Source organism: Mycolicibacterium hodleri (assembly GCF_025822245.1).
Classification (GTDB): domain Bacteria; phylum Actinomycetota; class Actinomycetes; order Mycobacteriales; family Mycobacteriaceae; genus Mycobacterium; species Mycobacterium hodleri.
Genome location: NZ_JACKTL010000008.1, coordinates 110,442 through 167,602 on the forward strand (window position 1 = coordinate 110,442; position 57,161 = coordinate 167,602).

Annotated in this window: 56 protein-coding genes (2 of these 56 cut by a window edge); 15 read left to right on the plus strand and 41 right to left on the minus strand. The window is 68.2% G+C overall.

The window, feature by feature from the left end; all coding sequences use genetic code 11:
- Together H7J06_RS01670 and H7J06_RS01675 are read left to right on the plus strand one after the other, a co-directional pair.
- Nucleotides 1-400, plus strand: partial view of an MFS transporter gene (locus H7J06_RS01670; RefSeq protein ID WP_264036385.1) — the 3' end only. The gene continues 1,187 nt to the left of window position 1, outside the view; 400 of the gene's 1,587 nt are visible here — the last part of the coding sequence; its start codon lies off the left edge, out of view; the stop codon is at nt 398-400.
- 20 nt (nt 401-420) lie between these two features.
- Nucleotides 421-1,086, plus strand: coding sequence for an aspartate/glutamate racemase family protein (locus H7J06_RS01675; protein WP_264036387.1), 666 nt, complete (start codon nt 421-423; stop codon nt 1,084-1,086).
- On the opposite strand, the gene mftG is transcribed toward H7J06_RS01675, so the two are convergent.
- The 7 genes from mftG to mftA all read right to left on the minus strand — a co-directional run bounded on the left by mftG (nt 1,076) and on the right by mftA (nt 7,618).
- Nucleotides 1,076-2,479, minus strand: a complete 1,404-nt coding sequence (gene mftG, locus H7J06_RS01680) for a mycofactocin dehydrogenase MftG (protein ID WP_264036389.1) — start codon at nt 2,477-2,479, stop codon at nt 1,076-1,078. The genes H7J06_RS01675 and mftG overlap by 11 nt on opposite strands.
- Before the next feature lie 9 nt (nt 2,480-2,488).
- Nucleotides 2,489-3,901: a mycofactocin biosynthesis glycosyltransferase MftF gene (gene mftF / locus H7J06_RS01685; protein ID WP_264036390.1), complete on the minus strand. Its 1,413-nt coding sequence runs from the start codon at nt 3,899-3,901 to the stop codon at nt 2,489-2,491.
- Nucleotides 3,898-4,605: a mycofactocin biosynthesis peptidyl-dipeptidase MftE gene (mftE, locus tag H7J06_RS01690; protein WP_264036392.1), complete on the minus strand. Its 708-nt coding sequence runs from the start codon at nt 4,603-4,605 to the stop codon at nt 3,898-3,900. Before mftE ends, mftF begins: the two co-directional genes overlap by 4 nt.
- Before the next feature lie 157 nt (nt 4,606-4,762).
- Entirely contained in the window at nt 4,763-5,956 is a 1,194-nt protein-coding gene (mftD, locus tag H7J06_RS01695) for a pre-mycofactocin synthase MftD (protein WP_264036394.1), read from the minus strand.
- Nucleotides 5,957-5,959: 3 nt separating this feature from the next.
- Entirely contained in the window at nt 5,960-7,180 is a 1,221-nt protein-coding gene (gene mftC, locus H7J06_RS01700; RefSeq protein WP_264036395.1) for a mycofactocin radical SAM maturase, read from the minus strand.
- Between the two features lie 31 nt (nt 7,181-7,211).
- Entirely contained in the window at nt 7,212-7,520 is a 309-nt protein-coding gene (mftB, locus tag H7J06_RS01705; RefSeq protein WP_264036396.1) for a mycofactocin biosynthesis chaperone MftB, read from the minus strand.
- A 2-nt stretch (nt 7,521-7,522) separates the two neighbouring features.
- A complete protein-coding gene (gene mftA / locus H7J06_RS01710) occupies nt 7,523-7,618 on the minus strand; it encodes a mycofactocin precursor MftA (RefSeq protein WP_264036399.1) in 96 nt (31 codons plus the stop codon).
- A 92-nt stretch (nt 7,619-7,710) separates the two neighbouring features.
- Between mftA and mftR the strand changes: the two genes are divergently transcribed.
- The 3 genes from mftR to H7J06_RS01725 all read left to right on the plus strand — a co-directional run bounded on the left by mftR (nt 7,711) and on the right by H7J06_RS01725 (nt 10,201).
- A complete protein-coding gene (gene mftR, locus H7J06_RS01715) occupies nt 7,711-8,313 on the plus strand; it encodes a mycofactocin system transcriptional regulator MftR (protein ID WP_264036402.1) in 603 nt (200 codons plus the stop codon).
- A 98-nt stretch (nt 8,314-8,411) separates the two neighbouring features.
- Nucleotides 8,412-8,930, plus strand: a complete 519-nt coding sequence (locus H7J06_RS01720; RefSeq protein WP_264036404.1) for an RNA polymerase sigma factor — start codon at nt 8,412-8,414, stop codon at nt 8,928-8,930.
- Nucleotides 8,927-10,201, plus strand: a complete 1,275-nt coding sequence (locus H7J06_RS01725; protein WP_264036406.1) for a VOC family protein — start codon at nt 8,927-8,929, stop codon at nt 10,199-10,201. The genes H7J06_RS01720 and H7J06_RS01725 overlap by 4 nt, the downstream gene beginning before the upstream one ends.
- Before the next feature lie 48 nt (nt 10,202-10,249).
- Here the strand turns inward: H7J06_RS01725 and H7J06_RS01730 are convergent, their stop codons facing one another.
- On the minus strand, nt 10,250-11,464 hold the full coding sequence (locus H7J06_RS01730; protein WP_264036409.1) for an NAD(P)/FAD-dependent oxidoreductase: 1,215 nt from the start codon (nt 11,462-11,464) through the stop codon (nt 10,250-10,252).
- A gap of 19 nt (nt 11,465-11,483) precedes the next feature.
- Complete coding sequence (locus tag H7J06_RS01735) at nt 11,484-11,930, minus strand: Rv2324 family transcriptional regulator (protein ID WP_264036411.1); 447 nt, start codon at nt 11,928-11,930, stop codon at nt 11,484-11,486.
- 123 nt (nt 11,931-12,053) lie between these two features.
- Here H7J06_RS01735 and ddaH point away from each other — a divergent pair, with 123 nt between their 5' ends.
- From ddaH to H7J06_RS01755, 4 genes are all read left to right on the plus strand, one after another.
- Nucleotides 12,054-12,917, plus strand: a complete 864-nt coding sequence (gene ddaH / locus H7J06_RS01740) for a dimethylargininase (RefSeq protein WP_264036413.1) — start codon at nt 12,054-12,056, stop codon at nt 12,915-12,917.
- Nucleotides 12,918-12,934: 17 nt separating this feature from the next.
- Nucleotides 12,935-14,179 carry an ornithine--oxo-acid transaminase gene (gene rocD / locus H7J06_RS01745; protein WP_264036604.1) on the plus strand — a complete coding sequence of 415 codons (1,245 nt, stop codon included), beginning with the start codon at nt 12,935-12,937 and terminating at the stop codon, nt 14,177-14,179.
- 19 nt (nt 14,180-14,198) lie between these two features.
- Entirely contained in the window at nt 14,199-15,704 is a 1,506-nt protein-coding gene (locus tag H7J06_RS01750; RefSeq protein ID WP_264036415.1) for an amino acid permease, read from the plus strand.
- 66 nt (nt 15,705-15,770) lie between these two features.
- Nucleotides 15,771-16,652, plus strand: a complete 882-nt coding sequence (locus H7J06_RS01755; RefSeq protein ID WP_264036417.1) for a universal stress protein — start codon at nt 15,771-15,773, stop codon at nt 16,650-16,652.
- A gap of 30 nt (nt 16,653-16,682) precedes the next feature.
- Here H7J06_RS01755 and H7J06_RS01760 read toward each other — a convergent pair whose 3' ends face one another.
- The 10 genes from H7J06_RS01760 to H7J06_RS01805 all read right to left on the minus strand — a co-directional run bounded on the left by H7J06_RS01760 (nt 16,683) and on the right by H7J06_RS01805 (nt 25,859).
- The gene (locus tag H7J06_RS01760) at nt 16,683-17,528 is read right to left on the minus strand and encodes a mycofactocin-coupled SDR family oxidoreductase (RefSeq protein ID WP_264036420.1); all 846 of its coding nucleotides are present in this window, start codon (nt 17,526-17,528) and stop codon (nt 16,683-16,685) included.
- Nucleotides 17,529-17,624: 96 nt separating this feature from the next.
- A complete protein-coding gene (locus H7J06_RS01765; protein WP_264036422.1) occupies nt 17,625-18,461 on the minus strand; it encodes an SHOCT domain-containing protein in 837 nt (278 codons plus the stop codon).
- 41 nt (nt 18,462-18,502) lie between these two features.
- Complete coding sequence (locus H7J06_RS01770) at nt 18,503-19,231, minus strand: PP2C family protein-serine/threonine phosphatase (RefSeq protein ID WP_264036424.1); 729 nt, start codon at nt 19,229-19,231, stop codon at nt 18,503-18,505.
- A 251-nt stretch (nt 19,232-19,482) separates the two neighbouring features.
- Nucleotides 19,483-20,673 (minus strand): elongation factor Tu, encoded by a 1,191-nt coding sequence (gene tuf, locus H7J06_RS01775; RefSeq protein WP_264036425.1) that lies wholly within the window; start codon nt 20,671-20,673, stop codon nt 19,483-19,485.
- A gap of 81 nt (nt 20,674-20,754) precedes the next feature.
- The gene (gene fusA, locus H7J06_RS01780) at nt 20,755-22,857 is read right to left on the minus strand and encodes an elongation factor G (RefSeq protein ID WP_264036427.1); all 2,103 of its coding nucleotides are present in this window, start codon (nt 22,855-22,857) and stop codon (nt 20,755-20,757) included.
- A gap of 78 nt (nt 22,858-22,935) precedes the next feature.
- Nucleotides 22,936-23,406: a 30S ribosomal protein S7 gene (gene rpsG / locus H7J06_RS01785; protein WP_149480312.1), complete on the minus strand. Its 471-nt coding sequence runs from the start codon at nt 23,404-23,406 to the stop codon at nt 22,936-22,938.
- Entirely contained in the window at nt 23,406-23,780 is a 375-nt protein-coding gene (gene rpsL, locus H7J06_RS01790) for a 30S ribosomal protein S12 (protein WP_056557336.1), read from the minus strand. Before rpsL ends, rpsG begins: the two co-directional genes overlap by 1 nt.
- A gap of 330 nt (nt 23,781-24,110) precedes the next feature.
- On the minus strand, nt 24,111-24,722 hold the full coding sequence (locus H7J06_RS01795) for a TetR/AcrR family transcriptional regulator (RefSeq protein ID WP_264036431.1): 612 nt from the start codon (nt 24,720-24,722) through the stop codon (nt 24,111-24,113).
- A gap of 88 nt (nt 24,723-24,810) precedes the next feature.
- Nucleotides 24,811-25,323 carry a DUF3558 domain-containing protein gene (locus H7J06_RS01800; RefSeq protein ID WP_264036433.1) on the minus strand — a complete coding sequence of 171 codons (513 nt, stop codon included), beginning with the start codon at nt 25,321-25,323 and terminating at the stop codon, nt 24,811-24,813.
- Complete coding sequence (locus H7J06_RS01805; protein WP_264036435.1) at nt 25,320-25,859, minus strand: DUF3558 domain-containing protein; 540 nt, start codon at nt 25,857-25,859, stop codon at nt 25,320-25,322. The genes H7J06_RS01800 and H7J06_RS01805 overlap by 4 nt, the downstream gene beginning before the upstream one ends.
- 149 nt (nt 25,860-26,008) lie before the next feature.
- Here H7J06_RS01805 and H7J06_RS01810 point away from each other — a divergent pair, with 149 nt between their 5' ends.
- Entirely contained in the window at nt 26,009-26,347 is a 339-nt protein-coding gene (locus tag H7J06_RS01810) for a DUF3060 domain-containing protein (protein WP_264036606.1), read from the plus strand.
- A 2-nt stretch (nt 26,348-26,349) separates the two neighbouring features.
- Nucleotides 26,350-26,754, plus strand: a complete 405-nt coding sequence (locus tag H7J06_RS01815) for a DUF3060 domain-containing protein (RefSeq protein WP_264036437.1) — start codon at nt 26,350-26,352, stop codon at nt 26,752-26,754.
- Here the strand turns inward: H7J06_RS01815 and H7J06_RS01820 are convergent, their stop codons facing one another.
- The 4 genes from H7J06_RS01820 to H7J06_RS01835 all read right to left on the minus strand — a co-directional run bounded on the left by H7J06_RS01820 (nt 26,755) and on the right by H7J06_RS01835 (nt 30,902).
- Nucleotides 26,755-27,528, minus strand: a complete 774-nt coding sequence (locus tag H7J06_RS01820; RefSeq protein WP_264036439.1) for a crotonase/enoyl-CoA hydratase family protein — start codon at nt 27,526-27,528, stop codon at nt 26,755-26,757.
- Nucleotides 27,525-28,247, minus strand: coding sequence for a PaaX family transcriptional regulator C-terminal domain-containing protein (locus H7J06_RS01825; RefSeq protein ID WP_264036608.1), 723 nt, complete (start codon nt 28,245-28,247; stop codon nt 27,525-27,527). Before H7J06_RS01825 ends, H7J06_RS01820 begins: the two co-directional genes overlap by 4 nt.
- 2 nt (nt 28,248-28,249) lie before the next feature.
- Entirely contained in the window at nt 28,250-29,188 is a 939-nt protein-coding gene (locus tag H7J06_RS01830; RefSeq protein WP_264036441.1) for a crotonase/enoyl-CoA hydratase family protein, read from the minus strand.
- Between the two features lie 85 nt (nt 29,189-29,273).
- On the minus strand, nt 29,274-30,902 hold the full coding sequence (locus H7J06_RS01835) for an acyl-CoA dehydrogenase family protein (RefSeq protein ID WP_264036443.1): 1,629 nt from the start codon (nt 30,900-30,902) through the stop codon (nt 29,274-29,276).
- 72 nt (nt 30,903-30,974) lie between these two features.
- Between H7J06_RS01835 and H7J06_RS01840 the strand changes: the two genes are divergently transcribed.
- Nucleotides 30,975-31,316, plus strand: a complete 342-nt coding sequence (locus tag H7J06_RS01840) for a cupin domain-containing protein (RefSeq protein ID WP_264036446.1) — start codon at nt 30,975-30,977, stop codon at nt 31,314-31,316.
- Here H7J06_RS01840 and H7J06_RS01845 read toward each other — a convergent pair.
- From H7J06_RS01845 to H7J06_RS01865, 5 genes are all read right to left on the minus strand, one after another.
- Nucleotides 31,287-32,339 carry a phosphatase PAP2 family protein gene (locus H7J06_RS01845; protein ID WP_264036610.1) on the minus strand — a complete coding sequence of 351 codons (1,053 nt, stop codon included), beginning with the start codon at nt 32,337-32,339 and terminating at the stop codon, nt 31,287-31,289. The genes H7J06_RS01840 and H7J06_RS01845 overlap by 30 nt on opposite strands.
- 120 nt (nt 32,340-32,459) lie before the next feature.
- Nucleotides 32,460-33,209 (minus strand): deoxyribonuclease IV, encoded by a 750-nt coding sequence (locus H7J06_RS01850; protein WP_264036449.1) that lies wholly within the window; start codon nt 33,207-33,209, stop codon nt 32,460-32,462.
- Between the two features lie 30 nt (nt 33,210-33,239).
- On the minus strand, nt 33,240-34,181 hold the full coding sequence (locus H7J06_RS01855; protein ID WP_264036452.1) for a 1-phosphofructokinase family hexose kinase: 942 nt from the start codon (nt 34,179-34,181) through the stop codon (nt 33,240-33,242).
- Nucleotides 34,178-34,951 (minus strand): DeoR/GlpR family DNA-binding transcription regulator, encoded by a 774-nt coding sequence (locus tag H7J06_RS01860; protein WP_264036454.1) that lies wholly within the window; start codon nt 34,949-34,951, stop codon nt 34,178-34,180. The genes H7J06_RS01855 and H7J06_RS01860 overlap by 4 nt, the downstream gene beginning before the upstream one ends.
- A complete protein-coding gene (locus tag H7J06_RS01865) occupies nt 34,948-36,195 on the minus strand; it encodes an FGGY-family carbohydrate kinase (RefSeq protein ID WP_264036456.1) in 1,248 nt (415 codons plus the stop codon). Before H7J06_RS01865 ends, H7J06_RS01860 begins: the two co-directional genes overlap by 4 nt.
- Nucleotides 36,196-36,280: 85 nt before the next feature.
- On the opposite strand from H7J06_RS01865, the gene H7J06_RS01870 reads away from it, so the two are divergent.
- Entirely contained in the window at nt 36,281-37,123 is an 843-nt protein-coding gene (locus H7J06_RS01870; protein ID WP_264036469.1) for a class II fructose-bisphosphate aldolase, read from the plus strand.
- 7 nt (nt 37,124-37,130) lie between these two features.
- On the opposite strand, the gene H7J06_RS01875 is transcribed toward H7J06_RS01870, so the two are convergent.
- The 5 genes from H7J06_RS01875 to H7J06_RS01895 are packed head-to-tail and all read right to left on the minus strand — an operon-like array spanning nt 37,131 to nt 42,115.
- Complete coding sequence (locus H7J06_RS01875) at nt 37,131-38,192, minus strand: ABC transporter substrate-binding protein (protein WP_264036470.1); 1,062 nt, start codon at nt 38,190-38,192, stop codon at nt 37,131-37,133.
- On the minus strand, nt 38,189-39,301 hold the full coding sequence (locus H7J06_RS01880) for an ABC transporter permease (protein ID WP_264036472.1): 1,113 nt from the start codon (nt 39,299-39,301) through the stop codon (nt 38,189-38,191). Before H7J06_RS01880 ends, H7J06_RS01875 begins: the two co-directional genes overlap by 4 nt.
- Complete coding sequence (locus tag H7J06_RS01885) at nt 39,298-40,062, minus strand: ATP-binding cassette domain-containing protein (RefSeq protein WP_264036474.1); 765 nt, start codon at nt 40,060-40,062, stop codon at nt 39,298-39,300. Before H7J06_RS01885 ends, H7J06_RS01880 begins: the two co-directional genes overlap by 4 nt.
- Nucleotides 40,059-41,093, minus strand: a complete 1,035-nt coding sequence (locus H7J06_RS01890; RefSeq protein ID WP_264036475.1) for a class I mannose-6-phosphate isomerase — start codon at nt 41,091-41,093, stop codon at nt 40,059-40,061. The genes H7J06_RS01885 and H7J06_RS01890 overlap by 4 nt, the downstream gene beginning before the upstream one ends.
- Nucleotides 41,090-42,115: a zinc-dependent alcohol dehydrogenase family protein gene (locus tag H7J06_RS01895; RefSeq protein WP_264036477.1), complete on the minus strand. Its 1,026-nt coding sequence runs from the start codon at nt 42,113-42,115 to the stop codon at nt 41,090-41,092. The genes H7J06_RS01890 and H7J06_RS01895 overlap by 4 nt, the downstream gene beginning before the upstream one ends.
- Nucleotides 42,116-42,290: 175 nt before the next feature.
- Here H7J06_RS01895 and H7J06_RS01900 point away from each other — a divergent pair, with 175 nt between their 5' ends.
- Entirely contained in the window at nt 42,291-43,298 is a 1,008-nt protein-coding gene (locus H7J06_RS01900) for a LacI family DNA-binding transcriptional regulator (protein WP_264036478.1), read from the plus strand.
- Nucleotides 43,299-43,335: 37 nt separating this feature from the next.
- Here the strand turns inward: H7J06_RS01900 and H7J06_RS01905 are convergent, their stop codons facing one another.
- The 4 genes from H7J06_RS01905 to H7J06_RS01920 form a co-directional block, all read right to left on the minus strand.
- Nucleotides 43,336-44,199, minus strand: a complete 864-nt coding sequence (locus tag H7J06_RS01905) for a type IV toxin-antitoxin system AbiEi family antitoxin domain-containing protein (protein WP_264036479.1) — start codon at nt 44,197-44,199, stop codon at nt 43,336-43,338.
- A 141-nt stretch (nt 44,200-44,340) separates the two neighbouring features.
- Nucleotides 44,341-48,291, minus strand: a complete 3,951-nt coding sequence (locus H7J06_RS01910) for a DNA-directed RNA polymerase subunit beta' (RefSeq protein WP_264036480.1) — start codon at nt 48,289-48,291, stop codon at nt 44,341-44,343.
- Between the two features lie 74 nt (nt 48,292-48,365).
- On the minus strand, nt 48,366-51,884 hold the full coding sequence (gene rpoB, locus H7J06_RS01915; RefSeq protein WP_264036482.1) for a DNA-directed RNA polymerase subunit beta: 3,519 nt from the start codon (nt 51,882-51,884) through the stop codon (nt 48,366-48,368).
- A gap of 328 nt (nt 51,885-52,212) precedes the next feature.
- Nucleotides 52,213-54,096 (minus strand): lipocalin family protein, encoded by a 1,884-nt coding sequence (locus H7J06_RS01920; RefSeq protein ID WP_264036484.1) that lies wholly within the window; start codon nt 54,094-54,096, stop codon nt 52,213-52,215.
- Nucleotide 54,097: 1 nt separating this feature from the next.
- Between H7J06_RS01920 and H7J06_RS32290 the strand changes: the two genes are divergently transcribed.
- Nucleotides 54,098-54,409 (plus strand): hypothetical protein, encoded by a 312-nt coding sequence (locus tag H7J06_RS32290; RefSeq protein WP_264036485.1) that lies wholly within the window; start codon nt 54,098-54,100, stop codon nt 54,407-54,409.
- Between the two features lie 53 nt (nt 54,410-54,462).
- Here the strand turns inward: H7J06_RS32290 and H7J06_RS01930 are convergent, their stop codons facing one another.
- The 4 genes from H7J06_RS01930 to rplJ form a co-directional block, all read right to left on the minus strand.
- Complete coding sequence (locus H7J06_RS01930; protein ID WP_264036486.1) at nt 54,463-55,212, minus strand: methyltransferase domain-containing protein; 750 nt, start codon at nt 55,210-55,212, stop codon at nt 54,463-54,465.
- Entirely contained in the window at nt 55,209-56,291 is a 1,083-nt protein-coding gene (locus H7J06_RS01935) for an ABC transporter ATP-binding protein (RefSeq protein WP_264036487.1), read from the minus strand. Before H7J06_RS01935 ends, H7J06_RS01930 begins: the two co-directional genes overlap by 4 nt.
- Before the next feature lie 212 nt (nt 56,292-56,503).
- A complete protein-coding gene (rplL, locus tag H7J06_RS01940; protein ID WP_264036489.1) occupies nt 56,504-56,893 on the minus strand; it encodes a 50S ribosomal protein L7/L12 in 390 nt (129 codons plus the stop codon).
- Between the two features lie 45 nt (nt 56,894-56,938).
- On the minus strand, nt 56,939-57,161 hold the end of the coding sequence (rplJ, locus tag H7J06_RS01945) for a 50S ribosomal protein L10 (protein WP_264036490.1). The gene runs 392 nt beyond the window's last position; 223 of the gene's 615 nt are visible here — the last part of the coding sequence; its start codon lies off the right edge, out of view — the gene reads right to left on this strand; the stop codon is at nt 56,939-56,941.

Sequence of the window (57,161 nt, forward strand, 5' to 3'; positions counted from 1 at the left end):
CGCGGCTCCCGACGAGAAGCAGGGCGTCGCCTCCGCGGTCAACGACGCCACCCGCGAAATCGGCGCAGCCCTGGGCATCGCGGTGGCGGGTTCCGTCCTCGCCGGGCGCTACACCGCCGTCCTCGCCCCCGACCTGGCGCGGTTCCCCGAGCCGGTGCGCGACCGGGCGGCCGGTTCACTGGCGGAGGCCCTGGCGGTGGCCGAGCGCCTCGGCCCGCAGGGCGCCCCGCTCGCCGAACTGGCCAAGACGGCGTTCCTTCATGCGATGGCGTCGTCGGTGCTCGTCCTCGCCGTAGTGATCGTGGTCGCGGCGGTGCTCGTCGCATTCTGGGCTCCGGGCCGGGACGGGCGCCAATCGCGGATGGTTCGCCGTCGAACCGAGGGACGGCACCGAGCCTGACTCCCGCCTACCCTGGTGGCGTGCGCCTCCTGATCGTCAACCCGAACACCACCGCCTCCATGACGGCCGCCATCGGGGCGTCGGCACGCGCAGTGGCCGGACCGGGCACCGAGGTCGTCGCCGTCAACCCCGGTGAGGGCCCGGCCAGCATCGAGAACGAGGACGACGAACGTCGGTGCATCCCCGGCCTTCTCGAGGAGATCCACCGCGCCGCCCGCGGCGCCACACCCCCCGACGCCTACGTGATCGCATGCTTCGGCGATCCCGGTCTGGATCAGGTTCGTGCCGCGGTCGACGTGCCGGTGCTGGGCATTGCGCAGGCCGCGATGCACGCCGCCGCGCTGAGCGCGGGCAGCTTCTCGGTGGTGACGTCGATGTCGGCCACGGTGCCGACCGCGTGGACCCTGGCCAAGACCTACACGCCCAGCCAGTGCCTCGGCGTCTACGCCTGCGACATCCCGGTGCTCCGGATCGACTCGGATCCCGCCACCGTCGAACCCATCGGAGACCTGTGCGAAAGGGCGTTGGCGCAGGACGGGAGCCGCGCGATCGTGTTGGGCTGCGCGGCAATGGCCACATTCGCGGCGCCGCTCACCGAGCGCCTCGGCGTTCCCGTCGTCGACGGTGTCGTGGCGGCGACGCTCCTGGCCGAGGCACTCGTCGCGATGCGGCGGGTCAACCGATGAAGTCCGCCGCACGGTGCCCGATCATGACGATGGTGGCGTGAGGCCCACGACTGGTGATCTCGGGCAGGATTGACCCGTCGACTACCGACAGCCCCTCCACCCCGCGCACGCGGCACCTCTCGTCCAGCGGCGCCTCGCCGTCGCGGCCCATCGGGACGGTGCCGCACAGATGCTGCGACGTCGACCAGAACGAGTCACGGGCCTCGTACCCCGATCCCGCGAGATCGTGCGCCAGGTCCGCGCCACCCGCCAGGACGGCGGCGTCGGAGGCCTCGCTGTCGTAGCGGTGTTCGATTCGCGGTGGCACGTCGGGGTCCGCGGAGGTCAGGGTCAGCCGCCCGCGGGATCGGGGCCGCATCAAGGTCACGCCCAGATGCGGCCGGTCGGACGGGTCGTACGCCGACCCCGTCATCGTCGCGAAGCCGGTTGTGTAGCAGCGAATCTCCAGACCGTCGGCGGTGGTCAGCAGCGCCTCCAGAGGTGGCCGGCCCGGCGCGGCGGGCCAGTCGACCGGAAGCACCCATTCGGGGTGGTCGGCGCTTCGGGTTCCCACCGGCAGGTCTTGGACCACGGTGACCCCCGCCGCGGACAGCTGGGCCGCCGGCCCGATGCCCGACAGCATCAGCAGGTGCGCCGACCCGATGGCACCGGCCGACAGCACCACGTGGTCGGCGGTCAGGTCGTCCGCCCCGGCGCACTCCACGCCGACGGCACGATCGCCGACGAACCGGACCCGCCGGACCCTGCGGTCCTGCAGCACCTCGAGATTCGGCCGGCCGAAGGCCCTGCCGAGGAAGGCCTCCCCCGGCCCGACCCGCGCGCCTCGTTCGATGTTCAACGGCACCGCGCCGACGCCGGGACGCCCCGCGGCGACGCCGTTGAGGTCGTCGACCCACTCGAAGCCACGGTCGCGGGCTGCGTCGACGAAAGCGATTGCGCCCGTCTCGAATTCGGTGATGCGTCCGATCCGCATGGGCCCGTTCGCACCATGGAGCGGGCCGTCGAAGTCCAGGTCGGTCTCGATGTCGCGGAAGTGCGGCAGGACGTCGTCCCACGACCAGCCGGGGAGTCCCCAGCCGTCGAAGTCGGCAGCCAGACCGCGGCAGAAGTATCCGCCGTTGACCGCCCCCGACCCACCGACGACCTCACCGCGCATGATGGTCGCCGTGCGGCGGGGCCGGTCGGTCAACGTCGTCTCGTAGCGCCGGACCACCGAACTCGCCGATCCGATCGGAAGGCGAAGCCCGTCGCCGATCTGCGCCGTCACCTGCGGATGCGACGCCCCCGGACCCGACTCGACCACCGTCACGTGGCGATGGGGATCACGCGAAAGCCGCTCTGCGAGTACGCAGCCGGCGCTGCCCGCGCCGACGATGAGGACGTCCGAGTGCAAGGAGATGCGTCAGGTCCGGATCTGCGGCTTGAGCGCGCCGAGGTGACGCTCGCGCACGACGCCCGTCCACAGGCCGAGCCCGTAGGCGATGTCGTCGAGCCGTCTGAGCAGGAGGTAGGAGAACAGCCCCACCCGCTTGGCGTCGTCGTCGGCGTTGCCGTTGCGGCTGGCCCAGTCGACCACCCCGTCCACGACGGCGGCCACCAGCACCACCTGCCGGCACCGCCGGAAGCAGACGGCTGCCACGAGCGCGATGGGCCAGTAGTGCCGGCACATCGCCGAGGCCAGCTGCAGCGCGGCCGACCACAACCCCTGGGCCGCGACGGCCGCCACTTCCCTGGGCTCGGTGTCGACGGCGCTGAGCACCTTCGCGATCTTGCGCCCGGTGATCGCGGCGACGACCGTCGAGGCGACGTAGCCCACTCCCGAGCCCATGGCCAGCAGCAGCCACACCAGCAGGGTCCACCCGGACAACACCAGCGGGGCGGTCTTGCCGGGATGCCGGACGGCCAGCGGCGCGGCCGACGAGCCGTAGAAGGCCTTGCGCGCGAACCACTCTCGCAGGTTCGTCCGGTGGTCGTGGCCCACCAGAGCGATCGGCTCGTACCGCAGGCGCGCCCCGGCTTCGATGAAGCGCCAGCACAGGTCGACGTCCTCGCCAGACCTGAGCGTCTCGTCGAACCCGCCGACCTCGACGAGGGCGGACCGGCGGCAGATGATGGCCGCGCTGGGCACGTAGGAGACGGTTCCGTAGGGCACCACCGGTGCCTCGCGCTGGCCAAGGTCGAGCGAGGACCGCACCGCCTCGTAGCGCGCCACCATGTTGTGCGGTTCGTGCAATCCGACGATGCGCGGCGCCACCAGCGTGACGGCCGGGTCGCAGAAGTGACCCAGGAGCGCCTCGAGCCAGCCGCGGCGTGGCACGACGTCGGAGTCGAGGAATGCGACGAAGTCGGTCTCGCAGACGGCCAGGCCGGCGTTGCGTGCGGCCGCGGGCCCCTTGCTGGTGGCGTGACGCAGCACGCGCACGTCGCAGTGCAGGCCCGCGAAGTCGTCGAGCCGAACCGGCGCCGCCGAGCCGTCGTCGACCACGACGACGCACATGCCCCGCAACGACGAGACGAGCCGTTTGAGTCCAATCGGGTTGTCCAACACCGGAATGACGATCGTCACGTCGCGATGCGACGGACCGCTCGCCGGGCGGGGGTGGGCCACGGTGGCGTCGAGCAGGGTGCGCGCCAGTTGCGCACTCTGGGCGTCGTGCACCTCCAGGCGGCCGCTGTTGAGCATCGTCTGAGCGGCGGGCGCCAAGCGCAACAGCCGGGTGGGTGAACCGCCGAGGAGTGCCGACCCCTCTCCGAGCACCCTCACCCGTCTGTCCACCTGCACGGCGAAGCCGTCGGGCAGTCGTGGTCCGGTCACTGCAAGAGCCCCCCGGCGCCGGGGGTCCACGCCGCGACGCGGCGGGTGCAGGTGTCGACCATCTCAGCAAAGATACGCGACCCCTCGACGGCCGATGCCGTGGTGGGGTTGCCGAGCACGCCGACCGAACTGACCGCGGCGACGCCGCCGTCGCGAAGGCGGGGCATGAGCTCCGCCAACGGGGTTTCGTTGCCAGCGACCCACTCCTCGGTGAGTACCACGTCGGGCGAAATATGTAGCAATACAGACGTTTCAGTGTGCCCGGCGTGGGCGTCGGCCCCGGGCACGCTGCACGCGCACCACGCGACGTCACGACCTTCGCCACGGAGCAGGGTGACGGCGGCGGCAACGGCGGCGACGTTGCCGCCATGGCCGTTGACGAACACCAGCCGCGAGGCCCAGTCACATGCCGAACGGCCGTACTCGACGAGGAGGAGCTGGAGCGCAGCGGTGCCGATCGAGACCGTCCCCGGAAATCCCTGATGCTCACCGCTGGCGCCGTAGCCGATTGCGGGAGCCAACATCCACGGGTCGGCCAGTTGCTGGGCTATGCCCCTGGCGACGGCGGACGCGATCCGGGTGTCGGTGTCAACTGGCAGGTGTGGCCCATGCTGCTCGGTCGAGCCTAGCGGGATGATCAAGGCGGGTGACAGATCATGGAGCTGTCTCGCCGTTGAGTTCCCAAGCTCGTTGGGGAAAGCCACCCGCCGATCGTAGGCCGAATTAACCTGGTGTGCGCCGAATGTTGGGGTTTGCGCGGCATTCGGTTCAGCCGTCGTCACCCGGGGCGCGGTCCGGCCTTCACGTCCGCCTCCTCAGCACCGCCCGCCCCACCGGGACCACGCGGGGCCGGTGTCGGGGTCAGGCGTTCTCGGCGGTGGGCATGCCAAGGGCCCGGGTGAAGCCCGCGGGCATCAGCACGTCGTCGGCGACGAGGTCGTGGATCGACGCCTTGCCGAGTCCCATCAGGGCCGAGTCGATGCCACTGCGCATGATGTCGAGGACGTTCTCGACCCCCGGTTGCCCCTCGGCCGCGAGCCCCCACAGGTAGGCGCGGCCCAGCATGACCGCCCGCGCCCCGAGCGCGAGCGCCTTGACCACGTCGCTGCCGCGGCGGATGCCGCCGTCGAGGAGCACCTCGACCTGGTCTCCGACCGATGCGGCGATCGCCGGTAGCGCGCGGATCGACGCGGGTGTGCCGTCGAGGTTGTTGCCACCGTGGTTGGAGACGGAGATCGCCGAGACACCGGCGTCGACAGCGCGTTTCGCGTCGTCGACGCGCATCACGCCCTTGAGCATCACCGGCCCGCCCCACAGGTCGACCAACCAGGCGATGTCCTCCCACGTGGGCGGCGGCGTGCCCATCCACTCGCCGTAGGCGGCGAAGAACGGCGGTCCGGCCTCACCGCGGTTGCCCTGGTTGGGCACCCGCAGGTTCGGCGGACGCATGGTCTTGGCCCACTGCAGCAACCAGCTTGGCCGGGTCAGACCCTCCGGCATCATCCGAACGGTGGTACGGAGGTTCATCTCCTCCGGGATCACCGGGCTGCCCCAGTCGCGGCCGTGGGAGAAGCTCCAGTCGGTGGTGACGATGATTCCGACCGCGCCCGCGGCCCTGGCCCGCTCCACCCTCGCGGCGATGGCGTCGCGGCCACCGAGCCAGTACACCTGGAAGAACAGCTTGGGGTTGGCGGCGATGACCTCTTCGATGGGCTTGCTCGCAAACGACGACAATCCCATCGCGGTACCCCGCGCCGCGGCGGCGCGCGCCACCGCGACCTCACCGTCGGGATGCACGGCCTGCACGCCGGTCGGGGAGATCATCACCGGCAATGAGATCTCCTGTCCCATCACGGTTGTCGCGAGGTCGCGCTTCTCGATCGCGCCGATCACGTGGGGTGCGAAGCCGAGCTCGCCGAAGGCGTCCACGTTGTCGGCGACGGTGATGCCGCGCTCGCTGGCGGCGATCAACGAGCTGTACACGGACTTCGGCAGCCGCTTCTTCGCGCGCTGCTGCGCGATGGCGACGGTCTCGAACCAGATGTCACGGGCCATGATCTATACGGGACTTTCGTTGCAGAGCGTCTTCGGAGCCGGGCCGCCGGCGACCCGAGGACCGGGCGGTCGGGTGAGAAGGGTCAGCGGGACGGGAGCCTTGCGGCCGCCCGCGCGCGAGTGGTCACCGCTGGGCTTGGGCTTGCTGCGCTCGAGCGCCAGGGCGGGTTCGCCGTAGCCCTGCACGCATTCGGGGTCGGGTCCGTCCATCGGCAAGCCGGTGAAGAACTTGGCGGCCATGCAGCCCCCGCGGCAGCCGTCGTAGTGGTCGCAGCTGCCGCACGCACCGGCCGATTGCGGCTCGCGCAGCTCGCGGAACAGCTTCGAGTTCTGCCACACGTTCTGGAAGCCGCTGTCCGACAAGATGTTTCCCGCAAGGAACCGGTCGTGGATGGCGAACGGGCACGCGTAGACGTCGCCGACGGGATCGATCAGGCACACCACGCGCCCGGCGCCGCACAGGTTCAGCCCGGCCAGGGCGCCCGGCTGTCCGAGGCCCGAGAGGTGAAAGAAGGAGTCGCCGGTGAGGATGCCCTCGCCGCGGGCGACCAGCCAGTCGTAGAGCTGCACCTGCTGGGCCGCGGTGGGGTGGAGCTCGTCCCAGACGTCGGCGCCACGGCCCGAGGGGCGCAGCCGGGTGATCCGCAGCGTGGCGCCGTAGCGGTCGGCCAGCGCCTTGAACTCGTCGAGCTGGTCGACGTTGTGGCGCGTGACGACGACCGAGATCTTGGCGTCCGTGAAGCCTGCCTCCGACAGGTTCTCCAGCGCCCGGATCGCCATGGCGAACGAGCCAGGGCCGCGCACGGCGTCGTTGACCTGTGCGGTGGCCCCGTCGAGGGAGATCTGCACGTCGACGTAGTCACTGGCGGCCAGCTTGGCCGCGACCGTCGGAGTGATCTTCACGCCGTTGGTGGAGAACTTCACGCCCACGTGGTGCTCGGTGGCGTAGTCGACCAGCTCCCAGAAGTCCGACCGCACCGTGGGTTCGCCGCCGCCGATGTTGACGTAGAACACCTGCATGCGTTCGAGCTCGTCGATGATGTCCTTGCACTGCTGGGTGCTCAGCTCGCGGGGGTCCCGCTTGCCCGACGAGGACAGGCAGTGCACGCACGACAGGTTGCAGGCGTAGGTCAACTCCCACGTCAGGCAGATCGGGGCGTCGAGGCCGTGCTCGAACTGGTCGACCAACCTCGGCACCGGCGCTGGGGACAGACTCGTGCTCATGGGCGATCCCGCTTCGCTTCTCGCTCGTGGCTCATGCGTTCTCCTCGCGGACCAGCATCTTGGATGTGACCAGCACGCCGAGGGCGTGCAGGTAGGGCGCCAACCCGGCGTCGTCGACGCCGGCTGCCCGGCAGGCCGACCTGGCGTCGGGGTGAGCGTCGAGCGAGTTGACCACCTCGACGATCGTGGTGTTCTTCAGGAACGAAAGCTTGCGCGTCCCAAAGTGATAAAGCAGGGCGCCAAAAGGCTCGGGCCGCACCGCCACCTGGGGGTGCAGCCGCCACCGGACGTCGGGGTCGAACACCGGAACGTCCGTCGGCGCCTCCGTCGAAGCAACCACCGTCAGTAGACGCCGCACATGCCGTCGATCGAGACCTCTTCGACGAGGCTCTCGGTGACGAGTACGGGTTCGGTCTCGGTCTGCTGAGTCGGCTCCATGGCTTCGCCTTTCGGTGGGAGTGGGTCTCGACAAATGTGATCGAGATCGCAAGAATATGGCATCGAGTGCCGAAACGGAAGGGCCGATCTCGATGAGTCGTGAAACCGCGGGCCGCGTGGGCAGACGCAGGTCGACCACCGGGGACCACATCACCGACGTCGCACTCGAGCTGTTTGCCAGCCGCGGCTTCGACGCGGTCAGCGTCGACGACGTGGCCCGCGCAGCCGGCATCGCCCGTCGCACCCTGTTCCGCTACTACCCCACCAAGAACGCCATCCCGTGGGGCGACTTCGACGCGCACCTCGACCACATGCGCGAGCTGCTCGACGCGGTGCCCGCCGACGCGCCCACCACCGTCGCGCTGCGGTCGGCTCTGTTGGCGTTCAACGACTTCGACGAGGCGGAGACCGCCCATCACCGCCAACGGATGCGCGTCATCCTCGAGACCGACGCACTGCAGGCGCATTCGATGACGATGTACGCGGGGTGGCGGGCCGTCGTCGCCGAGTTCGTCGCCCGCCGCCTCGGCCTGACGGTCGGCGACCTAATCCCCCAAACCACCGCATGGACGATGCTTGGGGTCGCACTGTCGGCCTACGAACACTGGCTCGCCGACACCTCGGTGTCACTGCAACGCTCGCTCGGCGACGCCTTCGACACCGTCAACGCCGGCCTTGCGGCCCTCGACCCCTAGCCTCCCCCGCGATTCGTGCACGTTCACCGGCGCTCACCGTGTGCACGAATCACGAGAATGAGCGTCGGAGTTCGGGCCGCAACGGCGACGATGAGGGTGTGAGAGCCGAATCGCAGGCCCAGGACGCGCCCCGTGCGCTGCTTGCGCTCTACGACGAGGCCCTGCCCGCGGTCTACGGGTACTTCATCCGACGCTGCGGTGACCGCGGCGTGGCCGAGGACCTGACGTCGGAGACGTTCCTGGCGGCGATGGACGCCGCGAGGCGCGACTCGCCACCGCCGATGACGGTCGCGTGGTTGATCGGCGTCGCCCGGCACAAGCTGGCCGACCACTACCGGCGACGGCACGACAGGTTCACCGTCCCGGTGGCCGAGGTGCCCGAGCCGGTCGACCCCGCCGACGACTGGGACGCCGAACTCGACCGCATCGTGGCCGAGAGCGTCTTGGCCAGACTGCCCGAACACCACCGGGTGGTGCTGGCCCTGCGATACCTGGACGACCGGTCGGTGCCCGAGTGCGCCGAGCTGATCGGCCGCACGGTGCATGCCACCGAAGCCCTGCTGGTGCGGGCCCGCCGCGCCTTCAAGTCGAACTATCCGGAAGGGGGTGCGCCATGACCGACGACCACGATCCGCTGACCGTGCTGCGTGGCGACGACCTTCCGGTGCCCCCCGATCCGGCCTTCGCGGTCCGCCTGCGTGCCCGCCTGGAATCGGCTCTCTCCCTGCCCAATCGAACCGAAGGAGTCACCATGAGCGGCACCGACACCGCCATCGCCGAGCTGACCGCCCTAGCGCCCGTCGCACCCCGACCCGCCGCGCTGCCGTACCTCGCCGTCGCCGGCGCCCGCGACGCCATCGCGTGGTACGCCGACGCCTTCGGTGCCGTCCCGGTGGGCGATCCAATCGTGATGGACGACGGCCGGATCGGGCACGCCGAACTCGCGATCGACGGCGGTGTGCTGTACCTGGCCGACGAATTCCCCGAGCTGGGCTTGAAGGCCCCAGCGCCGCAATCGGTCTCGGTGAGCCTGATGCTGCACGTCGCCGACACCGACGCCGCGCTGGCGCGCGCACGCGACCGCGGCGCCCACGTCGAACGCGAGACCTACGAGGGCCACGGCTCCCGCAACGCCACCGTCGTCGACCCCTTCGGTCACCGGTGGATGTTGAGCGGACCCGTCACCGGAGCGGTGAGTCCGATCCGCCACGGCGACATCGGCTACGTGTCGGTGTGGACGCAGGACCCCGAGCGGTCGGCGGCCTTCTACGGTCACGTGCTGGGCTGGCGGTACGACGCCGCATCCCGCCGGGTCACCAACACCGACCGGCCCGTCGGCATCGTCGCCATGTCCGGCCCGCCGACGTTGTTCTGCTGCTACGCGGTGACCGACGTGGCTGCCGCGCGGCAGGCGATCTTGGACGCCGGCGGCGAGGCCGGCACGGTCTCGCAGACCCCCCACGGGCCGACGGTCGACGCAACCGATCCGTCCGGCACGGCGTTCGCGGTGTACCAGCCCGCCGGTGACGATCCACGGCCGGCGCTGAATGGCACAGGCCCAGGCGAACTCTCGTACGTCACCTTCCAGGTGGCCGACTCGACGAGCTTCCGTAGCTTCTACGGCCGGGTGTTGGGGTGGAGCTTCGAACCCGGCCGGATCGAGGACGGGTGGGAACCCCGGTCGGTGCATCCGATGGTCGGCGTCGCGGGTGGCAGCACCGAGCCGGCGACCGTGCCGATGTGGACCGTCGCCGACGTCGAGTCCGCGGTGACGCGGGTCCGGGAAGCCGGTGGCACCGTCCTCGAGGAGCCGACCGCGCAGTCCTACGGCATGTCGGCGCTGTGCACCGACGACCAGGGGGTGCGCTTCTACCTCGGCCAGCACTAGCGATTTCGGCGTGATCGGTCGCGCCCAGCGCGACCGATCACGCCAAAATCACGTGAGGACGTCGGCGATGGGGGCGCCCGCGGCGATCTTGGCGCGGGCCTTCATCACCTTGCCCGGCATGCCGCCGCCCACCACGCCGACGACCGCGCCGTCCCGTTCGTAATAGGCCAGGAACTTGCGGCCGTCGTCGGCGACGAGGTGCACCACGTCGTCGGCCTCCGGCTCGCCGAGACACTGGATCTTGACGTCGTACTGGTCGCTCCAGAAGTAGGGCACGGTCACCGCGGACGTGGGCTCGACACCGAGCATCGCGGGCACGATCGCGCGGGCCTGTTCGGCGACGTTGCTCCAATGCTCAACGCGCACTTGTTGTCCCAGAGCATCCCGCCAGGAAGCGACGTCTCCGATCGCCCATACCTTCGGTGCGCTGGTGCGGCCGGCGACGTCACAAATCACGCCGTTGTCCACGGCGACCCCGCTGCCCTGCAGCCAGTCGGTCGAGGGCCGGGACCCGACGCCGACCACGACGACGTCGGCGTCGAGCTCGGTGCCATCCGACAGCACGACCTTCTCCACGTGGCCGGTGCCCTTTATCTCGGTGACTCCAATACCGCACCGCACGTCCACGCCCTCGGACCGGTGCAGCCGCTCGACCAGTCGACCGATCTGCTCGCCGAGCACCGAGGCCAACGGCGTGGGCTGCGGCTCGACGAGCACGACGTGGACGCCGAGAGCACGCAGGCTCGCCGCGACCTCGCACCCGATGAACCCGGCGCCGATGACGACGGCGTTGCGGGCCGAGCCGGCGTGTTCGCGCAGGGCCAGACTCTCGCCGAGGGTCCGCAGCACGCGGACGCCCTCGAGGTCGGGGAACGACGGAATCCTCTTGGGCACCAATCCCGTTGCGATGACCAGTTCGTCGTAGGACACGACCTCGCCGCTGGCCAGGGTGACCGTCTGGGCCGCGGTGTCCAGGCTCGTCGCGCCCGATCCGAGCCGGACGGCGATGTCCTTCTCCTCGTAGAACGCGGCGGGCTTGAGTGTGACGTCGTCGGTCTCGGCGCGCAGCACCTCCTTCGACAGCGGTGGCCGGTCGTAGGGCAGGTGGTCTTCGTCGCTGATGAGGGTGATCGGGCCGGTGTATTCGGCACGGCGCAGCTGTTCGGCGGTGCGCAGCGCGGCGAGTCCGCCACCGACGATGACGATGCCCCCAGTAGTAGTCACGGGGCTTTTCTTACACGATGGGCCGGTTCGGTAGTGCATCACCCATGGGCGGCCGGGGTCAGACGGGCGCCCGCTCGATGATGTTGGACAGCACGACGATGCTTTCGCTGCGCTCGATGTCGGCGCTCGCCCGGATGCGTTCCAGGGCTTCCTCGAGGTGGCGCATGTCGCGCGCCAGCACGTGCAGGATGGCGTCTGCCGTGCCCGTGACGGTGGCGGCGCTCACCACCTCGGGAATGCCTATCCACGCCTGGCGAAGCTCCGCCGGTGCGATCGTGCCGTGACAGAACACCTGCACGTAAGCCTCGGTGTTCCAACCGATTGCGTTGCGGTCGACGACGGTGGTGAAGCTGCGGATCACCCCGTCGTCGAGCATCCGGTCGACGCGTCGCTTCACCGCGGGAGCGGACAAGTTCACCCGCTGCCCGATCTCGGCGAAGGTCGCGCGGGCGTGGTCGGCCAACTCCGCCAGGATGCGTTCATCGGTCTGGTCCAGCCGGTCCACGGCGCCTCGCCTTCACTCGAAACAACGGATCGTTGCAATTCTAGCTTTGACACAACGAAGTGTGCACCAATACGCAATGAGTGGCGATTGATTGCGCAGGAGGTCCGCCATATCGTCTCTTTCATGACGATCGCAGATTTCGCCGGTAGTCCGGCGTCCGGCGTCGCCCCCGCGACGCCCCGAGTCCGCACGCCACGACTACGGCGTTACGCCATGACCGCACCGACCTTCTTCGCCGTGGAGTACGCGATCAACCCGTGGATGGACACGTCGACCCCCGTCGACGCTGCCCTGGCGGTCCGCCAGTGGGATCAGCTGCGCTCGACCTACCGCACGCTGGGGCACACCGTCGAGACGGTCGAACCCGTGGCGGGGCTGCCCGACATGGTCTACGCCGCCAACGGCGGACTGGTCGTCGACGGCACCGCGATCGTCGCGCGCTTCGCCTACCCTCAGCGCGCCGGCGAGGCCGCCGCCTACGCCGACTGGATGAGCAGCCGCGGATTCGAGCCGCACCGGACCCACCACGTCAACGAGGGCCAGGGCGACCTGCTGGTCGTCGGCTCGACGATCCTGGCTGGCTACGGCTTTCGCACCGACCACCGCGCCCACGCCGAAGTCGCCGACCTCACCGGCCTGCCCGTCGTCAGCCTGGAATTGGTCGACCCACGCTTCTATCACCTCGACACCGCGCTCGCGGTGCTCGACGACACCACGGTCGCGTACTACCCGCCCGCCTTCTCCGACGACGCCCGCACGACGTTGCGGCGCCTGTTCCCCGACGCCCTCGAGGTGGCCTCGTCCGATGCCTACGTCCTGGGCCTCAACGTCGTCTCCGACGGTAAGCACGTCGTGCTGCCTGCCAACGCCACCGGCTTCGCCGACCAGATCGCCGACATCGGCTTCGAACCGATCGGCGTCGACCTGTCCGAGTTGTTCAAGGGTGGCGGATCCGTCAAATGCTGCACGCTGGAGGTGTACTCGTGACCATTCTGGAGACCGTCATGACCGAACCGGGAGCGCTCACCGAGGCGGCGATCGCGCTCGACGACCACTACGCGGCGCACAACTACTCGCCGCTTCCCGTCGTCGCCGCGTCCGCCGAGGGGGCCTGGATCACCGACGTCGAGGGCCGCCGCTACCTGGACTGCCTGGCCGCGTACTCGGCGGTCAACTTCGGTCACCGCAACCCCGAGGTGGTCGCGACGGCGCACGCCCAGCTCGACACCGTCACCCTGGTCAGCCGGGCATTTCACTCCGACCGGCTCGGACCGTTCTGCGCCGCACTCGCCGAGCTGTGCGGCAAGGACATGGTGCTGCCGATGAACAGCGGGGCCGAGGCCGTCGAGAGCGGGCTCAAGGTGGCCCGCAAGTGGGGCACCGACGTCAAGGGCGTGCCCACCGATCAGTCCAACATCATCGTGGCGCACAACAACTTCCACGGTCGCACCACCACCATCATCAGCTTCTCCGACGACGAGACCGCCCGCCGCGGCTTCGGGCCGTACACGCCGGGCTTCCGCGCCGTGCCCTTCGGTGACGCCGACGCCCTGGCCGCCGCGATCGACGAGCACACCGTCGCGGTGCTGTTGGAGCCCATCCAGGGCGAGGCGGGCATCATCGTGCCGGCCGACGACTACCTGCCGCGGGTCCGCGCGCTGTGCACCGAACGCAACGTCCTGATGATCGCCGACGAGATTCAGGCCGGTCTGGCCCGCACGGGTCGCACCTTCGCGTGCGACCACTGGGGCGTCGTGCCCGACGTCTACCTTCTCGGCAAGGCCCTCGGCGGCGGCGTCGTCCCGCTGTCGGCGGTCGTGGCCAACCGCGACGTGCTCGGCGTGCTGCACCCCGGCGAGCACGGCTCGACGTTCGGCGGTAATCCGTTGGCCACTGCCATCGGCACCACCGTGGTGGCGATGCTCGCCCGCGGCGAATATCAGTCGCGCTCGGCCGAACTCGGCCAGCGTCTGCACGCTCGGCTGCGCGGCCTCGTCGGCCACGGCGTGCTGGCCGTCCGTGGCATGGGGCTGTGGGCGGGCGTCGACGTGGACCCGCGGATCGGCACCGGGAAGTCCGTCAGCTTGCGGTTGGCCGCACTCGGTGTTCTCGTAAAGGACACGCACGGTTCAACCCTGAGGTTCGCCCCGCCCATCGTCATCACGGAGGAGGAGATCGACTGGGCCGTCGACCAGTTCGCCACCGTTCTGACCGACGCCCTCGCATCACCAACGGCCACCACCGCTTGACGCCTGCCGAGGAGGCACCATGGCATCACCTTCACCGACGGTTAGCTTGACCGAACAGATGCTGCGGCGCCGCCCCATTGCGGGTGCACCCGTCGCGCATGGTGCCTCCCAGGAACTCAAACGCACCATCGGCGTCTTCCAGCTGACCATGTTCGGCGTGGGCGCCACCGTCGGCACCGGCATCTTCTTCGTCCTGTCCGAGGCGGTCCCCGAGGCGGGACCGGCCGTGCTCCTGTCGTTCGTGCTGGCCGGTGTCGCCGCCGGCCTGGCTGCCATCTGCTACGCCGAAATGGCCTCGGCGGTACCGGTTTCCGGGTCGACGTACTCCTACGCCTACACGACGCTCGGTGAATTCGTCGCCATGGGCGTGGCAGCCTGTCTGCTGCTGGAGTACGGGGTGTCGACCGCCGCGGTCGCCGTCGGCTGGAGCCAATACCTGAACAAGTTGCTGCAGAACCTCTTCGGCGTCAGCCTGCCGCACGCGATCACGGCGGCGCCGTGGGACGACGACCCCGGGATCGTCAACCTGCCCGCCATCGTCCTCGTCGTGATGTGCATGCTGCTGCTGATCCGTGGCGCCTCGGAGTCGGCCCGGGCCAACACCATCATGGTGCTCATCAAGCTCGGCGTGCTGGCGATGTTCTCCGTCATCGCGTTCACCGGCTTCACCACCGACCACTTCGCCAACTTCGCACCGATGGGCACCGCGGCCGTCGGGCTCGCGGCCGGCACCATCTTCTTCTCCTACATCGGCCTCGACGCCGTCTCGACCGCGGGCGACGAAGTAAAGGATCCGCAGAAGACCATGCCGCGCGCCATCATCGCCGCGCTGCTGATCGTCACCGGTATCTACCTCCTGGTGACGTTCGCCGCGTTGGGCGCCCAGGACTGGACGGGCTTCGAGGGCCAGGAAGCCGGGCTCGCGCAGATCCTCGACGACGTCACCGGGCTGAGCGTCTGGAGCACCGTGCTCGCGGCAGGCGCGGTCATCTCGATCTTCTCGGTCACCCTCGTCACGATGTACGGCCAGACCCGCATCCTGTTCGCGATGGGCCGCGACGGGCTGCTGCCGTCGATGTTCGCCAAAGTCAACCCGAAGAGCATGACGCCGGTGAACAACACCATCGTCGTGGCGATCGTGGTGTCGATCCTGGCCGGTTTCGTCCCCCTGGACAAGCTCGCCGACATGGTGTCGATCGGCACCCTGACCGCGTTCATCGTGGTGTCCCTCGGCGTGATCATCCTGCGGCGCCGCGAGCCCGATCTGCCCCGCGGGTTCAAGGTCCCGCTGTACCCGGTGACGCCTGTCCTCTCGATCCTGGCGTGCGGCTACATCCTGTACAGCCTGCATTGGTACACGTGGATCGCGTTCAGCGCCTGGGTGCTGGTCGTCTGGGGGTATTACCTGCTCTGGGGTCGACACCACAGCGCGCTCAACGACGGCGGGGACGGCGCGATCGCGACGGCGGGCTCCGGGGTGGACGACGTTCAGATCGTGGCGCCGAGGGACAAGGACGGCGCATGACTTTCCGGCGAGAAGCGAAGGCGGACCGCGCATGACTTCCCAGCGAGAAGCGAAGGCGGACCGCGCATGACCGTCGTCGTCGGCTACCTGGCCGGCAAGGCCGGGACGTCCGCGCTCAACCTCGGGGTGGAGGCGGCGCGAACCCTCAAGACGTCACTGTCGGTCGTCACCGTGGTGCCCAAGCCGTGGACCACGCCGTCGCCGGCGCGCATCGACGCCGAGTACGCGCAGTACGCCGACAAACTGGCCGCCGACGCGGCGACTCAGGCCAAGGAGTGCATCTCGGCGCTCGACGACACCCTCGAGGTCAGCTTCCACAAGTACGCGCACCGGTCCGCGCCCGGCGGCTTGCTGCAGGCGGTCGCGGACTTGAAGGCCGAAGCGCTGGTGCTGGGTTCGGCGTCGGACGGAAGCCTGGGGCAGGTCGTGGTCGGGTCGACGGCCGACCGCCTGCTGCACTCGTCACCGGTGCCGCTGGCCATCTGCCCGCGCGGCTATCGCGGCTCCAAGTCGCACGGGGTGACCCGGATTACCGCGGCCTATCCCGGTACCGCCGACTCGTTGCACGTCGTGCAACGCTGCGCCGCCCTCGCCGAGCAGCTTCAGATTCCGTTGCGCGTCATCACCTTTGCGGTGCGCGGCCGCACGATGTATCCGCCGGAGGTCGGGCTGGACGCCGAGACGTCGATCCTGCAGTCCTGGGCGCTGGCGTCGCGGGAGGCGTTGGCGGCGTTGAAGACCAACGGTGTGGTCGGTGACGACGTCACGCTCCAAGTGGTGACGGGCAACGGCTGGGATCAGGCGCTGGACGCGCCGGAGTGGGACGACGGCGACCTGCTCGCCATCGGCACGTCGCCGCAGGGTCCGATCGCCCGGGTGTTCCTGGGGTCGAAGGGCACGAAGATCGTGCGCCACAGCCCTGTTCCCGTTCTGGTCCTGCCGAATTAGCCCCGGTCGCCGATCGGGAACGTCGTCAGCTCAGTACTTCATGGTGCCGCGGTCGACGGCGATCTGCGATCCGGAGATGGTGGCCGACGCGTCACTCGCCAGCCACGTCACCACGTCCGAAACCTCTTCGGCCGTCATGAATTCCTGTAGACCCTTCTTGCCCTCGTGGTTGACGGGGTGGAACGGCATCGGCGAGAAGCTGTGGATGTAGGTCGGGTACTTGCCGAAGATCTCCATCATCGCCTCGGGCTCGACCATCGGAGTGTCGATGGAGTACGGGTGAATCGAGTTCACCCGGATGCCGTACTCCCCCACCTCGAGTGCCAGCGAGTTGGTGATGGCGACGAGCCCGTGCTTGGACGCGGCGTAGTGGCTGTTGCCCGGGGTGGCCTTGAGTCCGGCCGACGAGCTGACGACGATGATCGATCCGCCGTTGCCCGCCTCGATCATGGCGGGCACGGTGGCTCGGATGGTGCGCCACGTGCCGTTGAGGTTGACGTCGATGACGCTGTCCCACTGCTCTTCCGACATTTCGAACATCCGGCCCCAGCTGAGTACGCCGGCGTTGGCCACGACGACGTCGAGCCGGCCGAACTGTTCGATCGTGTCGGCGACCACCTGCTGCTGGGCGGCGAGGTCGCGGACGTCGACTTCGCGGGCGAGCACCTTGCGGCCCGTCGCCTCGACGGCGCTGGCGGTCTCGGCGAGGTCCTCCGACGTGGCGGGCGGATAGGTGATTGTGTCCGACACGGGCCCACACACGTCGACGGCGACGATGTCGGCGCCTTCGTTGGCCAGGCGGACGGCGTGAGCCCGACCCTGACCGCGTGCCGCGCCGGTGACGAATGCGATGCGTCCCTCGAGTGTCAATGCCATCAACCGACCCTTCGTCGACCATTCACGGTGCCAGGTGCAGGCTAGCAGCCAAACTGGAACGTGTTCTAGAACGGGTCAGAGTTCGGCGATGATCTGCTACCGCTTGGTGGTGTACTCCGATTCGGAGATGGTGCCCATGGCACGCAGGGTCTCCAGTTCCTGCAGGCGCTGCGCGGTCGACGGCGGGGGCGGCGCCGGTGGCACGTAGGGCGCGGCCGGGTCGACCGGTGGAGTGGCCATGTGCGCCGCGGGGGGAACCCGTTGCGCGGCGGCCCGCCTGACCACGTTCATCACCTGCTGGCGGACCACCGGGTTCGAGCGAATGTCGATGGTGCCGTTCATCGGCACCCCGTTGGACTTGAGGATCTGCATGATCTCCATCAGCGGTCCTGCCTGACCGGACAGGTCGTAGGTGCGGTCCCCGTCCTCGGCGAGCGTGAACTCGGCGGGCATCATGCCACCCACCAAAGCGCTTCGGTTCCAGTCGATCTGGTACTCGTTGGTGGCGGGGTCGACGAGCACCACCAACTTTCGGCCGGTGATGAGAGGGAGTCGCGTCACCGAGGCGATGACCTTGTCCTTGACGTCGAAGGGGCGCAACCCCGGTCCCTCGACGTGTAGCCCGATCGTCACCAGCGGTTGGTCGTTGATCCGGGTGCCGGTCTCCCCGATGGCCGTGACCTGGGCGAGCGCCAATACCCCGTTGGCTTCCAGCATTTGGGTCTTCGCTGCTGACCGGGCACCATAACTGGCCAGCGCGATGGCGACCAGCACGTCGACCGCGGTGATCAGCAGACCGGTCCAGAACATCCACCGCATGGAATCGGCGAACATGCCCCGGCCGATCGTGAAGTACACCCCGAGGAAGATCGGGCCGACGATCCCGCCGCACAGCAGCACCAAGAGCTGCGCCTTCACGTATCGCCCCACCATCGCCACCCCTCGTCTCGGCTGGGCCGTTTCGTGGGGTCAGACTAGCTCGCGGAGGGCAGTTCCGGAATCTCGACGATGAGGAAGGAGAAGTTGTCGTGGGCGCCGTTGCGACGGGTGGTTTCGATGATGGTGGCGGCCAACTCGTCGAGGTCGGGCTCCTTGACGGCCTCCCGCAGCTCCTCGGGTGACATCACCCCGCTGACCCCGTCCGAACACAGCAGATACGTCCCCGCCTCGAGCGGACGCACCTCAAGGTGTGGCTGCACCGGCGGGATCTGGCCGAGCGACTGGGTGATGATGTTCGTCGGCCGCCCGTTCGTGTCGAACACCGAGTCGTCGATCGAGATTTGAGACAGCACACCGTCGGTGATCGAGAAGACCGGGCTGTCACCGACGTTGAAGATGACGACGCCCTCGTCGAGCAGGCACAGGCCGGCAACCGTCGTCCCCAGTCCCTGCAGGTCGGCGTCCACTCCGACCGCACGCACCTGCTCGCTGGTCTCGACGAGGGTGTCGGCGATGTCGGCCGAGGTGCGCCAGTCCACCGACCGCTCGGAGATGACCGTCAAGGCCACCCGGCTGGCCAGATCGCCTCCCGCATGGCCGCCCATGCCGTCGGCAACGGCACACGTGAACGGTGCGGTGGGTGCGAAATCCATTGTGACGAGCGATCCTTCGCGCGTCTGGCTGAGCCATCCGGCGACCAGGATGGCATCTTCGTTGCGTTTGCGCACCAGACCGAGATCGGTGAACGCACGCACGTTGATCACGGACAACCCGCACCACCCTTTGTCGATTGACCAGCTCAGTCCGCTCATCGTGCCAGACCACGGGGAAATCGCAGCACATGCCACGACCTCTGGGGCGAGCGAAGCGACGGGGACGGGCTTCTGGGGCGAGCGAAGCGACGGGGACGGGCTTCTGGGGCGAGCGGAGCGACGGGGACGAACATGCGCAGGGTGCGAACACGAAAGCGGCGCCCACCCTTTCGGATGAGCGCCGCTTTGCGACTAGATTCAGATCACTTGATGATCTTGGTAACGCGTCCTGCGCCGACGGTCTTGCCGCCCTCGCGGATCGCGAACCGCAGACCCTCGTCCATCGCGACCGGCTGGATCAGCTTGACGGCGATGTCGACGTTGTCGCCGGGCATGACGATGTCGGTGCCCTCGGGGAGGGTGACGACGCCCGTCACGTCCGTGGTGCGGAAGTAGAACTGCGGACGGTAGTTCGACAGGAACGGCTTGTGACGGCCGCCTTCTTCCTTGGACAGGATGTAGACGCTGCCCTCGAACTCGGTGTGCGGCGTGGTGGTGCCGGGCTTGACCACGACCTGGCCACGCTCGACGTCCTCACGCTTGACGCCACGGACCAGCAGGCCGACGTTGTCGCCCGCCATGCCCTGATCCAGCAGCTTGCGGAACATCTCGACACCGGTGACGGTGGTCTTGGTGACCGTCGGACGGATGCCGACGATCTCGACCTCTTCGTTGACGTTGATCACGCCACGCTCGACACGACCGGTGACGACGGTGCCACGACCGGTGATCGTGAAGACGTCCTCGACGGGCATGAGGAAGGGCTTGTCGGTCTCACGGACCGGGTCCGGGATCGACTCGTCGACGGCGTCCATGAGGTCCTCGACGGACTTGACCCACTTCTCGTCGCCTTCGAGCGCCTTGAGAGCCGAGACCTGGATGACCGGGGCTTCCTCGTCGAAGTCCTGGGCGGCCAGCAGTTCGCGGACCTCCATTTCGACGAGCTCGAGGAGCTCCTCGTCTTCGACCATGTCGGCCTTGTTCAGCGCGACCAGGATGTAGGGCACGCCGACCTGACGGGCGAGCAGCACGTGCTCCTTCGTCTGGGGCATGGGGCCGTCGGTCGCGGCGACCACGAGGATCGCACCGTCCATCTGGGCGGCACCGGTGATCATGTTCTTGATGTAGTCAGCGTGACCGGGGGCGTCGACGTGTGCGTAGTGACGCTTCTCGGTCTGGTACTCAACATGCGAGATGTTGATGGTGATGCCGCGCTCGCGCTCTTCGGGTGCATTGTCGATCTGATCGAATGCGCGCGATTCGTTCAACGCCGGGTACTTGTCGTGCAGAACCTTGGTGATTGCTGCAGTCAACGTGGTCTTGCCGTGGTCAACGTGACCGATGGTCCCGATGTTGACGTGCGGCTTGGTCCGCTCGAACTTCGCCTTCGCCACTTCTGTGTCCTCCTGGACTTCGATGATGCTTGGTAAATGGTGTAGCTGTTTTCAGTTGTGTGGTCGCCGCGAGGCTACCGGTTACTGACCGGTCGCCTTCGCGATGATCTCCTTCGACACGTTCGCCGGAACTTCGGCGTACGAGTCGAACACCATGGAGTAGTTCGCCCGGCCCTGGGTCTTCGACCGAAGGTCTCCGACGTAACCGAACATCTCCGACAGTGGCACAGTAGCCCGCACGACGCGGGCCCCACTGCGCTCCTCCATGGCTTGAATCTGACCACGGCGGGAGTTGAGGTCGCCGATCACTTCACCCATGTAGTCCTCGGGCGTGGTGACCTCGACGGCCATGACGGGCTCGAGAATGGTCGGCTGTGCTTGCGCCGCAGCCTTCTTCAGCACCTGGGAGCCGGCGATCTTGAACGCCATCTCGGAGGAGTCGACGTCGTGGTATGCGCCGTCGAGCAGGATCAGCTTGACGTTCACCAGCGGGTAGCCCGCCAGCACGCCGTACTGCATGGCGTCCTGCGCACCGGCGTCGACCGACGGAATGTACTCGCGCGGGATGCGACCGCCGCTGACCTTGTTCTCGAACTCGTAGGTCGCGCCGTCTTCACCGGTGAAGGGCTCGATGCTGACGAGCACCTTGGCGAACTGGCCGGAGCCACCCGTCTGCTTCTTGTGGGTGAACTCGACCTTTTCGACCTTGCGCTTGATGGTCTCCTTGTAGGCGACCTGCGGCTTGCCGACGTTGGCCTCGACCTTGAACTCGCGACGCATGCGGTCGACCAGGATGTCGAGGTGAAGCTCGCCCATGCCGCCGATGACGGTCTGGCCGGTCTCGTTGTCCTGGTGGACCTTGAACGTCGGGTCTTCCTCGGCCAGCTTCTGAATGGCCAGGGACAGCTTTTCCTGGTCACTCTTCGTCTTGGGCTCGATGGCCACCTCGATCACGGGATCGGGGAAGGTCATCGACTCGAGCACGACCTGCTGCTGCGGGTCGCTCAGGGTGTCACCGGTGGTGGTGTCCTTGAGTCCGATGACCGCGTAGATGTGGCCGGCGGCGGCCGTCTCGACTGGGTTCTCCTTGTTGGAGTGCATCTGGAACAGCTTGCCCAGACGCTCCTTCTTGCCCTTGGTCGCGTTGATGACCTGGGCGCCGGAGTCGACCTTGCCGGAGTACACCCGGACGTAGGTGAGCTTGCCGAAGAACGGGTGGGTCGCAACCTTGAACGCCAGCGCCGAGAACGGCTCCGAGGTGGACGGCTTGCGGGTGACCAGTTCGTCTTCCTTGCCCGGCACGTGGCCGGTCACGGACTCGACGTCCAGGGGCGAGGGCAGGTAGTCGATGACGGCGTCGAGCATGGGCTGAACGCCCTTGTTCTTGAACGCACTGCCGCACAACACCGGGTAGATCTCGGAGTTGACGACCATCTTGCGGATCGCGCCCTTGATCTCGTCGATCGTGAGCTCTTCGCCACCGAAGTACTTCTCGAGCAGAGCCTCGTCGGTCTCGGCGACCGTCTCGAGCAGCTTGGTGCGGTACTCGTCGGCCTTCTCGGCGTATTCGGCCGGGATGTCGATGGTCTCGTAGGTCTCGCCGAGCTTGGTCTCGCCACGCCAGACCTTGGCCTTCATCTCGACCAGGTCGACGATGCCCTCGAAGCCACCCTCGGAACCGATGGGCAGCTGGATCGGCAGCGCGCGGGCGCCGAGGCGCTCCTCGATGGTGCGCACGGTGAAGTAGAAGTCCGCACCGATCTTGTCCATCTTGTTGACGAAGCAGATGCGCGGCACGTCGTACTTGTCGGCCTGACGCCAGACCTGCTCGGACTGCGGCTCAACGCCTTCCTTGCCGTCGAAGACGGCTACGGCGCCATCGAGAACCCGCAGGCTGCGCTCCACCTCGACGGTGAAGTCGACGTGCCCGGGGGTGTCGATGATGTTGATCTGGTTGCCGTCCCAGAAACAGGTGGTAGCGGCCGAGGTAATGGTGATACCCCGCTCCTGCTCCTGCTCCATCCAGTCCATCGTGGCGGCACCGTCGTGCACCTCACCGATCTTGTAGCTGATACCGGTGTAGTAGAGGATGCGCTCGGTCGTCGTCGTCTTACCGGCATCGATGTGCGCCATGATGCCGATATTGCGGACCTTGGTGAGGTCGGTGAGCACGTCCTGTGCCACGGCGTCTTCCCACTCTTTCTTGCTTGTTGGTTGTTGACGAACGGCCGGCGGGCCGAATCGATCAGCCGCCGGCGGCGATCACCAGCGGTAGTGCGCGAATGCCCGGTTTGCTTCGGCCATCTTGTGAGTGTCCTCGCGTCGCTTGACGGCGGCACCCAGGCCATTGCTCGCGTCGAGCAGTTCGTTGGCCAGACGTTCGACCATGGTCTTCTCGCGGCGTTGCTTGGAGAAACCCACCAGCCAACGCAGGGCCAGCGTGGTGGACCGCTCGGGGCGGACCTCGACGGGCACCTGGTAGGTGGCGCCACCGACGCGACGGCTGCGAACCTCGAGGGCGGGCTTCACGTTGTCGAGAGCACGCTTGAGCGTGACGACCGGATCGGTGCCGGTCTTGTCACGAGCCTGTTCGAGCGCTCCATAAACAATGCGTTCTGCGAGGGATTTCTTCCCGTCCAGCAGAACCTTGTTGACGAGCTGGGTGACCAGCTGCGAACCGTAGACCGGGTCGTTGACCAGCGGCCGCTTGGGTGCGGGCCCCTTACGCGGCATTAGCTCTTCTCCTTCTTGGCGCCGTAGCGGCTCCGTGCCTGCTTGCGGCTCTTGACGCCCTGGGTGTCGAGCGAACCGCGGATGATCTTGTAGCGCACACCGGGAAGGTCCTTCACACGGCCTCCACGAACCAGCACCATCGAGTGCTCCTGAAGGTTGTGGCCCTCGCCCGGGATGTAGGCGGTGACCTCAACCCCGGTGGTCAGCTTGACGCGCGCGACCTTTCGAAGTGCCGAGTTCGGCTTCTTCGGAGTGGTCGTGTAGACGCGGGTGCACACGCCGCGGCGCTGCGGGCTGCCCTTGAGGGCCGCGGTCTTGACCTTGGCAATCTTGTCCCGGCGACCCTTGCGGACCAGCTGGTTGATGGTTGGCATGTACCGGCTTCCTGTGTTGCTTCGAAACTGCTCTGCTGTTCAAACGGTCGGTCTCAAGTCTGTGTACTGCGGTTACGCCCTGCCGTACTACCCCGCGGCCGGGTGTGTCGCACGCGCTCGCGCACCGAATCTCGTCGATGCGTCGTGGACATGCGAATTGGCCCGGCGTGCAGGCTTGCTCGAGGGCATCACAGCCCCAAGCGCCCTATCGGCCAGGCACGATCGACCACGATACCTGTCCGCGGGGGCTCGGGTCAAAGCGCGCCGACCCCACCCCCAACCGGGGCGCGTCAACGGGTCAGCGGGGCCCTCTGCTCTTCGCGCAAGCGCTCATCGCCTCTCCATGCCGACCGCCAGCCTCAGCACCATGTCCGTGAAAACGGCGTCGGTGTCGATCGCGTCCATCACGCCCGTCATCTCCAGCAGCACGAACCCGTGCAGCGCGGACCAGAACTCCAGGGCGGCGAAGAATCCGTCCTCACCCTCCAGCCCGAAGGAGGCCAGCACCGCGATCACCGGTTCGGCCGCGGCGCGCGTCGCCGCGGTGTACTCCGGGTCGTCACCGCCCAGCGGCATCCGGGTGAAGGCCGAGTACCGGCCGGGATGGTGGTGGGCATAGCTCCGGTAGGCACTGGCCATCGCAACCACGGCGTCGTCCCTGGTCCGCCCGTCCCCGACGGTGTTGAGCATGCCGATGATGTCTTCGATGACGCGCATCCGGACCGTGCGGCGGAGGTCCTCGAGGCTGTCGACGTGGTTGTACAGCGACGGGCCCTTGGTGCCGAGTTGCATGGCGAGGGCGTTGATCGTCAGTGCGTCCCAGCCCTCGCGGTCCAGGAACGTGAGCGCGGCGTTCACGATCGCGTCGCGGCTGAGCTTGGTCGCCCTGGCCGGCTGGCGCGGCCTGCCCGTGCCGGATGTCGACTCCGACCGAGCTGCCATGGGGTTGCGTCCTTCGAATCGCCGGATGAACGTCGCGTGTCCTGCAATCGAGGACGGCGACTGACTGTAACCCGCCGCCCGGGGCGAGTCAGTTCACTCTGTCCTGGCTGAGCTGGGCGAGCGTCCCGGTGATCGAGCACAGATCGGGCAGCTTGCCGGGGTCTGCGGTCTGCACCGACCAGGTGATGACGTCGCCGCCCTTGGCGAGGTAGACGCTGCAGGCGTTGTGGTCGCTGGCCCGGAAACCCTTGTTGCCGTTGACCTCCACCTCGGTGATGGTGCGCCCCGTGTGGCGTTCCAGCGTCCGCTCGGCGTCCAGGTCGCTGCCGCGGTACCACCACGTCGAGAGGCCCATGCCCAGTTCGACGTCTCCGATGGCGGTGTTCTCCTGCCAGAAGCAGCCCGCGTCGTTGAGCACCACCCTGGTGAACAGGGTGCCGCCGGCGGCCTTCGCCACGTCGGCGTCGTCGACGCCGTTGCAGTCGGCGCTTCGGAACGTCGCCCCGGCGTTGGGTGACGGCGGTGCGGTGGTCGCCGGTATCGGCGACCCGCACGCGACGACCGCGCACCCGGCGGTCAGCAACAGCAGGACCCTGGTCACGAGTCGGCCGACAGCGTCGCCGTCAGCAGCGTCTCGGCGTCCGCGCACGCGTCACCCAGACTCTGCCGGAACTGCACCCACCACGTCAGGACGCCCGGCCCGGCAGCCGCCGTGGCCGCGCAGGCGTTTGGGGTGCTGGGCCGTTGCGCCAGAAAGGCCGGGTGCCTCACCACCGTCTTGTCCTGCAGGCGCGCACCCCGGCCGGCGGCGACGTCGCGCTCCCGGTCGACGCTGCCGCGCTCGAACCAGGTGAACACCACGTCGACGACGCCTGCGTCGGTCGACAGGACGTATTGGCACACCGCGCCGCTGAACGGCTTGACCATGGTGGCCGCACCCTGCAGCTTCCTGAGGTCCTCGTCGTGCAGCAGCCCGCAGCGGTCGTCGACGAAGCCGTAGCTGCGGTCCGGGTTGGGCACCGTGGCGTGAGCCCGTTCGGCGACACCGGCGACGGTGTGGGAGCACGCCGCCACCACCACCACGACGGCCGTCGCCGCGACGGCTGCGGTGGCGCTCCGTCGGGTCGGCGCACGCATAGTGTGCACACGCTACCCAGCAACAACGGCCGAAGTGCCGTCACCGGCAGCACCGCGCGACGTAGAGTCTGCAAATACCGATCAGGGCTGCGTCGCAAGGGGGAACCACCGTGGGCTGGAAAGCGTCGAGCACGTCGCTGGTCGTGACCATGGTCGCGGTTCTCGGGACGCTGATGGTGGCCGCACCCGCCGCCCAGGCGAAGAACGGTGACACCCACATCACCGGGCAGGGCGTGGTGCAGACCCTCGATTGCAACGACTCCGCGCTCATCGTGGTGGGCACCGGCAACAACATCACCGCGGTCGGCACGTGCTGGGGCGTCTCCGTCCAGGGCTCGGCCAACGTGGTCGTGGTGGACAACGTCGTCAACGACATCACCGTCTACGGGTTCGACCAGACGGTCCTCTACCACCAGGGCGAGCCGTTGGTCTGGGATCGCGGTCGCGAATTGGGCATGACCAACCGCATCGATCGGGTACCCGTCTAGGCATGCGCGCGCGTTCCCTCCGACTGGCCAGTGTGATGGCGGCGGTTGCCGCGGCGGGAGTGACGGGACTGGCCGGCTGCGCCGACTCGGGGTCGCCGACGGTGACGGCGGGATCCACGGGTGTGCAGGTCGAGATCGCCAACACCATCAACTACGGCTCGGTGGGAACGACCGCCGAGATCGACTGCGCCCACGGCAAGTCGCTGACGGTGGGCGGCTCCAACAACACGCTCACGGTGAAGGGCACGTGCACCAACGTCAACGTCGGCGGCGCGGACAACAGGTTGACCTTCGACGAAATCGTCGACGCCCTCACCGTCGTGGGACTGAACAACACCGTCAGCTACGCCAACGGCCAACCAAAGGTCAACGACACCGGATCGGGCAACGCGATCAGGAAGGGCTGATCACGCCCTGGTGCCGTGCCGACCGGCGCCGTCGGCGAATCGCTTTGCCCCCGAGAGTGATTCGGCCGCCACGCGAGACATGCTGCCGAATTCGACGTCCATCGCCTCGGCCTCCGACATCCCCCACTGGCCGAGCGCGGAGAGCCGATCGGCGCGCAGGCACTGCTGCGGCAGGGCGGCCAGTTCGGCCGCGAGCGACTCGGCGGCCTGCCGCGCCTGACCGCGGGGCACGACGCGGTTGGCCAGTCCGATCGCGAACGCCTCGCTGGCGTCGACGCTGCGGCCGGTGAGGATGAGGTCCATGGCCCGGCTGTGCCCGATCAGCCTCGGCAGCCGGACGGTGCCGCCGTCGATGAGGGGCACGCCCCAGCGGCGACAGAAGACCCCGAAGACGGCGTCCTCCTCGACCACCCGAAGGTCGCACCACAGCGCGAGTTCGAGACCACCGGCCACCGCGAATCCGCTCACGGCGGCAACGACGGGCTTGGACAACGTCATCCGCGACGGCCCCATCGGCCCGGGTCCGGTGCGGTGGACGGGGTTGGCGTCGGGCGTCCCGAAGGCCTTCAGATCGGCTCCGGCGCAGAAGGTTCCGTTGTCGCCCCAGAGCACGGCGACAGCGGCCTCGTCGTCTCGATCGAACTCCTCGAAGGCGGCATGCAGGCCGGCGGCGGCGGGTCCGTTCACGGCGTTGCGCGCCTCCGGCCGATTCATGACCACCGTCGTGACGGGTCCGTTGCGTTCCACCCGAACGCCGCCTGGATAGTCGGTCACGTTGCCTCCATCAGTGTCGTGTCGTCGCGTCGTGCCGCCAGTTCGGCGGCGAAGTCGTGATAGGCCTGACGCAGCGCGGCGCCCGGCCAGTCCTCGGGTAGCAGGTCAGTCGGCAGCACCGGGTCCGACAGCAGATGACGGACCGTGGCCGCGGCGGTCACGAACCGGGCCGGGACGTCCTCGGCGTCGGACAGCTCGGCGAGCAGACGGTGCCCGGCGGCCACCCAGGTGGGCAGGTCCCAGAGTGCGGCGACCAGGTCGGCCGGGTCGTCGTCGCGGGCACGCAGCACCCGCACCCGGGTCCGCACCTCGTCGGCCAACTGGACGTCGAGGTTCGCCGGACGCATCCACACCCCCTCCCGCAATTCGCCGAACCTACTGCGGTGCAACGTGTTTCGCAAGGATGCCCGGGTACGCGCATCGATGCCGACGCTGGTGATCACCAGCGTCGTCCACGTCCCGTCCCATCGGCGGAGCTTGGGGTCCAGGGCGTCGTCCTGACGCCGTTGCCGGGCGAGCAACCGGTCCGAGAGTCGGTAACCGTCGGCGGAGCGCACCAGGTCACCTGCGCCGACCATCCGCGTCAGAGCCACCCGCAGCGTCGACTCCCGAATGCCAAAGTCCTCGGTGAGGGTGATCAATTCGGCCGCCGACGCCCAAGCCGGGTGGGCGCCGAGCAGCACGCTCAGCACGACGGACCTGGCCGTCAGCCGGGTCAGCACTAGACCCCCGAGGTCGTGCGGCCCGCGTCGCCGAACGGCTCGTCGCGGGACTTCACCGCGTCGCGGAAGCCACGCGCAGTGGCCTCGGCGACGAAGGCGTGCCCCTCGGGCGTGTGCCGCGCGACCCCGTCGAACACCGTGCTGACCATGCTGCTCGTGGCGACGCCCTGGTTGAACAGCGCCGTGTTCAACGCGAGCTTGGCCATGATGAGCTGGTTGACCGGCATCGCCGCGATGCGGGCGACGAGGCGCTCGGTTCGTTCGTCGAGGTCCTCGGGTTGAGGTGCCTCGACGGCGAGTCCCCACTCGGCGGCCTGGGCGCCGCTGATGCAATCACCGGTGAACAGAAGGCGTTTCGCGCGCTGGTCGCCGAGGCGGTGCGCCCACAGACCCGCGGCGGGGACGCCCCAGACGCGCATCGGCGGGTAGCCGATCTTCGCGTCGGCCGCGGCGATCACCTGATCGGCATGCAGTGCGATGTCGGTGCCACCGGCCACGCAGTAGCCGTGAATCTTGACCACCGTCGGCTTGTCGGCGTGCATCAGGCTGGCGAACCCGCGGACGAAGCGGCTCATCATCTGGTAGTCGACCATCGGGTCCCACGGCTGGTCAGGCAGATGGTTGACCGCCTGGGTCTTGCCGTCGAGCACCGTGCCCTTGTAGCCGCCAGTGCCGCCCGCCGACGACGTTCGGTCGGCGTAGGCCGACAGGTCGAAGCCGGAGCAGAAGCCCGCGCCGCGGCCGGAGATCAGCATGACGTGGACGTTGGGGTCGAGGTCGGCCCGCTCGACCAACGCCGACAGTTCCAGCGGGGTGTCGGCGACGATGGCGTTGCCCTTGTCGGGACGGTTGAACGTGATTCGGGCGACCCGGTCGGTGACCTCGTAGGTCATCGTCTTGAGGTTGTCGAAGTCGACCGGCCTGATCGCGTGCGTCATGCCTGCACTCCCATGCGCGAGCAGACATGGAGGGCCCTCAATGGGGGCATTTCAGGGCCTTTGATGTCTGCTTGGCGGGGGTGAGTCATCCCTTGACCATGGCACGCTCGATGATCGGCGCCAGGTCCAGGCCCGTCGGCAGGGTGCCGAACGCCCCGCCCCACTGGCCCCCCAGCCGGCTGGCCAGGAACGCCTCGGCCACGGCCGGGTGTCCGTGGCGCACCAGCAGCGAGCCCTGCAGGGCAAGCGAGATGTCCTCGGCGATCTTGCGGCCGCGGTACTGAATGGTCTCCAGATCGCCGAGCTCGGCGCGCAACGACGTCACGTGTGCGTCCAGCCGGGGGTCGTGGCCCGTCGTGCGACTCAGTTCGTCGAACAGCACCTCGACGCACTCGGGACGGGTTGCCATGGCGCGCAACGTGTCCAGCGCGCTGACGTTGCCCGATCCTTCCCAGATGCCCATCAGTGGCGCCTCCCGATACAGCCGGGGCATGCCCGACTCCTCGACGTAGCCGTTGCCGCCGAGGCATTCCATGGCCTCCGCCGCGTGCGGGGTGGCGCGCTTGCAGACCCAGTACTTGCCTGCGGCGAGACCGATGCGACGCAGCAACGTCTCGCGCTCGTCGCCACGGGTGGCCGCGTCGGTGGCGCCCGCCATCCGCATCGCCAGCATGGTGGCGGCTTCGGCCTCGACGGCGAGGTCGGCGAGCACGTTGCGCATCAGCGGTTGGTCGATTAGATACGCGCCGAACGCCTTTCGGTGCTGGGCGTGGTGAATGGCCCGCGTCAAGCCGGTGCGCATGCTGGTCGCGCTGCCTAGCGTGCAGTCCAACCGGGTCAGGTTGACCATCTCGATGATGGTCGGCACCCCGCGACCCTCCTCGCCGACCAGCCAGGCGGTGGCGCCGTCGTACTCGACCTCGCTGGAGGCGTTGGCGTGGTTGCCGAGCTTGTCCTTGAGGCGCTGCAAGAACATTCGGTTGCGCGAGCCGTCGGGCAGGATCCGCGGCAGGAAGAAGCAGCTCAAACCGTTCGGCGCCTGCGCCAGCACCAGGAAGACGTCCGACATCGGGGCGGAGGTGAACCACTTGTGACCCCGCAGCGAGTACGTGCCGTCGCCGTTCGGGGTCGCCTCGGTGGTACCCGCGCGGACGTCGGAGCCGCCCTGCTTCTCCGTCATCGACATGCCGGCGGTGAGGCCGGCCTTGGTGGTGGGCACCTTCAGCTCGGGGTCGTAGGCGCGGCTGGTGAGCAGCGGTTCGTAGAGCGCGGAGAGCTCGGGGTTGTGCCGCAGGGCGGGCACGACGGCGTAGGTCATCGAGATGGGGCAGACGTGCCCCGCCTCCGGCGTCCACACCGACGTCTTGGCGGCGCGCACCACATGCGCACCCGGCCGGTCGTCGGCCCAGGGTGCCGCGTGCAGGCCGTGACCGATCGCGACCGTCATCAGTTGGTGGTAGGCGGGGTCGTATTCGACCTCGTCGACGCGGTGGCCGTAGCGGTCGTGGGTCCTCAGAATCGGCTGATGCCGGTCGGCCAGCTCGCCCCACCGCTGGGCCTGACTGCCGCCGGCGAGCGCACCGAGTTCGAAGACCTCGTCGGCACCCCACTGACCGCCCTCCCGAACGAGGGCCTCGGCGAGTACGGGTGACGTCGCGGGGTTGTAGTCCTCCAGCGTCGGGACCTGGTTCGTGACGACGTGCGTGTCTGACATGCCACCCACTGTTACATCTTCTCGACAACCGCACAAGGTTCGTAATGATCGTCGACCCCTCATACTGAGCCCATGAAGCCCAACTCCGTCGTGCACGCCGCGACGCTCGAACTCGACCACGAACCGGTCCCCGCCGAGCAGTCCGTGCGCGGCGGCCCGACGACGGGCGCCACCGCCGTCGACGACTTCGGCGGCCTTGAAGTCGGAGTGTGGGAAATGACGCCCGGCGTCATGAACGACGTCGAGACCGATGAGGTGTTCGTCGTGATCTCGGGCGCGGCGACGGTCGAATTCGCCGGCGGCGCCGACGCGTTGGAGCTGGGCCCCGGCGACGTGGTCCGGTTGGCCGCCGGCGCCGAGACGGTGTGGACCGTGACCGAGACCCTACGGAAGGTCTATCTCACCGGCAGCTGAGCGGCGCGCCCGCCGTCGGGCCTCGTACCGGTGCAGGGCCACCACCACGACCGCGGCGAGCACCCACCCGAGGAGGACGTCGACGACGTAGTGCTCGGCGGTGTACACCAGCGTGAACGCCATGACCAGTGGATAGGCGACCAGCAGGGGCCGCCACCGGCGGCCGACCCGGGGCCACAGAAACGCCGACACCGCGGCCGTCAGCGCCGCGTGCAGCGACGGGATCGCGGCGACCAGGTTGACGCTGGCCTGCCCCTGATCCAAGAGCGCACTCGCGGTGTGCAGGTGCATGTTGTCCCAACCCCGACCGACGATGCGCTCCACCCAGGAGTTTGCGCCGTCGTGGTGGGGCGTCACGCTTCCCAGCAGACCGCCGTCGGGGACGCCCCGGGCGGAGCCGAACATGCATTGCGGGTTGGACGGTCCGGCGGCGACGTCGTCGGGCGTGCACCTGGCCGCCGCCCACGGCGGCGCGGCGGGCAGCAGCGCGTAGATGGTCAACCCGGCGAACGACAATCCGACGAACAACCGGACGAAGGCCTTCCACTCCTCGCGGTTACGCAGCCACAGCACCGCCGCCACGGCATACGGCAGGATGAAGAACGACATGTAGACGGTGCTGATGACGACTTCCCACCCCGGCGGCTGCGGCAGCTTCAACCGCTCCTGGAGCCAGACCGTCGGCATCACGCCGGAGAACAGCCAACGGTCCGCGTCGGCCTGCCAGTGCCACAGGGTGGGTCGGCCGATCAGCGTGGCCGCTCCCCTGCTGAAGTCGTAGGCCACCAGCACCAGCGCGAACGGCAGCCAGTCCCGGACGACGTAGAGGACGCGACGGCCCTGGCCGATGCTCGCGGCCGCGAGGCCGGTGCAGATGTAGAGCAGCAGCAACTCGCGGTTGAACGCGAAGCCGCGGGTGACGGTGAGGTACACCATGGCGCAGACCCACACCGCCACCCCGAGCCGACGCGCAATGCGGAGTCGTCGGTCCCAGACGCCGGACGCCGCGTGGGCACGCGCCAGGACCTCGGGGGACGACTGGTCGAGTACGGGCACGGGAACCTTTCGCGATCGGAAGGGTTGGTGTTCCCGTGGTGACGCTAGTCAACCCTTCGTTCATTCGCCGTTCATCGGGCCCGAACGTCAGACGTTGTCGCGCAGAAACGCGATGTCGTCTTTTCGTCCCTCGTCGGAGGTCTCGCAGATGACGGGGGCGTCGGCGGCCTTCACCACGGCGACCAGCAGCTGAGGGTCGATCTGCCCGGTGCCGAAGTTGGCGTGCCGGTCGGCGCCCGATCCCGCGGCGTCGCGCGAGTCGTTGCAGTGCACCAGGTCGATGCGACCGGTGATCGACTTGATTCGCTCGACGGCGTCGATCAGCGCCTCGCCTGCCGCCCACGCGTGGCACGTGTCGAGGCAGAAACCAATTCCCTTGTCGCCGATGTGATCCCACAACCGGGCGATCGTGTCGAAGTGACGGGCCATCGCGTGGTCACCCCCGGCCGTGTTCTCCAGGTACACCGGCACGTCGGTCTTCAAGGAGTCCAGCGCCTTGACCCACCGCTCGAAACCGGCGTCCACGTCGTTGTCGTCGGCGTGCCCGCCGTGGACGATGACGGCCGTGGCCCCGACGTCCGCGGCGGCGTCACACGTGTCCTGCAGGATCTTCCGCGACGGGATGCGCACGCGGTTGTTGGCCGACGCCACGTTGATCAGATAGGGGGCGTGCACGTAGAGCGGCACGCTCGAGGCGCGCAGCGCTTCGGCGTCCTCACGCGGTTTCGGCTTCTTCCAGCTCTGCGGGTTTCCGAGGAAGAACTGCACGACCTCGGCACCCTCTGCCGCAGCGGAGGCCAGTGGGTCGTCATCGTGGACATGCGAACCGATCAACACGCGGCCAGTCTAGGTCGGCCGTCCGACACCTCAGGTCAGAGGTGTGTCCGCCCTGGCCGGCTCGACCTGCACGGACCGTCGAGGGTCCGGCACCCCCAGCAGCGTGCCGTCGTGTTCGACGGCGGTCGCACCGAAGCGCAGCGCACTCGCCAACGCTTCCCGTCCACCACCGGGCACGGCCAGGTAGCCGGCCAGGAAGGCGTCCCCCGCTCCCACGGTGTTGACGACGCGCCGCACCGGGGCGGCACCGTGCAGCGCCTCTGGCAGGTCGGCGTCGACCAGCAGGGCGCCCGCGCCACCGAGGCTCACCAACACGGTCCGAACGCCGCGGCCCAGCAGCATCCGGGCGGCCGCCTCGACGTCACCGACGGTGCGCAGTTCGACTCCGAGCACCTCGGCGAGCTCGTCGGCGTTCGGTTTGACCAGATGCGGCAAACCATTCGCGTCGTTGTCCAGCGCCGCCGCCAACACCGGACCGGACGCGTCCACCGCCACCCACCGGCCCGCCCCCCGAGCCTCGGCGACCGCACGGGCGAGCCGACTCGGGGTGAATCCCGCGGGCAGACTGCCCGCCCACAGCACCCGGTCGCCGGCCCGCGCCGTCAGTGCGGCACTGCACAGCGCGTCGACTTCGTCGCCGGACAGCGCGGGCCCCGGTTCGTTGACCTTCGTGCTGCGGCCGTCGGCCTCGACCAGGGAGACGTTGCTGCGGACGTCACCCGCGATCGGAACACCGACGACGTCCAGGCCCAATTGCTGCAACGCCGAACGTATTTCACGTCCCGTGCCGCCACCGACGGGCAATACCGCACACACCTCGGCGCCGACCCCGTGCAGCGCCAGGGCGACGTTGACCCCCTTGCCGCTGGGCTCGGTCATGGTGGTGGTCGCGCGGTTGACCGCTCCCGGTTCGAGCCGCGGAAGGTGCAGCGTGCGATCGAGACTCGGGTTGGGCGTGACGGTCACGATCATCGGTCGGCCACCTCGACGGCGACGCCGGCGGCCCGCAGCCTCTTGCGGTCCGCGGCGGAGACCGCGGCATCGGTGATCAACACGTCGACGTCGTCCAGAGTGGCGTGCCGGGCGTGACTGACGTGTCCGAACTTGCTGGAGTCCACCAGGAACACCCGCTGCCCCGCCGCGGCCAGCATCTGGTGCTTGACGGCGGCCTCGTCGGGGTCGGGGGTGCTGAGGCCACGGTCGAAGGACAGCGCGTTGGTGCCGAGGAACGCGACGTCGACGTTGACGGCGGCCAGCGCGTGGCCGGTGAGCACCCCGACGGCGGCCATCGTCGCCGGCCGGATCCGGCCACCGAGGGCCACCACCTCGACGCCGCGCGCGTGCAGGGCCGCCCCGACGGGCCAGGAGTTGGTGTAGACGACGAGCCCGCGATCGGTCGGCAGCATCTCGGCCAGCAGCAGCGTCGTGGACCCGGCGTCGAGCAGCAGCGAACCGCCGTCGGGCACGAATCTCAGCGCCCGGCGGGCGATCGACGACTTCTCCGCCTGATGCACGCCGCGGTCGGCGACGTGTGGTTCGGCCCGGCTGGGTTCGCCCGGCACGGCGCCGCCGTGCACTCGACGCAGGAGCCCCCGCTCCTCGAGCAGGGCGAGGTCCTTGCGCACGCTCTCCGCACTGATCCCGAATCGACCTGCCAGACCGGCACTTTCGACTCGTCCGTCCTCCGCGAGAAGCCGGAGCACCTCGACGTGACGTTCGTCGGCGAACCACGTCCGACTCATGGGTTGCCCAGGTGGTCGTCGGCGCCGAGTTCGCCGCACGCCCGTGCGGCCAGGGTGGCCGCGCCGAGGGCGCCGGCCTCCTCGACGCCCGAGACCTCGAGCGGGCCGAACCGGGCGACCTTGGCTCGCATCACCTCTGCGCTGTGCCGCCATCCACCGGTGACGACGACGCGGGCGGCCGGGCCCACGACGTCGTCCATCGCGCGGTGCAGCGCCAGTGCCTCGTCGGCGGCCGTCGCGACCACGGCGCGCCACTCGGCGCCCGGGTCGCTGCCGGCCTCGGCGGCGGCGTCCAGCTCCGCCACGTCGGCACCCAGGCGCTCCAGCGCCCGCAGTTGCGCCAACCCACCCTCGGTGCCGCCGAGCAGGCTCCAGTGGCCGGCCTCGATGCTGGGGTCGGTGGTGATGCCCGCGACCGCGAGCCGCGCGACGTCGGCTCGAGACGGAATCGGCATGATGGTGCGCACCAACGCCTCGGCGGTGCCGGACGAATCCAGTTCGTGCCCTTGGCCTGTGGCGCGCGCACCGAGGGCGGAGGCCTGGTGGTCGTGGCCGGCCAGGGTCAGCACCGCACCGTGCAGCAGGGGGCTGACCGCGTCGGAGGAGACGACGCCGACCGGCACGCCGGCGGAAACCAGCGGCGGCATCAACTCGCGACGCGCACCCGACCAGTCCAGTGCCGCGTCCCACCAGTCGCGGGCCGCGACGTCGAGCCATCCGGTGCGGCCGGCGAGGGACAGTTCGAGAACCGCCTCGCCGCCGAGCCGGCGCACCACCCAGCCGCCGACGTCGAAGCGGGTCGTCGCGTCGCGGGTGGCCGGTACGTGCCGCATGAGCCAGCGGTGCTTGGTGAGCGAGAACTGGCCCCGCAGAGGCTTTCCCGCGATGCCCCCGAATGCCTCGGCGCCGATGGCCGACAGGAGGTCGGCGACCTCGTCGCCGTCGCGGCCGTCGTGCCAGGCGATGACCGGCGCCAGGGGCCGCTCCCGGTCGTCGACGAGGATGCCGGACTCCCCCATGCACGTGACCCCGACGGCGCGCACCTCGACCCCGGCGTCGACCGCCGCGGCGCTGAGCGCGTCGAACGCGCTGCGGCACAACGCATTCGCGTCGATCTCAGTGCCGTCAGGGGTGGTCTCCCACGTCGTGGCGGCGCGCCCGACGCCCAGCACGTGACCGTCGGCGTCGTAGACGACGGCCTTGCTCGACGTGGTGCCGACGTCCAGCCCGGCGTACGCCGTCATCGCTCTCCCGCCCATTGCCCTATTGGATGTGCATGGATATGGTTGCGTTTGATTGGATGTCAGTCAAGTCCCGACAGGAGTCGCCATGCCGCTGGTCACCACGGCCGAACTGCTGCGCGCGGCCGTCGCGAACGGCAGCGGCGTGGCCGCCTTCAACGTCGTCACCCTCGAACACGGCGAGGGCATCGTGGCGGGCGCCCAGCACGCCGCCGCACCGGTGATCCTCCAGGTGAGCGAGAACACCGTGGCGTTCCACGGCTCGCTTCGGCCCATCAGCGCCGCCCTGGCGGCCCTGGCGGCCGACGCCGCCGTGCCGGTCGGCCTGCACTTGGACCACGTCGAGGCACCGCATCTGTGGGAGCAGGCGGCAGCCGCCGGGTACTCGTCGGTCATGGTCGACGGCGGCGCCCTGCCATACGACCGCAACGTCGCCGTCACCGCCGAGGCCACGTCGCTGCTGCATGGACGGGGCCTGGCCGTCGAGGCCGAACTCGGCTACGTCGGCGGCAAGGACACCCAGGTCAGCAACGCCCACGCCCCCGGCGTCCGCACCGATCCCCGCCAGGCGGCCGAATTCGTCGGAGCCACGGGCGTGGACGCGCTCGCCGTCGCGGTCGGCAGCTCACACGCCATGACCACCCGGACCGCAGAACTCGACCTCGACCTCATCGCGGCGTTGCGCGATTCGCTGACCGTTCCGCTGGTGCTGCACGGCTCCTCGGGAGTGCCCGACGACGCGCTGCGTGCCGCCGTGCGGGCCGGCATCGTGAAGGTCAACGTCGGGACCGCCCTGAACGTCGCCTACACGGGGGCGGTGCGGGCGGCGCTGGCGGCCGACGACGCCGTCGACCCTCGCAAGGCCCTGCGTTCCGCGCGGGCGGCGATCGGCGACGCCGTCGCCCATCTGCTCGACGTCGTCAGCCGCTGACCCCCGCTCAGCACTCCGACTTGTACGCCGCGGCGCCACCCGCCCCGTCGAGGTTCTCCTTGGTGATGATGGTGAAACCGGTCTGCACGTTGGGCGTGCTCTTTCCGCCGTCGAGCGCGGTCACCGCCTCGTCCACGCCGAACTTGCCGATGGCGCCGGGGTCTTGGGCGACCAGCGCCTGCACGGTGCCCTCGCGCAGCGCCTGAATCTGGTTGGGTCCGGCGTCGAATCCGACGACCTGCACCTGTCCGCTCTTGCCCGCCTGCTTGATGCCGGTGGCCGACCCCTCGGCCGAGAACAGGTTGACCGCGAAGACGCCGACCAGATCGGGATCGCGTTGCAACTGCGCACCGATCAGCTGCGCGGCCGTCGCGGGATCGTTGTGGCTGTATTGCACGCCAACGTAGTTGAACTTGGGGTCGGCCTTGACGGCGTCCTCGAAGCCCTTGGCGCGCGCGTCGGTCGTCGAGACGCCGGGCTCCAGCCCCATCACCATGACCTTGCCGCCGTCGGGGTGCAGTTGCTTGATGGCGTCGAACGCCGCCGCGCCGCCACCCTCGTTGTCACTGGAGATCGCCGACGTCGCAAACGACGGGTCGACGGTCGTGGTGTCTACCAGGATGACCTTGACACCCGCCGCGGCGGCCTGCTGCAGCGGCTGTTGGAGAGCCTGGACGTCGGTGGGCGCCACCAGCAGCGCGTCGGGCTTTCCGGCGACGATGGAGTCGAGGATGGGCTTCTGCAGGGTCGGGTCGAACTTCTGCGGGCCCTGGGTGTTCACCTTGACGCCCAGCTTGGCCGCCTCCTCCTGCGCGCCACACTGCATGGTGATGTAGAACTGGTCGCCGACCACGCCCTGCAGGAGCGCAATGTCGTACTCCTTGCTGGCCTTTGGCGGTGCGGTGACGGTGGTGACGGCGGCCTGCGGCGAGGCCGACGACGAGGACGACGACGCCCCACCGGTCGTCGTGCCGCTCGGTTCGGACTGGGGCTTGGACGACGTGCAGGCGGCCACCGGCAATGCGAGCGTCATGACACTGGCGACGAACACGAGACGGTTTCGGTTCATGGACTTTCCCTTCGTGGTGAACTTCGCGGGGACCCCCTGCGGTTGAGGGGGTTTCGAGAACGTGCGCTGCGCATGGCGGCCGCCCGCCGGGACTGGTCGACGTAGACCGCGGCGATCAACACCGAACCGACCGCGACGCCCTGCCAGTACGGCTGAACGCCGATGATGACGAAGCCCGACTGCAGCACGGCCGGGATGAACAGCCCGACGAGGGTGCCGAAGACCGTGCCCTCGCCACCGAAGATCGACGTGCCGCCGATGACGACGGCGGCGATCACGTTCAGGTTGGTCAGCGACTGGCCCGCGATCGTCGTCGTGCCGTACTGCGCCAGCGAGAGCAGCGCGCCGAAGCCGGCCAAGGTGCCCGCCAATGCGTAGACGGCGATAAGGTGCCGGGTCACCTTGATGCCGGTGCGCCGAGCGGCCTCCTGGTTGGAGCCGATCGCGTAGGTGTAGCGGCCAAACCTGGTCTTGTGCAGCAAGATCGCACCCAAGATCACCACGACGAGCGCGACGAACGGCAGACCGGGAATGCCGAGGACTTTGATGTAGGCGCTGAAGTCGGTGAGTTCCGGTGGCACCGAACGGATGTCGATGCCACCGGTGAGCACCTGCGCCAGACCGAGTGCCACCGACAGCGTTCCGAGCGTCACGATCAGCGCCGGCACCCGGGCCTTGGCGACCAGGACACCGTTGACGGCGCCCCAGGCCATGCCGCTGAGCACCGCGGCCACCAGCCCGGCGGCGGCGACCCCGGGGCCGTTGCCGCCCATGGCGGCCATCACCTTCGCCGCGACGACCGACGAGAACACCAGCACCGACCCCACCGACAGGTCGATGCCCGAGGTGATGATCACGAACGTCATCCCGACGCCGAGCACGGCCCACACCGCGACGTTCTGCGACATCAGCGAGAAGTTGCCGGCCGACAGGAAGCGGTCGCCCGCGACGACGGAGAACCCCACGCAGATGACGATCAGCACGCCAAGGATCCAGATCGCCTGCAGGCTCAGCAGACGCTTGACGATCGACTCGTCGCCGTCGTCGGCCCCGGAGACGCCCCCCGTGGGTTGCGCGGCGCCGACCCGCGATTCGCTCGACGTGCTCATGCCGCCCCTTCCCGTCCGTCCAGGGCGCCCGTCATCGCGCCGACCAAGGTCTCCACCGTGGTGTCGCTCCCGCGGTAGGTGGCGACGCGGCGGCCGAGCCGCAGCACCTGGATGCGGTCGCAGATCTCGAGCACGTGCGGCATCGAATGGCTGATGAAGACCACCGCAATGCCCTTGTCGCGCACCCGTTTCACCGATTCGAGGACGTTCTTGGTTTGCACCACCCCCAGCGCCGCCGTCGGTTCGTCGAGGATGACGACCTTGTCCGCCCAGGCGATCGCGCGGGCGATGGCGATGCCTTGCCGCTGACCGCCGGACATCGACCCGACGGGAGTGTTGAGCGAGCGCACCGTCGCCCCCAGTTCTGCGAACGAGGCGGCGGCTTGCCTGCGCATCTCCTTCTCGTCCATGAAGCCGAGTCGCCCGAGCGGGCCTCGGCGGCTGAGTTCCCGTCCCAGGAAGACGTTTTGCACGGGGTTGAGATGTGGCGCGAGGGCGAGGTCCTGGTACACCACCTCGATGCCGAGATCGTTGGCGTCGCGCGGACTGGACAGCCGCATCGGCGCGCCGTCGAAGTAGATCTCGCCCTCGTCGAGTTCGAGACTGCCCGAGAGTGCCTTGATGAGCGTCGACTTGCCTGCGCCGTTGTCGCCGATCAAACCGACCACCTCACCGGCCTCGACGTCGAAGTCGGCGCCGTCGAGCGCGCGGACGTGGCCGAAGCTTCGCGAGATCCCCCGCGCCTCCAGCAATGCGGTCATGAGTTGCCTTCCCGGGATTTCCAAGGTCGTGGTGGCCACGTGGCGCCTGGGCCGCACACCAGCAGCCGGACGTCGCCGTCGACGCGCCAGCTTCCGGCGGCGGCGGGGACCACGAGGGTGTCTCCGGCCGCCACGTCGAGCGGCGCCCCGCGGGCCGAGGTGAGTGCCCCGCGACCTGCCAACACCACGGCGACGGCGAACCCGGCGGGCACGGCGGCCCCCGCGGTGAGCAGTTCCATCCGGAAGAACGGGTCGGCCTCGGCGGGGAGCGCGCTGACCCGTTCGTCGGGCGCGGCGTCCACGTGGCGGTGGAGCCGACCGGGGTCGGCGAGGGCGGCGACGTCGACGACCAACAGCGCGGTGTCGCGGTCCAGACCCAGGAAGACCTCGGCATCGGAGGCCTTGGTGTTGGTGCGCTCCAACAGGATTGACTGGTCGGTCGGCTCTTGGGCCTCGATCAGCAGGATGCCCGCGCCGATGGCGTGTGGCGTGCCGCCGGGGACCAGTACGCCGTCGCCGGGGACGACGGGGATCCGGTGCATGAGCGAGAGCATCGCCTCGGCGTCCTGGTCGTCGACGAGTTCGCGTACGCGCTGCGGCGTCACGTCCTCGCGCCAGCCCACCCAGACCGCGGCATCGGGGCCGGCCTCGAGCACGTACCACGCCTCGGTCTTGCCGTAGGCACACCCGAGGTGACGGGTGGCGTAGTCGCGGGTGGGGTGCACGTGGATGGGCAACCGTTGGCCCGCGTCGAGGAGTTTGACCAGCACACCGGTGTCCCCGGGTGCCCCGTCCGCGCGGCCCACCCAGCCGACGGGGTCGGCCCGAACGGCGTCGACCAGTCGGGTGCCGTCGGCGAGGGTGGCAGGCCCGTGCTCGGCGTCACCGAATCGGGCGACGGTGCCGCCGATCCACTCCTCGGGCGAGCGCAGCCCGACCGGCGCCAGCCCACGCCATGCCGCCAACGCGGGGCCGCCGGCGTACCAGTGTTCGATCACGTTGGGCGGCAACAGTTGTGGGTGCGGGCTCACAGTTCGATCACCACCTTGTGCGCACCTGCGTCACCACGCAACGTCTGCAGTGCCATGCCGTACTCGTCGAGGCCGAACCGATGGGTGATGAGGCCGTTGGTGCGCACCCGGGCGCCGCGCAGCGCGTCGATGGCCGCACCGAACGACGTCATCTCCGCAAACGACCCCCTGATGGTGATCTCGCGACGAAACACGTCGAAGGGGTGAAAGCGGACGAGGTCGTCGGCGCGGGTGACCCCGTAGATCAGGACCGTGCCGCCGCGGCGGGTGAGCGGCACGCAGATGTCTCCCACCACCGGTGAGCCGGTGGCCTCGACGACGGCGTCGTACCCGTCGCCGTGCGGCGAGGCCGCCAGCAGTGTGGCGATGTTGGCGTCGGGGTCGTCGCGGGCGATGCGCACCGTCCGGTCCACCCCGAGGCCCCGTGCGGTGTCGAGCTTGAACTGGCTGGGCCCGGCCACCGTGACCGACGACGCGCCGCCCGAGGCAATCAACTGCGCGAGCAGCAGGCCCGTCGGACCCGCGCCGAGCACCAGCGCGCTGCCGCCGGGTCGCATCTGCAGCGACTCCAGACCGTGCATGGCGCACGACGTCGGCTCGCTGAACACCGCGGTGTCCCTGTCGAGGCCCTCGGCCGAGAAGACCAGCGTGTGGTTGGCGATCGCATACTCGGCGAAGAAGCCGGGAAAGTTGCTGCCGAATCCCAGCATCGACTCGCACTGACCCAGCCGGCCGGCCAGGCAGTACGGGCACTGACCGCAGTAGACGTTCGGGTTGACGGTGACCTGTTCGCCGAGACGGAACCGTGTGACGCCGTCGCCTAGTTGGTCGACGACCCCCACCACCTCGTGGCCGGGGATCAGCGGGAACACCGCACCGAACTCGCCCTCGTGGATGTGCAGATCGGTACCGCACACGCCGACCTGGTCGACCTTGATGCGCACCTGCCCCGGCGCCGCCTCGGGCGTGGGGACATCGGTCACCGACCACGTCTTGGGGCCTTCGTAGGACACGGCCTTCATCCGTCGGCTCCGCCTCTTCCCTGCGTCCGTTGCTGTTACCTGCGTCACTCTCGTGGGCGCTTCGACGCGTGACGGTACGCCACTTTGCCAGCCATGTCACCGGTGTCAGAAAAACCGATCCAAATTTTCTGACATCGATGACATACTGTCCCGACCCGACGAGGGAGGACGGCCGATGGCGACGATGCGCGACGTGGCGATGCGCGCTGGTGTGAGCGCGAAAACCGTTTCCCGCGTGGTGAACAACGACCGCTATGTCTCCACCGACGTTCGCCAGCGCGTCGAGCAGGCGATCGCGGAACTGAAGTACGTGCCCAACATGCTGGCGGTGACGTTCCGCACCGGTCGCGACGCCGCGATCGGCGTGGCGGTGCCCGGCGTCGCCGACCCCTTCTTCGCGGGAATCATCAGCGCGGTCGAACGCGAGGCCAGCCGTCGTGGCGTAGCCGTCATCGTCACCAGCGTCGGCTGGGAACCCTCCCACGAGCAGCAATCCATCGAAGCGTTGCTGCACCGCCGGGTGGCCGGGATGATCATCTGCCCGGTAGGCCCCGACATGTCCTTCCTCCGGCCGTGGCAGGCGCGCGCGCCGCTGGTGTTCGTCGACCGGATGCCCGGCAAGCTCACCGCCGACGCCGTGGTGCAGGACGACGTGGGTGGCGGCCGGGAGGCAGCTGCTCACCTCGTCGCGCACGGCCACCGCACCGTGGCCTTCGTCGGCGACGACGTCGTCACCGGAATTCTGCGGCTTCGAGGATGCCGGGAGGCCTTGGCCGACGCGGGACTGCCCCACCCCGACGGCCTGGTTCACCTCGGCGAGGTCGACGCCGAGACCGTCACGGCGGCGCTGCGCCGGATCCTGTCCGCGCCCGAACCTCCGACGGCGGTGTTCTCGTCCAACGCGCGGTGCACGGTTTCGGTCGTGTCGGCGCTGCAGGCGTTGGGCCGCACCGACATTGCCGTCATCGGTTTCGGCGACTTCCCCACCGCCGCGGCGCTCCGCCCGGCCATCACGGTGATCAACCAGGACGGCGACGAGATGGGCCGCTTCGCCGTGGAGCGTCTCTTCGATCGCCTCGACGACCCCGACCGCAAGATGCGTCGGCGCACGGTGCTGCCCGTGTCGCTGGTGACGCGGACGTCGTGCGCGCTGCCGGGCGATACCGTCCACACCGGCCACTGACCCCGCCCCCAGCTCCCAGCTCCCCCTACGAGCGGGGCTAGGCGAGGAGTCGCTCGATGCGATTCACCAGTGGCCGCGCGTGTAGACGCACGTCGTCGACGACCATCGGTACCGTCGTCCAACCGCAGTCCTTCAACCGTTCGACCTTCAGGCGGTCGCGTTTCCAGATCTTCGGGTTGGCATGCCATTCCATACTGTCGTACTCCGCCACCACCATGTGTTCGGGCCACGCAAAGTCGACGCGCCACAGGTCGCCGCATTGGTCGACGATCTCGTACTGCAGTTGCGGCGTGGGCAAGCCGTGATCGATGAACACCAGCCGAGCTTCGCTCTCCATCGGCGACTCGGCGCGACAGTCGGCGTGTGGCAGCAACTCTCGTACGTGCACGATCCCCCGACGACCGGTCTGCTCTCGCGCAGCCATCTCGAGTTCGGGCGTCGTGCACGCGCCCACGTGCAGTGCTGCGTCGAGGGTCGCCAACGCCCGAGGTCGTCGCAACGAACAGGCAACCTCAACCGCCGTCCATGCCGGTGCAGTCGCGAGGCGTTCGTCCACCTTGCTCAACGCCGCTCCGACGCGCTGATGCACCATGACCCCTGCCGTGGGCCGCACTCGCACACCAGGATCGAGCACGTGCACCCGAGGACTACGTTCGGTGTCGAAGCCGTGCAAGTGCGCAGCGGTTCCGAGGCAGGCGACCATTTGCCGCCCGACCATCAGGTCCAGCGCGCGCAGTGTGCCGACGACGTCGGGAGGCGAGAGCGCGTACACGCCGTGGCACACCCTCACCAGGTCACCGGACCGCACGTGTGTTCTCAGCATCTTTCGTGACATCACGGCCTGAATCTGACCGGCGGTGATCAAGCCGTCTGCATTGGTGACCAAGTCGTGGATGTACACGGCATCTAGGCTGCTGACATCAAGAGCCCGGCGCCAGACCCATACGCCGATCTGTGGATAACTCCACCTCGCCAACAGACACAAAAGGCCCTCAATCACATGGATTGAGGGCCCTTTGCGTCTGCTCGCGCAGAGAGGTGACTAGCGGTAGTCGCTGAATCCGTAATCGTCGAGCGGCACGGCCTGGCCGGCACCCTGACCGAAGTCGGGGCTGTAGTACTGATCCTCGTAGGACGGGATCGTGTACGCCGCGGCGCGAGCTTCCTCGGTCGGCTGCACCTGGATGTCCCGGTAGCGGGCGATACCCGTACCGGCCGGGATCAGCTTGCCGATGATCACGTTCTCCTTCAGACCGTTGAGCCGGTCGCTGCGGCAGTTGATCGCCGCATCGGTCAGCACTCGCGTGGTCTCCTGGAACGACGCCGCCGACAACCAGGAATCGGTCGCCAACGAGGCCTTCGTGATGCCCATCAGGACCGGACGCCCGGCGGCGGGCTCGAGGCCCTCTGCCACCACGCGACGGTTCGCCGACTCGAACTCGGCCCGCTCGGTCAACGAACCGGGCAGGAATTCCGTTGCGCCCGAGTCGATCACCGTGACGCGACGCAGCATCTGCCGGACGATCACCTCGATGTGCTTGTCGTGGATCGACACACCCTGAGCGCGGTAGACCTCCTGGACCTCCTTGACGAGGTGGATCTGCACCTCGCGGGGGCCCTGGACGCGTAGCACCTCGTGCGGGTTGGCCGAGCCCTCCATCAGCTGCTGGCCCACCTCCACGTGGTCGCCGTCGGCCAGGAGACGCTCGGAGCCGTCCTCGTGCTTGAACACCTTCAGGCGCTGACGACGGGTGAGCTTGTCGTAGACGACTTCTTCACCACCGTCATCCGGGATGATCGTCATCTTGTAGAACTTCTCGCCCACTTCGATGTTGACCCGGCCGGTGACGTCCGCGATCGGAGCGGTGTTACGCGGCACGCGGGCCTCGAACAGCTCCTGCACACGAGGAAGACCACCGGTGATGTCCTCACCGACGCCGCCCTCCTGCTTGAACGTACGCATGGTCAGCTGCGTGCCGGGCTCACCGATGGACTGCGCGGCGACGATGCCGACGGCCTCACCGATGTCGACCAGCTTGCCGGTGGCCATCGAGCGGCCGTAGCACGTGGCGCAGACGCCGGTGCCCGTCATGCAGGTCAGCACCGAACGCACCTTGACCTCGGTGATGCCGGCGGCCAGCAGTGCGTCGATCGCCGGATCGCCCAGATCGTGTCCACGCTCGACGACCACGTTGCCGTTGGCGTCGACCGCATCCACGGCCAGCGTGCGCGCATAGGTCGAGGTCTCGACGTGCGCGTCGCGGGTCAGGGTGCCGTCGGCCTCGGTGGCCGCGATCGTGGTCATGATGCCGCGCTCAGTCTGGCAATCGTGCTCGCGCACGATGACGTCCTGAGACACGTCGACCAGACGACGGGTCAGGTAACCCGAGTCCGCCGTACGAAGGGCGGTGTCGGCCAGACCCTTTCGGGCGCTGTGCGTGTTGATGAAGTACTCCAACACGGTCAGACCCTCGCGGAAGGACGACTTGATCGGGCGCGGGATGAACTCACCCTTCGGGTTCGTCACCAGGCCCTTCATGCCGGCCAGGGTGCGCGTCTGGTTGAACGTACCGGTGGCACCCGAGTCGATCAGCTGAATGATCGAGTTCGACGCCGGGTAGTGGTCGCGCAGAGCGTTACCGACCTCTTCGGTGGCTTCCTTCCAGATCTTGACCAGGGCGTCGGTCCGCTCGATCTTCTCGAGCAGGCCGCGCTGGTACTTCTTCTCGATGGCATCCGCTTGCTGCTCGTAGCCGTCGAGGATCTGTGCCTTGTTCGGCGGCACCAGCACGTCGGCCATGGACACGGTGACACCCGAGCGCGTGGCCCAGTGGAAACCGGCGTCCTTGAGCTTGTCGACGGTCTGCGCGACGACGATCATCGGGTAGCGCTCGGCGAGATCGTTGATGATCGACGCCTGGACCTTCTTGTGCATCTGCTTGTTGACGAACGGGTACCCGCGCGGCAGCAGCTCGTTGAACAGCACCCGGCCCAAGGTGGTCTCCGCCAACCAGGCGTCGCCCATCTTCCAGCCGTCGGGGAACTGCGCGGCCTCGACGTCGGCCGGCGGACGCAGGTGCGTCAGCCGGACCTTGATCTTGGCCCGCACGCTCAGGGCGCCACGGTCGACGGCCATCTGCGCCTCGGCCGGCGAGCTGTACACGCCGGTCTCGACGTGGTCGGTCGACGCCGCGGTGCCCTCGCCGAGATCGCCGTCGATCTCGGTGGTCAGGAAGAACAGACCGGTCACCATGTCCAGACGCGGCATGGCCAACGGACGACCCGACGCGGGCGACAGGATGTTGTTCGACGACAGCATCAGGATGCGTGCCTCGGCCTGCGCCTCGGCGGACAGCGGCAGGTGCACTGCCATCTGGTCACCGTCGAAGTCGGCGTTGAACGCCTCACAGACCAGCGGGTGCAGCTGAATTGCCTTGCCCTCGACCAACTGCGGTTCGAAGGCCTGGATGCCCAAGCGGTGCAGCGTTGGTGCGCGGTTCAGCAGCACGGGGTGCTCGGAGATGACCTCTTCGAGGACGTCCCACACCTGCGGGCGCTGACGCTCGACCATGCGCTTGGCGCTCTTGATGTTCTGCGCGTGGTTCAGGTCGACCAGACGCTTCATCACGAACGGCTTGAACAGCTCGAGGGCCATCAGCTTCGGCAGACCGCACTGGTGCAGCTTGAGCTGAGGACCGACGACGATGACCGAACGGCCGGAGTAGTCGACGCGCTTGCCGAGCAGGTTCTGACGGAACCGACCCTGCTTGCCCTTCAACAGATCCGACAGCGACTTCAGCGGACGGTTGCCCGGCCCGGTGACGGGGCGGCCACGACGTCCGTTGTCGAACAGTGCGTCGACGGACTCCTGAAGCATGCGCTTCTCGTTGTTGACGATGATCTCGGGCGCACCGAGGTCGATCAGTCGCTTCAACCGGTTGTTGCGGTTGATCACGCGGCGGTACAGATCGTTCAGGTCGGAGGTGGCGAACCGGCCACCGTCGAGCTGAACCATCGGGCGCAGCTCCGGCGGGATCACCGGAACGGCGTCGAGCACCATGCCCATGGGCGAGTTGCGGTTCATCTGGAACGCCGCGACGACCTTCAGACGCTTCAGTGCGCGAAGCTTCTTCTGGCCCTTGCCGTTCTTGATGGTGTCGCGCAGGCTCTCGGCCTCGGCGTCGATGTCGAAGGTCTCGATGAGCTTCTTGATCGACTCCGCACCCATGGCGCCCTGGAAGTACTCGCCGTAGCGGTCGATGAGCTCGCGGTAGAGCACCTCGTCGACGATGAGCTGCTTGGGAGCCAGCTTGGTGAACGTGGTCCAGACCTCGTCCAGGCGGTCCAGCTCACGCTGGGCCCGGTCGCGCAGCTGACGCATTTCGCGCTCGCCGCCGTCACGAACCTTGCGACGGACGTCGGACTTGGCGCCGTCCTTCTCGAGCTCGGCCATGTCGGCCTCGAGCTTCTGGGCCCGCTCTTCGAGATCGGTGTCGCGCTGCGCCTCGACGGCCTTCTTCTCGACGACCATTTCGGCCTCGAGCGTCGACAGGTCGTTGTGGCGCTGCTCGGTGTCCACCGCGGTGATCACGTATGCCGCGAAGTAGATGATCTTTTCGAGATCCTTCGGGGCCAGGTCGAGCAGGTAGCCGAGACGGCTGGGCACGCCCTTGAAGTACCAGATGTGGGTGACGGGTGCGGCCAGTTCGATGTGGCCCATCCGCTCACGACGCACCTTGGCGCGAGTTACCTCGACGCCGCAGCGCTCACAGACGATGCCCTTGAAGCGCACGCGCTTGTACTTGCCGCAGTAGCACTCCCAGTCGCGAGTCGGTCCGAAGATCTTCTCGCAGAACAGGCCGTCCTTCTCTGGCTTGAGCGTGCGGTAGTTGATGGTCTCCGGCTTCTTGACCTCACCGTAGGACCAATTGCGGATGTCGTCCGCAGTGGCGAGGCCAATGCGGAGTTCATCGAAGAAGTTGACGTCGAGCACGTAACTCCCTTTCCCCTTGCGGGACTAGATGACTATCAATCAAATCGCGGGACGCGAAGCCCCCAAAACTGCAGTTAAGCGAGATCCTCGACCGACGGTGATTCGTTGCGGGACAGGTTGATTCCCAGGTTCGCGGCAGCGCGCTCCAGGTCCTCGTCGTCACTGTCGCGCATTTCGATCCGCTGGCCTTCAGACGACAGCACCTCGACGTTGAGGCACAGCGACTGAAGCTCCTTGAGCAACACCTTGAACGACTCCGGAATACCGGGTTCGGGGATGTTCTCGCCCTTGACGATGGCCTCGTAGACCTTCACGCGGCCGACGGTGTCGTCGGACTTGATGGTCAGGAGTTCCTGCAGCGTGTACGCCGCGCCGTAGGCCTGCATGGCCCAGCACTCCATCTCACCGAATCGCTGACCACCGAACTGCGCCTTACCACCGAGCGGCTGCTGGGTGATCATCGAGTACGGACCGGTCGAGCGAGCGTGGATCTTGTCGTCCACCAAGTGGTGCAGCTTCAGGATGTACATGTAGCCCACCGTCACCGGGTACGGGAACGGCTCGCCACTGCGGCCATCGAACAACTGCGACTTGCCCTCGGCGTTGACCATGACGTCACCGTCGCGGTTGGGAAGCGTCGAGCCCAGCAGGCCCTCCAGCTCGTTCTCACGCGCACCGTCGAAGACGGGCGTGGAGACGATGCTGTCGGCCGGCGCCGAGAGCAGCTCGTCGGGCAGGTTCTCCGCCCAACCGGGAAGCTCACCGGTCTCGCCGACGACGTTGATGTTCCAGCCTGCCTTGGCAACCCAGCCGAGGTGCGTCTCCAGGATCTGGCCGATGTTCATCCGTCGCGGCACACCGTGCGTGTTCAGGATGATGTCGACCGGCGTGCCGTCCGGCATGAACGGCATGTCTTCGATCGGGAGGATCTTGCCGATGACGCCCTTGTTGCCGTGGCGTCCGGCGAGCTTGTCGCCGTCGGAGATCTTGCGCTTCTGGGCCACGTAGACGCGGACCAGCTCGTTGACCCCGGCGGGCAGCTCGTCGTCCTCTTCGCGAGAGAACATCCGAACGCCGATGACCTTGCCGGACTCGCCGTGGGGCACCTTGAGCGACGTGTCGCGAACCTCGCGGGCCTTCTCACCGAAGATGGCACGCAGCAGACGCTCTTCCGGGGTCAGCTCGGTCTCGCCCTTGGGCGTGACCTTGCCGACCAGGATGTCGCCGTCGCGGACCTCGGCGCCGATGCGGATGATGCCGCGCTCGTCGAGATCGGCCAGCACCTCGTCGGAGACGTTCGGGATGTCCCGGGTGATCTCCTCGGCGCCCAGCTTGGTGTCGCGGGCGTCGATCTCGTGCTCCTCGATGTGGATGGACGTGAGCACGTCCTCCTCGACCAGGCGCTGCGAGAGGATGATCGCGTCCTCGTAGTTGTGGCCTTCCCACGGCATGATCGCCACGAGCAGGTTCTTGCCGAGGGCCATTTCACCGTTTTCGGTGCAGGGTCCGTCGGCGAGGACCTGACCGGCCTCGACCCGCTGGCCGCTGTCCACGATCGGGCGCTGGTTGGCGCACGTGCCGTGGTTGGAGCGGGCGAACTTGCGCATCCGGTACGTGTGGCGGGTGCCGTCGTCTGCCATCACGGTGATGTAGTCGGCGGACACCTCTTCGATGACGCCGGCCTTGGTGGCGACGATGACGTCACCGGCGTCGATCGCGGCACGGAGTTCCATGCCGGTACCGACCAGGGGGGCCTCGCTACGCACCAGCGGAACCGCCTGGCGCTGCATGTTGGCACCCATGAGGGCACGGTTGGCGTCGTCGTGCTCGAGGAACGGGATCATGGCCGTGGCCACCGACACCATCTGGCGCGGTGAGACGTCCATGTAGTCGACGTCCATCGGGGAGACGTTCTCGACCTCGCCGCCCTTACGACGAACGAGGATCTTGTCCTCGGTGAACCGGTTGTTCTCGTCGATCGGCGAGTTGGCCTGCGCTACGACGTAGCGGTCCTCCTCGTCGGCGGTGAGGTGGTTGATCTCGTCGGTGACGACACCGTCGACGACCTTGCGGTACGGCGTTTCGATGAAGCCGAACGGGTTGACCCGCGCGTAGACCGACAGCGACCCGATCAGGCCGATGTTCGGGCCTTCCGGGGTCTCGATCGGGCACATGCGGCCGTAGTGGCTGGAGTGCACGTCACGAACTTCGAGGCCGGCACGCTCACGGGACAGACCACCGGGGCCCAGCGCCGACAGGCGGCGCTTGTGGGTCAGACCCGACAGCGGGTTGTTCTGGTCCATGAACTGCGACAGCTGCGACGTTCCGAAGAACTCCTTGATCGCCGCCACGACGGGACGGATGTTGATCAGGGTCTGCGGCGTGATCGCCTCGACGTCCTGAGTCGTCATCCGCTCGCGGACGACGCGCTCCATGCGCGAGAGGCCGACGCGGATCTGATTCTGGATCAGCTCGCCGACCGTACGCAGACGACGGTTGCCGAAGTGGTCGATGTCGTCGACCTCGACGGGAACCTCGGCGCCGCCGGGGGCGGTCATCGTGGTCTGGCCCTCGTGCAGGCGCACCAGGTACTCGATGGTCGCGACGATGTCCTCTTCGTTCAGCGTCGAGGACGTGATCGGCTGGCCCACGTTCAGGCCGAGCTTCTTGTTGACCTTGTAGCGGCCGACGCGGGCCAGGTCGTAGCGCTTCTCCTTGAAGAACAGGTTCTCCAGCAGGGTCTGCGCGGATTCCTTGGTGGGCGGCTCGCCCGGGCGCAGCTTCCGGTAGATGTCCAGCAGCGCCTCGTCGGGACCGGCGGTGCTGTCCTTCTCGAGGGTCGACATCATGATCTCGGAGAAGCCGAAGCGCTCGGTGATCTGCTCGCTGGTCCAGCCGAGGGCCTTCAGCAGCACGGTGACCGGCTGACGACGCTTGCGGTCGATACGCACGCCGACGGTGGCGCGCTTGTCGACGTCGAACTCGAGCCAGGCGCCGCGACCCGGGATGACCTTGACGCTGGTCAGGTCGTTCTCGGTGGCCTTGTCCTTCGACTTGTCGAAGTAGACGCCGGGCGAGCGGACGAGCTGGGACACGACGACACGCTCGGTGCCGTTGATGATGAAGGTGCCCTTCTCGGTCATCATGGGGAAGTCGCCCATGAAGACGGTCTGGCTCTTGATCTCGCCGGTGGTGTTGTTGATGAACTCCGCGGTGACGAACAGCGGCGCCGCGTAGGTCTGGTCCTTCTCCTTGCAGTCGTCGACGGGCGCCTTGACCTCGTCGAACCGCGGATCGGAGAAGCTCAGCGAGAGCGTGCCCGCGAAGTCCTCGATCGGCGACAACTCCGTGAGTACCTCTTCGAGACCGCCGACGGGGTTGACCTCGCCGCGCTCGAGAGCCTTCTCGCGCCAGCCGTCGGAACCGATCAACCATTCGAAGGAGTCCGTCTGCACGTCGAGCAGACCGGGAACCTCGAGCGGCTCACGAAGCTTTGCGAAGGAAACTCTGTTAGGTGCTCCAGGAACGGAGTTGTTGGGGTTTTCTACTGACTTGCTCTGGCGAGAGACTGCCAAGATGCATCCTTCCAGCACCGGATGCGACGATCGGGTGGCCGGCCGAAGACCGGTCCCTTGCCGCGTTATCTGCGTTAGGTTCGGCTGGCATTCTCAAGCCTGAGTCTCGGCCTCGAGGCACACGACTAGTTCCCTGAGCAGGGCTCAGGCTAGGACGGTGGGACAAGAGGCGGATGAGGATGGGCAGGATGCAGCCAGCGCAACGTCCAACACTAGCGCAGAACGGCGCATTCCTCAACATCGGCATGGTGAAACAGACCAGGCGCTGGCTGGCGGCTAGATCCTTCAACCCGTGCGTACATTGCTGACCAACAGACTGGCCCGGTTTCGCCTTTCCGTCAAGAGTTCACACGCGGATTGGGGAGGAAAGTTCACGCGCTGCCGCAGGCTGTGGAGTCACCGTTATCCATCCCTTCACGCCCTTGACCGACGCGCGGTTCAGCAACTCCTGGTACAGCTCGGCTGACACCGTCCGGGTGCGACTGAGGAGGAACCCGGTGTTGCCGCTGGGATCGCTCACGACGGCCCAGCTGTAATCGGACGCGAGGTCGACGATCCAGTAGTTCCCCGGCGGCGTGGCCGACGCGGGCCCGAAGAAGGTCACGTTCAGCTTGTCGTTGTCGGCGCTCACCGGCAGCGCAGTCCCGAAGATGCGCGACTGCGGACCGTTGTCGAAGAAGTAGTTGCCGGAGTTCTCGACGCCGATCGACCCGTCGGCGTTGGCGGTGTACACGGCGGTGGTGTTCACCAGGCCGAGCGAGAAGAACTGCTTGACGCTGCCCACCTCGTACCACGTGCCGAGGTAGGAGTTCACGTCGACGACCGGGGCGGGACCGAGGACGACCCCGGCCGCGGGGCCGAAGACCAGGTACTGGTCGGGGTCGCCGTAGGTGCCGTACACGCCGTTCGTCGGTCCAAGGCCGGCGTACATGTCGTTGATCCAGCCGTTGGCCAGCGTGTAGACGGCCTGGGTGTTGCCCGCCGGGGACGGCTTGATGAAGAGCTGGCTGAAGAAGTCGATGATCGGAGAGCCGCCGATGAGGGAGTCGACGTGGGAGCCGTTGGCGAGGACGACGCCGACGAACTGGCCGGGCTGCTGTGCGGCCACCAGGTCGTTGGTGGTCTGACCGTTGGCGTTCCACGCCTGCGGCGGTGCGGCGATCTGATAGATCGGAATGCCGCGGGCGTCCAGGCTCGCGAGCGCGCCGCCGAAGGTGCCGTTGGACGAGACGCCGTCGTACATCACCACGCCGAGCAGATCGTTGTCCGACGGCGCGACGGCGTCGGTATAGAAGCCACCAGCGGCCGCGGCCAGTCCCCCGCCGGCCGAGTGACCGGTCAAGATGAACTTCTCGGGCAGCACACCGTGGAAGCCGGCCGCCGCGGCGCTCGCGTTCAGCGACGTGCGGTTCGGGTCGATGAACAGGTCCGCGACGCCCTGCTGCATCGACACGCTGCTCAGCGTGCAGCCGGCACAGGTGAAGAACCCGAACGACGGGATGTTCGGCACGACCACGATGCTGTTGGTGCGCTGGGCCAGGTCCTGGGCGAGCGCCGAGTACCAGGACTTGGAGCCCAGGAAGCCGTGCTGCAGCAGCATGACGCCCTGGGCCTGCACGGTGCCGTCAGCCTGGGTCGGGAAGTACCAGTCGGCAGCGCCGGTGTAGTTCCCGGTGCCGACCGGGATGGTCAGGTTGGAGCTGCCGACCACGACGCCGGTCACCCCGTTGACGTTCGACGAGCCGGGCACCGGCGGCGTGGCGATGCCGGTGACGTCCACGGGTACCGGTGCGACGGGCGGCAGCAGTCCGAAGGCAGACAGCAGGCTGATGACGACCGTCGCGATCGGGCCGGGCTGGGGCCGAGGGGCGACGGGTGCAGCCAGGCTGCGGATCGCGGATACGTCGGCGGCGACCACGGCGGCGGGCTTGCCGGCCGACGCGGGCGTGACGTCGACTGGCGGCATCGCCACGACCACCGGATCGGCCTTCTCTCCGCCGACGACTGGCTGTTCGGTGACGACGGGCGGCGTGGCCTCGACGATCGGGGTCGTCTCGACGACGGGCGACGCCTCGGCCGCGACCGGATCCTTGGGCGTTGCGTCGACCGGAGTGGACACCGCCACCGCAGCGGCCGTGACCTCTGGACTCTTCGTGTTCGTCTTCGCCGGCTTCACCTTCACGACGGGGTCGGCATCGGTGGTGATGGTGTCGTCGCGGTCCACCGTCACCGTGGACGCGCTGACCGTGCTGGTCGGCCCGTCGGCGCTCTTGGATCCCGAAACATGGTCCTTGTCAACGTCTTTGGATCCCGCCGCAGCGGACCCGGCGGCCGATTCGACGCTCTGCGCCGACGATGACGACGACCCCGATACAGACGCGGACGACGCGGAAGACGCGGAAGACGACGATCCCGTGTCACCGCCCGACGAGTCCGACTCCGCGGCGGCCACACCATGGCTCGCACCGAGCGCGATGCCCGCCCCCACGGTCACGACCCATACCCCGCGCAACCAGCGACTCGAACTCACCGACGGAATGTAACCGGCCGCACCGACATCCGGCCCTTAAATGTCGCCGACGTCAGATTCTCGACATCATGGCGTCTCGGGCCGCCGCCCGCTCGTGGTCTGCGAGGCGGCCGACACGTCGCAGGTCACGTCGACCAGCCCCGCGGCGCGCATCACGTCGCTCACCTCGTCGACGTCGAAGAGCCGCACCGGCGCCCACCGTGACGCCGCGACACCGACCCGTCGCACCGGCGCCGGTCCTCGCGCGCACGTGGTGAGCACGGCGATCCGGCCGCCGGGCACGAGCACCCGGATCATCTCCCGGAGCGCGCCGAACGGGTCGTCCATCAAATAGAGCGCGCCGTAGCAGCTGACGGCGTCGACGGTCGCGTCGTCGAAGGGCAGGTCCACGGCGTCGGCCCGGACGTAACCGACTGGGCTGTCCGGCGCGGTGTCGCGCACCGCCTGCGCGAGCATCGTGGCGGAGCTGTCCACCCCGATCACGAGCCCGTCGGCTCCGACGGTGTCCACCAGGGTGCGGGTGGTGTTTCCCGGCCCGCAGGCGACGTCGAGGACGGTGTTGCCGGGCTGGACGTCGAGCAGCCGCAGCTTGGTCCGGTTCTCCTGCGCGGCGTTTCGCGCGGTAAACCCCCAGAACAGGACGGGCCGCCACAGCTGCTCGTAGATCATCGGGAGTACCGAAGACCCCATCAGACGCTGGCCCGTCGTCTGCGGCACCTCGACGGCACCCATCACGTCCAGGTAGCCGTCGACCACCGTCGCGGAACGGTTGAGCAGCTCGCGGGTCCTCCGGCCGCCGGGACCGGACAGCGTCACTCCTTGGCGACGGGGATCGAGGCCGTGGGGGCCTCTTCTTCGGCGCCGTTGCGGTTGCGCGCGGTGGCGTCGTTGTCCGGGTTGTACCCGGGGTGCTGGTTGGTGCCGTCGAGGTCGGCGCGGATGGCTTCCTGCGCAGCCGGGGGCAGGGTGTGCATGATCTCGCGCACCCGGGCCTGACGACGCCCGACGGCCTTGCGCTCCGGCATGCCCGGGGTCGCGTTGACCTGCGGCGGCACACCCTCGATCTCCTCGGTACCACCGTCGTGGTGACCGGCGTCGATCATGGCCTGCTCCTCGGCCATCGTCGACTCGTCCTTCTCCTCGGACATGCCGATCGGCCCGATGCGGCGACCGTTGAGGAACTGCTTGACCACCGGCTCGTCCGAGGTCAGCAGCACCTCGCGCGGACCGAACATCACCAGGTGCTTACGGAACAACATGCCCATGTTGTCGGGCACCGTGCGCGCGATGTTGATGTTGTGCGTGACGATCAGGATGGTGCAGTCGATCTGGGCGTTGATGTCGATCAGCAGCTGCGACAGATAGGCCGTACGGACGGGGTCCAGACCGGAGTCCGGCTCGTCGCAGAGGATGATCTGCGGGTCCAGCACCAAGGATCGGGCCAGCCCGGCGCGCTTGCGCATACCGCCGGAGATCTCGCCGGGGAACTTGGTCTCGTCGCCGGTCAGGCCGACCAGGTCCAGCTTCTCCATCACGATCTGACGGATCTCGGATTCCTTCTTCTTCGTGTGCTCACGAAGCGGGAAGGCGGTGTTGTCGTAGAGGCTCATGGAGCCGAAGAGGGCGCCGTCCTGGAACATCACCCCGAACAGGGTGCGGATCTCGTAGAGCTCCTTGGCCGAGCACTCGATGATGTTGGTGCCGTCGGCGATGATCTTGCCGCGCTCGGGACGCAGCAGACCGATCAGAGACTTCAGGAACACCGACTTGCCGGTACCGGAGGGGCCCAGCAGCACGCTGACCTCACCCGCCGGCAGATCGAAGGTGACGTCTTCCCAGATTCGCTGGGGCCCGAAGGACTTCGTCAATCCCTCAACCTGAATACCGATGCCCACGCGCGACCCTTCCGCCAGTGCTTTTGCTCGCCACACAGACACACCCGCCTGTGGCTTGAGTCACTGTAGCGCACCGGGTCTGGGCACTCTTCGCTTTGCCAGCCATTGGACGCCCGGGTCGGCGGCACCAACGTTTGCTCCGGACGCGTCACGACACCAAAAAGCCGCCCGGGATCGCGATGATCCCGGGCGGCTCTTGGAAGCAGTTACTACTACTTGACGGTGACGGTGGCGCCAGCGGCCTCGAGCTTGGCCTTGGCGTCGTCGGCCTGATCCTTGTTGACCTTCTCGAGCAGCGGCTTGGGGGCGCCGTCGACGAGATCCTTGGCTTCCTTCAGGCCCAGGCCCGAGACGATCTCGCGGACGACCTTGATGACGCCGATCTTCTTCTCGCCGGCACCCTCGAGGATGACGTCGAATTCCGACTGCTCCTCGGCGGCCTCGGCGGGCGCGCCACCGGCGGGGCCGGCAGCGGCAACGGCGACCGGGGCGGCCGCGGTGACGTCGAAGGTCTCCTCGAAGGCCTTGACGAACTCCGAGAGCTCCAACAGGGTCAGTTCCTTGAACGCGTCGAGCAGGTCTTCGGTGCTGAGCTTGGCCATTGTGTGGTCCTTCCTAGATTCTTGCGTGGTTCTTGATGGGTGGTGTTATTCGGCGTCGGCCGGGGCGTCGGCCGCGGCGTCCGTCGGTGCTTCTACTTCTGCGTCGTCCGCGGCGGCGGCGGGAGCGGCGGCGGGGCCACCTTCGGCGGCCTCCCTCTTCTCCTGCAGTGCGAAGACGAGGCGGGCGACCTGCGACGCCGGGGCGGCGAACAGCGCCGCGGCCTGGCTGGTCTTGGCCTTCATCGCGCCGGCCAGCTTGGCCAGCAGC

Coding starts and splice junctions, on each gene's coding strand:
- rocD (WP_264036604.1), top strand. CDS start 12,935: ATGACCGAACCGGGAGCGCTCACCGAGGCGGCGATCGCGCTCGACGAC.
- mftA (WP_264036399.1), bottom strand. CDS start 7,618: ATGGAGCCGACTCAGCAGACCGAGACCGAACCCGTACTCGTCACCGAG.
- H7J06_RS01810 (WP_264036606.1), top strand. CDS start 26,009: ATGGTCGCGGTTCTCGGGACGCTGATGGTGGCCGCACCCGCCGCCCAG.
- rpsG (WP_149480312.1), bottom strand. CDS start 23,406: ATGCCGCGTAAGGGGCCCGCACCCAAGCGGCCGCTGGTCAACGACCCG.
- H7J06_RS01870 (WP_264036469.1), top strand. CDS start 36,281: ATGCCGCTGGTCACCACGGCCGAACTGCTGCGCGCGGCCGTCGCGAAC.
- H7J06_RS01895 (WP_264036477.1), bottom strand. CDS start 42,115: ATGAAGGCCGTGTCCTACGAAGGCCCCAAGACGTGGTCGGTGACCGAT.
- H7J06_RS01755 (WP_264036417.1), top strand. CDS start 15,771: ATGACCGTCGTCGTCGGCTACCTGGCCGGCAAGGCCGGGACGTCCGCG.
- mftC (WP_264036395.1), bottom strand. CDS start 7,180: ATGAGCACGAGTCTGTCCCCAGCGCCGGTGCCGAGGTTGGTCGACCAG.
- H7J06_RS01805 (WP_264036435.1), bottom strand. CDS start 25,859: ATGCGTGCGCCGACCCGACGGAGCGCCACCGCAGCCGTCGCGGCGACG.
- H7J06_RS01750 (WP_264036415.1), top strand. CDS start 14,199: ATGGCATCACCTTCACCGACGGTTAGCTTGACCGAACAGATGCTGCGG.
- H7J06_RS01815 (WP_264036437.1), top strand. CDS start 26,350: ATGCGCGCGCGTTCCCTCCGACTGGCCAGTGTGATGGCGGCGGTTGCC.
- H7J06_RS01840 (WP_264036446.1), top strand. CDS start 30,975: ATGAAGCCCAACTCCGTCGTGCACGCCGCGACGCTCGAACTCGACCAC.
- H7J06_RS01885 (WP_264036474.1), bottom strand. CDS start 40,062: ATGACCGCATTGCTGGAGGCGCGGGGGATCTCGCGAAGCTTCGGCCAC.
- mftR (WP_264036402.1), top strand. CDS start 7,711: ATGAGTCGTGAAACCGCGGGCCGCGTGGGCAGACGCAGGTCGACCACC.
- H7J06_RS01765 (WP_264036422.1), bottom strand. CDS start 18,461: ATGGTGGGGCGATACGTGAAGGCGCAGCTCTTGGTGCTGCTGTGCGGC.
- H7J06_RS01880 (WP_264036472.1), bottom strand. CDS start 39,301: ATGAGCACGTCGAGCGAATCGCGGGTCGGCGCCGCGCAACCCACGGGG.
- H7J06_RS01855 (WP_264036452.1), bottom strand. CDS start 34,181: ATGATCGTGACCGTCACGCCCAACCCGAGTCTCGATCGCACGCTGCAC.
- H7J06_RS01835 (WP_264036443.1), bottom strand. CDS start 30,902: ATGTCAGACACGCACGTCGTCACGAACCAGGTCCCGACGCTGGAGGAC.
- ddaH (WP_264036413.1), top strand. CDS start 12,054: ATGACGATCGCAGATTTCGCCGGTAGTCCGGCGTCCGGCGTCGCCCCC.
- H7J06_RS01725 (WP_264036406.1), top strand. CDS start 8,927: ATGACCGACGACCACGATCCGCTGACCGTGCTGCGTGGCGACGACCTT.
- H7J06_RS01760 (WP_264036420.1), bottom strand. CDS start 17,528: ATGGCATTGACACTCGAGGGACGCATCGCATTCGTCACCGGCGCGGCA.
- H7J06_RS01860 (WP_264036454.1), bottom strand. CDS start 34,951: ATGAGTCGGACGTGGTTCGCCGACGAACGTCACGTCGAGGTGCTCCGG.
- H7J06_RS01865 (WP_264036456.1), bottom strand. CDS start 36,195: ATGACGGCGTACGCCGGGCTGGACGTCGGCACCACGTCGAGCAAGGCC.
- rpsL (WP_056557336.1), bottom strand. CDS start 23,780: ATGCCAACCATCAACCAGCTGGTCCGCAAGGGTCGCCGGGACAAGATT.
- H7J06_RS01795 (WP_264036431.1), bottom strand. CDS start 24,722: ATGGCAGCTCGGTCGGAGTCGACATCCGGCACGGGCAGGCCGCGCCAG.
- H7J06_RS01730 (WP_264036409.1), bottom strand. CDS start 11,464: ATGCACTACCGAACCGGCCCATCGTGTAAGAAAAGCCCCGTGACTACT.
- H7J06_RS01900 (WP_264036478.1), top strand. CDS start 42,291: ATGGCGACGATGCGCGACGTGGCGATGCGCGCTGGTGTGAGCGCGAAA.
- rplL (WP_264036489.1), bottom strand. CDS start 56,893: ATGGCCAAGCTCAGCACCGAAGACCTGCTCGACGCGTTCAAGGAACTG.
- mftD (WP_264036394.1), bottom strand. CDS start 5,956: ATGGCCCGTGACATCTGGTTCGAGACCGTCGCCATCGCGCAGCAGCGC.
- H7J06_RS01830 (WP_264036441.1), bottom strand. CDS start 29,188: ATGACGCACGCGATCAGGCCGGTCGACTTCGACAACCTCAAGACGATG.
- H7J06_RS01875 (WP_264036470.1), bottom strand. CDS start 38,192: ATGAACCGAAACCGTCTCGTGTTCGTCGCCAGTGTCATGACGCTCGCA.